Origin of the sequence: Kitasatospora sp. NPDC053057 (genome assembly GCF_044546945.1) — a bacterium.
In the GTDB taxonomy this organism is placed as follows: domain Bacteria; phylum Actinomycetota; class Actinomycetes; order Streptomycetales; family Streptomycetaceae; genus Kitasatospora.
This window is the reverse complement of the sequence record NZ_JBITZP010000026.1, coordinates 57,672-110,714: the sequence shown is the minus strand read 5'-3', so window position 1 is coordinate 110,714 and position 53,043 is coordinate 57,672. Positions and strand designations below refer to the sequence as shown.

General features: G+C 73.0%; 54 protein-coding genes (1 of these 54 cut by a window edge). 27 read left to right on the top strand and 27 right to left on the bottom strand.

What is annotated here, in order from left to right:
- Positions 1 to 217: 217 nt before the first annotated feature.
- Entirely contained in the window at positions 218 to 1,087 is an 870-nt protein-coding gene (locus ACIG5E_RS25825; protein WP_396537127.1) for an Fpg/Nei family DNA glycosylase, read from the top strand.
- Positions 1,088 to 1,107: 20 nt separating this feature from the next.
- On the opposite strand, the gene ACIG5E_RS25820 is transcribed toward ACIG5E_RS25825, so the two are convergent.
- On the bottom strand, positions 1,108 to 1,965 hold the full coding sequence (locus ACIG5E_RS25820) for an SAM-dependent methyltransferase (RefSeq protein ID WP_396537125.1): 858 nt from the start codon (positions 1,963 to 1,965) through the stop codon (positions 1,108 to 1,110).
- A 249-nt stretch (positions 1,966 to 2,214) separates the two neighbouring features.
- On the opposite strand from ACIG5E_RS25820, the gene ACIG5E_RS25815 reads away from it, so the two are divergent.
- The 4 genes from ACIG5E_RS25815 to ACIG5E_RS25800 all read left to right on the top strand — a co-directional run bounded on the left by ACIG5E_RS25815 (position 2,215) and on the right by ACIG5E_RS25800 (position 6,289).
- Positions 2,215 to 3,084, top strand: a complete 870-nt coding sequence (locus ACIG5E_RS25815) for a polysaccharide deacetylase family protein (RefSeq protein ID WP_396537123.1) — start codon at positions 2,215 to 2,217, stop codon at positions 3,082 to 3,084.
- A 186-nt stretch (positions 3,085 to 3,270) separates the two neighbouring features.
- Positions 3,271 to 3,597 (top strand): hypothetical protein, encoded by a 327-nt coding sequence (locus tag ACIG5E_RS25810; RefSeq protein WP_396537121.1) that lies wholly within the window; start codon positions 3,271 to 3,273, stop codon positions 3,595 to 3,597.
- Between the two features lie 148 nt (positions 3,598 to 3,745).
- Positions 3,746 to 4,618 carry a sulfurtransferase gene (locus ACIG5E_RS25805; RefSeq protein WP_396537119.1) on the top strand — a complete coding sequence of 291 codons (873 nt, stop codon included), beginning with the start codon at positions 3,746 to 3,748 and terminating at the stop codon, positions 4,616 to 4,618.
- Between the two features lie 132 nt (positions 4,619 to 4,750).
- Entirely contained in the window at positions 4,751 to 6,289 is a 1,539-nt protein-coding gene (locus tag ACIG5E_RS25800) for a M1 family metallopeptidase (RefSeq protein WP_396537117.1), read from the top strand.
- Between the two features lie 89 nt (positions 6,290 to 6,378).
- On the opposite strand, the gene ACIG5E_RS25795 is transcribed toward ACIG5E_RS25800, so the two are convergent.
- The 4 genes from ACIG5E_RS25795 to ACIG5E_RS25780 form a co-directional block, all read right to left on the bottom strand.
- Positions 6,379 to 7,188 (bottom strand): aminoglycoside N(3)-acetyltransferase, encoded by an 810-nt coding sequence (locus ACIG5E_RS25795; protein ID WP_396537115.1) that lies wholly within the window; start codon positions 7,186 to 7,188, stop codon positions 6,379 to 6,381.
- Between the two features lie 186 nt (positions 7,189 to 7,374).
- Positions 7,375 to 7,947: a GNAT family N-acetyltransferase gene (locus ACIG5E_RS25790; RefSeq protein ID WP_396537113.1), complete on the bottom strand. Its 573-nt coding sequence runs from the start codon at positions 7,945 to 7,947 to the stop codon at positions 7,375 to 7,377.
- On the bottom strand, positions 7,944 to 8,912 hold the full coding sequence (locus ACIG5E_RS25785; RefSeq protein ID WP_396537111.1) for an NAD-dependent epimerase/dehydratase family protein: 969 nt from the start codon (positions 8,910 to 8,912) through the stop codon (positions 7,944 to 7,946). The genes ACIG5E_RS25790 and ACIG5E_RS25785 overlap by 4 nt, the downstream gene beginning before the upstream one ends.
- A 53-nt stretch (positions 8,913 to 8,965) precedes the next feature.
- Complete coding sequence (locus ACIG5E_RS25780) at positions 8,966 to 10,078, bottom strand: alkene reductase (protein ID WP_396537109.1); 1,113 nt, start codon at positions 10,076 to 10,078, stop codon at positions 8,966 to 8,968.
- A gap of 374 nt (positions 10,079 to 10,452) precedes the next feature.
- Here ACIG5E_RS25780 and ACIG5E_RS25775 point away from each other — a divergent pair, with 374 nt between their 5' ends.
- The 4 genes from ACIG5E_RS25775 (at position 10,453) to ACIG5E_RS25760 (ending at position 14,203) form a co-directional block, all read left to right on the top strand.
- Positions 10,453 to 11,721 carry a beta-ketoacyl-[acyl-carrier-protein] synthase family protein gene (locus tag ACIG5E_RS25775; RefSeq protein WP_396537107.1) on the top strand — a complete coding sequence of 423 codons (1,269 nt, stop codon included), beginning with the start codon at positions 10,453 to 10,455 and terminating at the stop codon, positions 11,719 to 11,721.
- On the top strand, positions 11,718 to 12,941 hold the full coding sequence (locus ACIG5E_RS25770) for a ketosynthase chain-length factor (RefSeq protein WP_396537105.1): 1,224 nt from the start codon (positions 11,718 to 11,720) through the stop codon (positions 12,939 to 12,941). Before ACIG5E_RS25775 ends, ACIG5E_RS25770 begins: the two co-directional genes overlap by 4 nt.
- Before the next feature lie 63 nt (positions 12,942 to 13,004).
- A complete protein-coding gene (locus ACIG5E_RS25765; RefSeq protein ID WP_396537103.1) occupies positions 13,005 to 13,262 on the top strand; it encodes an acyl carrier protein in 258 nt (85 codons plus the stop codon).
- Positions 13,259 to 14,203: an aromatase/cyclase gene (locus ACIG5E_RS25760; protein WP_396537101.1), complete on the top strand. Its 945-nt coding sequence runs from the start codon at positions 13,259 to 13,261 to the stop codon at positions 14,201 to 14,203. The genes ACIG5E_RS25765 and ACIG5E_RS25760 overlap by 4 nt, the downstream gene beginning before the upstream one ends.
- Positions 14,204 to 14,272: 69 nt before the next feature.
- Here ACIG5E_RS25760 and ACIG5E_RS25755 read toward each other — a convergent pair whose 3' ends face one another.
- Entirely contained in the window at positions 14,273 to 14,818 is a 546-nt protein-coding gene (locus tag ACIG5E_RS25755; protein WP_396537099.1) for a hypothetical protein, read from the bottom strand.
- A gap of 3 nt (positions 14,819 to 14,821) precedes the next feature.
- A complete protein-coding gene (locus ACIG5E_RS25750) occupies positions 14,822 to 15,673 on the bottom strand; it encodes an SAM-dependent methyltransferase (protein WP_396537098.1) in 852 nt (283 codons plus the stop codon).
- A 201-nt stretch (positions 15,674 to 15,874) separates the two neighbouring features.
- Here ACIG5E_RS25750 and ACIG5E_RS25745 point away from each other — a divergent pair, with 201 nt between their 5' ends.
- Positions 15,875 to 16,819 carry a TIGR03619 family F420-dependent LLM class oxidoreductase gene (locus ACIG5E_RS25745; RefSeq protein WP_396537096.1) on the top strand — a complete coding sequence of 315 codons (945 nt, stop codon included), beginning with the start codon at positions 15,875 to 15,877 and terminating at the stop codon, positions 16,817 to 16,819.
- A gap of 32 nt (positions 16,820 to 16,851) precedes the next feature.
- Here the strand turns inward: ACIG5E_RS25745 and ACIG5E_RS25740 are convergent, their stop codons facing one another.
- A complete protein-coding gene (locus tag ACIG5E_RS25740; protein ID WP_396537095.1) occupies positions 16,852 to 17,286 on the bottom strand; it encodes a PPOX class F420-dependent oxidoreductase in 435 nt (144 codons plus the stop codon).
- The gene (locus ACIG5E_RS25735; protein WP_396537094.1) at positions 17,286 to 17,999 is read right to left on the bottom strand and encodes a TetR family transcriptional regulator; all 714 of its coding nucleotides are present in this window, start codon (positions 17,997 to 17,999) and stop codon (positions 17,286 to 17,288) included. The genes ACIG5E_RS25740 and ACIG5E_RS25735 overlap by 1 nt, the downstream gene beginning before the upstream one ends.
- Positions 18,000 to 18,108: 109 nt before the next feature.
- On the opposite strand from ACIG5E_RS25735, the gene ACIG5E_RS25730 reads away from it, so the two are divergent.
- The gene (locus ACIG5E_RS25730) at positions 18,109 to 19,590 is read left to right on the top strand and encodes an MDR family MFS transporter (protein WP_396537092.1); all 1,482 of its coding nucleotides are present in this window, start codon (positions 18,109 to 18,111) and stop codon (positions 19,588 to 19,590) included.
- 7 nt (positions 19,591 to 19,597) lie between these two features.
- On the opposite strand, the gene ACIG5E_RS25725 is transcribed toward ACIG5E_RS25730, so the two are convergent.
- Positions 19,598 to 20,788 (bottom strand): acyltransferase family protein, encoded by a 1,191-nt coding sequence (locus ACIG5E_RS25725; protein ID WP_396537090.1) that lies wholly within the window; start codon positions 20,786 to 20,788, stop codon positions 19,598 to 19,600.
- Between the two features lie 12 nt (positions 20,789 to 20,800).
- Positions 20,801 to 21,676, bottom strand: coding sequence for an NmrA/HSCARG family protein (locus tag ACIG5E_RS25720; RefSeq protein WP_396537088.1), 876 nt, complete (start codon positions 21,674 to 21,676; stop codon positions 20,801 to 20,803).
- A gap of 270 nt (positions 21,677 to 21,946) precedes the next feature.
- Between ACIG5E_RS25720 and ACIG5E_RS25715 the strand changes: the two genes are divergently transcribed.
- Together ACIG5E_RS25715 and ACIG5E_RS25710 are read left to right on the top strand one after the other, a co-directional pair.
- On the top strand, positions 21,947 to 22,381 hold the full coding sequence (locus tag ACIG5E_RS25715) for a DoxX family protein (protein WP_396537086.1): 435 nt from the start codon (positions 21,947 to 21,949) through the stop codon (positions 22,379 to 22,381).
- A gap of 1 nt (position 22,382) precedes the next feature.
- Positions 22,383 to 23,516, top strand: a complete 1,134-nt coding sequence (locus ACIG5E_RS25710; protein WP_396537084.1) for an acyl-CoA dehydrogenase family protein — start codon at positions 22,383 to 22,385, stop codon at positions 23,514 to 23,516.
- 81 nt (positions 23,517 to 23,597) lie between these two features.
- Here the strand turns inward: ACIG5E_RS25710 and ACIG5E_RS25705 are convergent, their stop codons facing one another.
- The 4 genes from ACIG5E_RS25705 to ACIG5E_RS25690 form a co-directional block, all read right to left on the bottom strand.
- Positions 23,598 to 24,392, bottom strand: a complete 795-nt coding sequence (locus tag ACIG5E_RS25705) for a DUF6081 family protein (protein WP_396537082.1) — start codon at positions 24,390 to 24,392, stop codon at positions 23,598 to 23,600.
- A gap of 61 nt (positions 24,393 to 24,453) precedes the next feature.
- A complete protein-coding gene (locus ACIG5E_RS25700; RefSeq protein WP_396537080.1) occupies positions 24,454 to 25,488 on the bottom strand; it encodes an LLM class flavin-dependent oxidoreductase in 1,035 nt (344 codons plus the stop codon).
- Between the two features lie 9 nt (positions 25,489 to 25,497).
- A complete protein-coding gene (locus tag ACIG5E_RS25695; RefSeq protein ID WP_396537078.1) occupies positions 25,498 to 26,235 on the bottom strand; it encodes an SDR family NAD(P)-dependent oxidoreductase in 738 nt (245 codons plus the stop codon).
- On the bottom strand, positions 26,235 to 27,020 hold the full coding sequence (locus ACIG5E_RS25690; protein ID WP_396537076.1) for an SDR family NAD(P)-dependent oxidoreductase: 786 nt from the start codon (positions 27,018 to 27,020) through the stop codon (positions 26,235 to 26,237). The genes ACIG5E_RS25695 and ACIG5E_RS25690 overlap by 1 nt, the downstream gene beginning before the upstream one ends.
- Positions 27,021 to 27,198: 178 nt before the next feature.
- Here ACIG5E_RS25690 and ACIG5E_RS25685 point away from each other — a divergent pair, with 178 nt between their 5' ends.
- Entirely contained in the window at positions 27,199 to 27,627 is a 429-nt protein-coding gene (locus tag ACIG5E_RS25685) for a nuclear transport factor 2 family protein (protein ID WP_396537074.1), read from the top strand.
- Positions 27,628 to 27,699: 72 nt separating this feature from the next.
- Here ACIG5E_RS25685 and ACIG5E_RS25680 read toward each other — a convergent pair whose 3' ends face one another.
- Positions 27,700 to 28,509: a BTAD domain-containing putative transcriptional regulator gene (locus ACIG5E_RS25680; protein ID WP_396537072.1), complete on the bottom strand. Its 810-nt coding sequence runs from the start codon at positions 28,507 to 28,509 to the stop codon at positions 27,700 to 27,702.
- A 256-nt stretch (positions 28,510 to 28,765) separates the two neighbouring features.
- Here ACIG5E_RS25680 and ACIG5E_RS25675 point away from each other — a divergent pair, with 256 nt between their 5' ends.
- Positions 28,766 to 29,278 (top strand): flavin reductase family protein, encoded by a 513-nt coding sequence (locus ACIG5E_RS25675; protein WP_396537070.1) that lies wholly within the window; start codon positions 28,766 to 28,768, stop codon positions 29,276 to 29,278.
- Here ACIG5E_RS25675 and ACIG5E_RS25670 read toward each other — a convergent pair.
- A complete protein-coding gene (locus ACIG5E_RS25670; protein WP_396537068.1) occupies positions 29,248 to 30,183 on the bottom strand; it encodes an MBL fold metallo-hydrolase in 936 nt (311 codons plus the stop codon). The genes ACIG5E_RS25675 and ACIG5E_RS25670 overlap by 31 nt on opposite strands.
- Before the next feature lie 144 nt (positions 30,184 to 30,327).
- Between ACIG5E_RS25670 and ACIG5E_RS25665 the strand changes: the two genes are divergently transcribed.
- Positions 30,328 to 31,542: a sensor histidine kinase gene (locus ACIG5E_RS25665; RefSeq protein WP_396537066.1), complete on the top strand. Its 1,215-nt coding sequence runs from the start codon at positions 30,328 to 30,330 to the stop codon at positions 31,540 to 31,542.
- Here ACIG5E_RS25665 and ACIG5E_RS25660 read toward each other — a convergent pair.
- Entirely contained in the window at positions 31,481 to 32,089 is a 609-nt protein-coding gene (locus tag ACIG5E_RS25660) for a DNA-binding response regulator (RefSeq protein WP_396537064.1), read from the bottom strand. The two genes, ACIG5E_RS25665 and ACIG5E_RS25660, sit on opposite strands and share 62 nt — an antisense overlap.
- Before the next feature lie 297 nt (positions 32,090 to 32,386).
- Here ACIG5E_RS25660 and ACIG5E_RS25655 point away from each other — a divergent pair, with 297 nt between their 5' ends.
- The gene (locus ACIG5E_RS25655; RefSeq protein WP_396537062.1) at positions 32,387 to 33,694 is read left to right on the top strand and encodes an MFS transporter; all 1,308 of its coding nucleotides are present in this window, start codon (positions 32,387 to 32,389) and stop codon (positions 33,692 to 33,694) included.
- A gap of 149 nt (positions 33,695 to 33,843) precedes the next feature.
- Here the strand turns inward: ACIG5E_RS25655 and ACIG5E_RS25650 are convergent, their stop codons facing one another.
- Both ACIG5E_RS25650 and ACIG5E_RS25645 read right to left on the bottom strand, forming a co-directional pair.
- Complete coding sequence (locus tag ACIG5E_RS25650; protein ID WP_396537060.1) at positions 33,844 to 35,004, bottom strand: PP2C family protein-serine/threonine phosphatase; 1,161 nt, start codon at positions 35,002 to 35,004, stop codon at positions 33,844 to 33,846.
- 219 nt (positions 35,005 to 35,223) lie between these two features.
- A complete protein-coding gene (locus tag ACIG5E_RS25645) occupies positions 35,224 to 36,132 on the bottom strand; it encodes a cyclase family protein (RefSeq protein ID WP_396537058.1) in 909 nt (302 codons plus the stop codon).
- A gap of 224 nt (positions 36,133 to 36,356) precedes the next feature.
- Here ACIG5E_RS25645 and ACIG5E_RS25640 point away from each other — a divergent pair, with 224 nt between their 5' ends.
- The 4 genes from ACIG5E_RS25640 to ACIG5E_RS25625 all read left to right on the top strand — a co-directional run bounded on the left by ACIG5E_RS25640 (position 36,357) and on the right by ACIG5E_RS25625 (position 43,027).
- The gene (locus tag ACIG5E_RS25640) at positions 36,357 to 39,158 is read left to right on the top strand and encodes a SpoIIE family protein phosphatase (RefSeq protein ID WP_396537056.1); all 2,802 of its coding nucleotides are present in this window, start codon (positions 36,357 to 36,359) and stop codon (positions 39,156 to 39,158) included.
- A 97-nt stretch (positions 39,159 to 39,255) separates the two neighbouring features.
- Positions 39,256 to 40,818, top strand: coding sequence for a sugar ABC transporter ATP-binding protein (locus ACIG5E_RS25635; protein WP_396537054.1), 1,563 nt, complete (start codon positions 39,256 to 39,258; stop codon positions 40,816 to 40,818).
- Complete coding sequence (locus ACIG5E_RS25630; RefSeq protein WP_396537052.1) at positions 40,815 to 41,879, top strand: ABC transporter permease; 1,065 nt, start codon at positions 40,815 to 40,817, stop codon at positions 41,877 to 41,879. The genes ACIG5E_RS25635 and ACIG5E_RS25630 overlap by 4 nt, the downstream gene beginning before the upstream one ends.
- Complete coding sequence (locus ACIG5E_RS25625) at positions 41,876 to 43,027, top strand: substrate-binding domain-containing protein (protein WP_396537050.1); 1,152 nt, start codon at positions 41,876 to 41,878, stop codon at positions 43,025 to 43,027. The genes ACIG5E_RS25630 and ACIG5E_RS25625 overlap by 4 nt, the downstream gene beginning before the upstream one ends.
- Before the next feature lie 30 nt (positions 43,028 to 43,057).
- Here ACIG5E_RS25625 and ACIG5E_RS25620 read toward each other — a convergent pair whose 3' ends face one another.
- On the bottom strand, positions 43,058 to 44,278 hold the full coding sequence (locus ACIG5E_RS25620; protein WP_396537048.1) for a PP2C family protein-serine/threonine phosphatase: 1,221 nt from the start codon (positions 44,276 to 44,278) through the stop codon (positions 43,058 to 43,060).
- Between the two features lie 169 nt (positions 44,279 to 44,447).
- Complete coding sequence (locus ACIG5E_RS25615) at positions 44,448 to 45,263, bottom strand: class I SAM-dependent methyltransferase (protein ID WP_396537046.1); 816 nt, start codon at positions 45,261 to 45,263, stop codon at positions 44,448 to 44,450.
- A gap of 285 nt (positions 45,264 to 45,548) precedes the next feature.
- Between ACIG5E_RS25615 and ACIG5E_RS25610 the strand changes: the two genes are divergently transcribed.
- Positions 45,549 to 46,055, top strand: a complete 507-nt coding sequence (locus tag ACIG5E_RS25610) for a DinB family protein (protein ID WP_396537044.1) — start codon at positions 45,549 to 45,551, stop codon at positions 46,053 to 46,055.
- A gap of 12 nt (positions 46,056 to 46,067) precedes the next feature.
- Here ACIG5E_RS25610 and ACIG5E_RS25605 read toward each other — a convergent pair whose 3' ends face one another.
- Together ACIG5E_RS25605 and ACIG5E_RS25600 are read right to left on the bottom strand one after the other, a co-directional pair.
- Positions 46,068 to 46,556 carry a hypothetical protein gene (locus ACIG5E_RS25605; RefSeq protein WP_396537042.1) on the bottom strand — a complete coding sequence of 163 codons (489 nt, stop codon included), beginning with the start codon at positions 46,554 to 46,556 and terminating at the stop codon, positions 46,068 to 46,070.
- 218 nt (positions 46,557 to 46,774) lie between these two features.
- The gene (locus tag ACIG5E_RS25600) at positions 46,775 to 48,397 is read right to left on the bottom strand and encodes a CehA/McbA family metallohydrolase (RefSeq protein ID WP_396537040.1); all 1,623 of its coding nucleotides are present in this window, start codon (positions 48,395 to 48,397) and stop codon (positions 46,775 to 46,777) included.
- A 211-nt stretch (positions 48,398 to 48,608) separates the two neighbouring features.
- Here ACIG5E_RS25600 and ACIG5E_RS25595 point away from each other — a divergent pair, with 211 nt between their 5' ends.
- On the top strand, positions 48,609 to 49,541 hold the full coding sequence (locus ACIG5E_RS25595) for a polysaccharide deacetylase family protein (RefSeq protein ID WP_396537038.1): 933 nt from the start codon (positions 48,609 to 48,611) through the stop codon (positions 49,539 to 49,541).
- 12 nt (positions 49,542 to 49,553) lie between these two features.
- Here ACIG5E_RS25595 and ACIG5E_RS25590 read toward each other — a convergent pair whose 3' ends face one another.
- The 3 genes from ACIG5E_RS25590 to ACIG5E_RS25580 all read right to left on the bottom strand — a co-directional run bounded on the left by ACIG5E_RS25590 (position 49,554) and on the right by ACIG5E_RS25580 (position 51,027).
- Positions 49,554 to 49,937, bottom strand: a complete 384-nt coding sequence (locus tag ACIG5E_RS25590) for a barstar family protein (RefSeq protein ID WP_396537036.1) — start codon at positions 49,935 to 49,937, stop codon at positions 49,554 to 49,556.
- Positions 49,938 to 50,004: 67 nt separating this feature from the next.
- The gene (locus tag ACIG5E_RS25585) at positions 50,005 to 50,658 is read right to left on the bottom strand and encodes a 4'-phosphopantetheinyl transferase (RefSeq protein WP_396537034.1); all 654 of its coding nucleotides are present in this window, start codon (positions 50,656 to 50,658) and stop codon (positions 50,005 to 50,007) included.
- 156 nt (positions 50,659 to 50,814) lie between these two features.
- Positions 50,815 to 51,027 carry a hypothetical protein gene (locus tag ACIG5E_RS25580; RefSeq protein ID WP_396537032.1) on the bottom strand — a complete coding sequence of 71 codons (213 nt, stop codon included), beginning with the start codon at positions 51,025 to 51,027 and terminating at the stop codon, positions 50,815 to 50,817.
- 279 nt (positions 51,028 to 51,306) lie between these two features.
- Between ACIG5E_RS25580 and ACIG5E_RS25575 the strand changes: the two genes are divergently transcribed.
- The 4 genes from ACIG5E_RS25575 to ACIG5E_RS25560 form a co-directional block, all read left to right on the top strand.
- A complete protein-coding gene (locus ACIG5E_RS25575) occupies positions 51,307 to 51,792 on the top strand; it encodes a cysteine/serine endopeptidase inhibitor (RefSeq protein WP_396537030.1) in 486 nt (161 codons plus the stop codon).
- A gap of 126 nt (positions 51,793 to 51,918) precedes the next feature.
- Complete coding sequence (locus tag ACIG5E_RS25570; RefSeq protein ID WP_396537028.1) at positions 51,919 to 52,068, top strand: hypothetical protein; 150 nt, start codon at positions 51,919 to 51,921, stop codon at positions 52,066 to 52,068.
- 85 nt (positions 52,069 to 52,153) lie between these two features.
- Entirely contained in the window at positions 52,154 to 52,651 is a 498-nt protein-coding gene (locus ACIG5E_RS25565) for a flavoprotein (protein WP_396537026.1), read from the top strand.
- A gap of 120 nt (positions 52,652 to 52,771) precedes the next feature.
- Positions 52,772 to 53,043 carry the 5' portion of a DUF6528 family protein gene (locus tag ACIG5E_RS25560; RefSeq protein WP_396537024.1) on the top strand. 688 nt of this gene lie beyond the right edge of the window, so only the first 272 of its 960 coding nucleotides appear in the window; the start codon lies at positions 52,772 to 52,774; the stop codon falls past the right edge of the window.

Below are 53,043 nucleotides of genomic sequence, written 5' to 3'. Positions count from 1 at the left end.
TCACCCGTCACGCCCCTCTCCGCAGCCACCCCCTCCACCGCCCCTCCCGCAGCGCGTCCCTCTCGCCTTGGTTGGGTGGGGGAGGGAGGTGGGGGGTGGGGGGTGGAAGGAGGTGGGGGAGGTGGGTGGGTGCTGGGGGTGGGGGTGCGGGTTGGGGTTGTTGCGGGCGTGTGGGCTTTGCCCTGCGCGCCCGCTGGGGGTGCGGGAGACTGGGCGCATGCCGGAGCTGCCCGAGGTCGAGGCGTTGAGCGCCTTCCTGTCCGAGCGGTTGACCGGGCGGGTGATCGCTCGGGTGCAGCCGGTGGCGATCAGTGCGCTGAAGACGTACGACCCGCCGGTGACGGCTCTGGAGGGGCGGAGGGTCGGGTCGGTGACGCGGCGCGGCAAGTTCCTGGACATCGAGGCGGGCGGGCTGCACCTGGTCGTCCACCTGGCCCGGGCCGGGTGGCTGCGCTGGAAGGACAGTCTGCCCGTCGAACCGCCGCGGCCCGGTCCGAAGAACCCGCTGGCGCTGCGGCTGCGGCTGGCGGGCGAGGCCGGGGACGGCTTTGACTTGACCGAGGCGGGGACGAAGAAGGGTCTCGCCGTCTACGTGGTCAAAGATCCGGCGGAGGTGCCGGGTGTGGCCCGGCTCGGCCCGGATCCACTGGATCCGGGCTTCACGCTCGACTCGTTTGCCGCCCTGCTGCGGGATGACCGTCGTCGGCTCAAGGGCGTGTTGCGGGACCAGGGCGTGCTGGCGGGGGTGGGCAACGCCTACTCGGACGAGGTGCTGCACGCGGCCCGGATGTCGCCGTACAAGCTGGCGTCCAGCCTGACGGAGGAGGAGACGGCGCGGCTGTACGAGGCGCTCGGCGGGACGCTGCGCGAGGCGGTGGAGCGCTCGCACGGGCTGGCGGCGGGGGAGCTGAAGGCGGAGAAGAAGCTCGGGATGCGGGTGCACGGGCGGACGGGGCAGCCGTGTCCGGTGTGCGGGGACACCGTGCGCGAAGTGTCCTTCGCGGACTCCTCGTTGCAGTACTGCCCGACTTGCCAGACCGGGGGCAAGCCGCTGGCGGACCGGCGGCTGTCGCGGCTGTTGAAGTGAACAGCCGCGTCGCGCGGGCGTCAGCGCTTGATGGCGACGCCGCCCCAGTAGTACGCCGCCTTCGGGTCGGCCGGCGGCTCGCCGTCCGGGCGCCAGGCCAGTACCGGGGCGACGCCCGGCTCGACCAGCTCCCAGCCGTCGAAGAAGCGGAGCACGTCGTCGTAGCCGCGCGGCACCAGGGTCATCCCGCCGGCCCGGGCGGCCTCGGCGACCTTGCCGACGGCCTCCGGGTCGAAGTCCTGGGTGGGGGTGGTGAGGGCGAGGCAGCTGCCGACGGGCAGGGCGTCGCGCAGCGCGGCGACCCGGCCCCACGGGTCGTCCTCGTCGGCGATCAGCATCAGTACGGCGATCATCAGCAGGCCGACCGGCTGGGTGAGGTCCAGCGTGGAGGTGAGCGCCGGGTCGGCGAACAGCTCCTCGGGCTTGCGCAGGTCGGCGTGGATGTAGGTGGTGCGGCTGGCCGGGCTGGAGACCATCAGGGCGCGGGCGTGGGCGAGCACGATCGGGTCGTTGTCGACGTAGACGACCCGGGTGCCGGGGCTGACCGCCTCGGCGATCTCGTGGGTGTTCGGCGAGGTGGGGATGCCGGTGCCGAGGTCGAGGAACTGGCGGATGCCGTGCTCCTGGGCGAGGTGGCGGACGGCCCGGCCCTGGAAGGCACGGTTGGCCTTGGCCATCTCCTTGACGCTGGGCACGGCCTCCTCGATGGCCTGGCCCATGGCGCGGTCCGGCGGGAAGTTGGTCTTGCCGCCCAGCCAGTAGTCGTAGACGCGCGCAGAGTGCGGGGTGGTGGTGTCGACGCCGAAACGTTCCCACTGGCTCAGCTCGGCGTCGTCGTCCTGCGGGCGCTGCTGGGGGAAGTCCTGACTTGTCGTCATGGCCACGTCCTCTGATGGCAGATCATCACACTGGGGAAGGCACAGCGTAGCGGTCCCGACGGGAACCTCGGCGTCCGGTCCGGGAAGATCCGTCGACGGGCCGGGGTGGCGGGGTGTCGGCGGCCCGATCGGTCGGCGTTGTGGGCCGTCGGAGTGGTGATCGGGTCCTTCGGAGTTGCCCTCCGGGAGGGGCGGTGACCAGCGGGGCAAGCATTCAGAATGCTGTCTGATCGTCAGATTAAGTCTCCGATGACCTCCCGGATCACCTCGCGCAGGTTGCTGCTGGTCGCGGCCGGGATGTCGCTGCTCGGTGCGGCCGCCGGCTGCAAGAGCCCCTGGAGCGGCGATGACGCCGCGTCCTCCTCGACGAATCCGGAAGCCGCGGCGGGCGTGCGCGAGGTCCTGGTCCCCGCGGACGGGGCGTCACCGTCCGCACCGTCCGCGTCCGCCTCGTCCCCGGTGCCCTCCCCGGTGCCGCCGTCCGCGTCGAGCATTCAGCCCGTCCGCAAGGCGCTCAGTGAGGCCGAGAGCAAGCCGGTGTACGAGCTGGACCCGGCGCAGCGGGTGGTGGCGCTCACCATCGACGACGGGCCGGACCCCAAGTACACGCCCGCCGTGCTGGCGCTGCTCCAGCAGCACGAGATCCGGGCGACCTTCTTCCTGATCGGCGAGAACGCCGTCGAGCACCCGGCCCTGGTGAAGGAGATCGCGGACCGCGGTCACCACATCGCCAACCACACCTGGACCCACCCCGACCTGCGGCACATGTCGGAGAGCGCGGTGCGGGACGAGCTGGAGCGCACCTCCGACCTGCTGCACCGGACCACCGGGCGGCTGCCCACCTGGTTCCGGTCGCCGGGCGGGGACTGGTCGCCGGTGTCGCTCAAGGTGGCCGCCGACCTCGGGCTGCGGAACATGGGCTGGTCGGTGGACCCGAGGGACTGGTCCCGGCCGGGGACCCCGGCGATCATCGACACCATCCTCAAAGAGGTCCGGCCCGGCTCGATCGTGCTCAACCACGACGGCGGCGGGGACCGCTCGCAGACGGTGGCGGCGCTGAGGACGTACCTGCCGGTGCTGATCGATTCCGGGTACCTCTTCACGGCGCCGCCAAACTGAAATGCGAATGTCGGACGGTCGTATCGGATATCGGCGGCATATGCCGGTCGGGCAGGTATCGGCTTCGCCATTTAAACCACCCGATCGAGTGGATTGGGAGAAGCGTTTCTGCGGTTTTTGGGCCTCTAGGGTGATCTCGCACCAATTCCTCAGGTACCTCTGAGTACCGCCTGAAAGGCTTCACTCATGCGTCTCCGCAATGCCGTGCTCGCCGCCGCCAGCGCCGTCGCCCTCGTCCTCGCCGTTCCGTTGTCCGCCAACGCCGCCACCGGTGACTTCCTCTACAAGGTCGGTCCGGGCGTCCCGGTCGGCATCGCCGACCCGGAGAGTGGCAAGTGCATCGACCTCTTCGGCGCGACCGAGAACGACCCGGCTTTCGCGCCGGAGAACTTCACCACCTCCACGGCGACGGTGTTCCTGGACTTCGACTGCAGCGGGGACGTCTTCTACGTGATGAACCCCGGGAAGAAGCTCGGCGACCGGCTGAAGCTGCGCTCGGTGATCTTCTCCTGAGCGGCGCGGACCGCGGGGTGGCCCGGGCCGGACGGTCGGCGTAGCTTCGAACTGTCCGGCCCGGTCGCCGGCGCCTCGTCGTGCCCTTGCGGTCTGCCTGTGCCCGTGGTCGGGCGGAGCAGCCTGGGCAGAGCGAAGGAGGCCTGGGATGACCGGCAACGGCTACGCACACCCCGAGGCGCTGGTCCGCACCGAGTGGCTGGCCCACCACCTGGACGACGGGACGGTCCGGGTCGTCGAGGTCGACGAGGACACCACCGCCTACGACCGGGACCACATCCCCGGCGCGGTCGGCTGGAACTGGGCCACCGACCTGCACAGCCAGGTCGGTCGCGACTACGCGGACCGCGACAGCGTCCAGCACCTGCTGCGGGCGGCCGGGGTGGAGGACGACACCACCGTGGTGCTGTACGGCGGCAACAACAACTGGTTCGCCGCCTACGCCTACTGGCTGCTGCGGCTGCGCGGTTTCGGGCCGGTGAAGCTGCTGGACGGCGGGCGCAAGAAGTGGGAGCTGGAGGGGCGGGAGCTCACCCACGAGGTGATGGACTACCAGCACACCTCCTACCGGCTGACCGGACCGGAACGGCCGGAGCTGCGGGCGCTGCGGGACGAGGTGCTGGCCAAGGCGGAGGTGTTCGCCAAGCCCGGCGCGGACGCGGTGCTGGTGGACGTCCGCTCCCCGGCGGAGTTCCGGGGCGAACTGATCGCGCCACCGAACCTGCCGCAGGAGCAGGCCCAGGTGCCGGGGCACATCCCCGGCGCGATCAACGTGCCCTGGTCGCAGGCGGCCAACGACGACGGCTCGTTCCGCTCGGCGGAGGAGCTGCGGGCGCTGTACGGGGGCCGGGGCGTCGGGGCGGAGCGCGAGGTGATCGCCTACTGCCGGATCGGCGAGCGGTCCGCGCACACCTGGTTCGCGCTCACCGAGCTGCTGGGGTACCCGCATGTGAAGAACTACGACGGCTCGTGGACGGAGTACGGCTCGCTGGTGCGGGCGCCGGTGGCGCTCGGGGGGTGAGGTCCGGTTCGGCCGGCTGTACCATTTCGGCTTGTTTCTTTGCATGAACATCTCATAATCAGGGCGTGGAACCGGAGCCACCGGGACAAGGATCGATCCGACCCATCGTTCCGGTGATCCTGGAGGACCACGTTGCGCAAGAGGCTGCTCGTCTCCGCTGCCAGTGCCCTGAGCCTGTTCCTGGCCGTCCCGGCCTCGGCTGCCGACTTCCAACCCGGCGCGGCTGGGATCGGCGACCCCTACTACCCGACCTACGGCAACGGCGGCTACCGCGTCTCCCACTACGACATCCGGCTGAAGTACCAGCCCGCCACCGACGAGCTGGAGGGCACCACCACCATCCTCGCCACGGCCACCCAGGACCTCTCCCGGTTCAACCTCGACTTCGCGCTGAACGTCTCCGAGGTGCGGGTCAACGGGCGGCCCGCGAGCTTCGCCCCCAGCGGCGAGCAGGAGCTGGAGATCACCCCGGCCCGGCCGCTGGCCAAGGGCAGCCAGGCCACCGTGGTGGTCCGCTACAAGGGCGTGCCGTCCACCGTGAAGAAGTACGGGTTCACCGCCTGGCTGCGCACCCCGGACGGCGCGGTGGCGGCGGGCGAGCCCGAGTCGGCCTGGTGGTGGTTCCCGAGCAACGACCACCCGAGCGACAAGGCCACCTTCGACGTCTCGGTGCAGGTGCCGGACGGCAACCAGGTGATCAGCAACGGCATCCTGACCGGCACGACCTCGCAGGCCGGCTGGACCCGCTACAGCTGGCGCGAGAACAAGCCGCAGGCGACGTATCTGGCTACGCTCGCCGTCGGCAAGTTCGACATCAGCACCGACACCACGGCCAACGGGCTGCCGGTCTACAACGCGTACAGCAAGGACCTCGGCGACAACGCGGACGCGGCCCGCTCCAGCGTCGAGCGCACCGGCGAGCTGGTGGACTGGCTGAGCGGCTACTTCGGCGACTACCCGTTCAGCTCGGTCGGCGGCTACGTCCCGAACGTCCCGACCGGCTTCGCCCTGGAGACCCAGACCAGGGTCTTCTACAGCCCCCGGCAGTTCTCGAAGGGCGCCAACACCTCGGTGGTCGTGCACGAGCTGGCTCACCAGTGGTACGGGGACAGCGTCTCACTCTCGCGCTGGAGCGACATCTGGCTGAACGAGGGCTTCGCCCGGTACGCGCAGTTCCTCTGGTCCGAGCACGAGAACGAGGGCACCGCGCAGGAGCTGGCCGACTACGTCTACGCCTCGCACCCGGCCGACGACGCGTTCTGGACCGTCAAGCCGGGTGACCCGGGCGCGGACAACCAGTTCTCGAACGCCGTCTACGACCGGGGCGCGGTGGCCATCCAGGCGCTGCGCAACGCCGTCGGGGACGAGAAGTTCTTCCGGATCCTCAAGGGCTGGCCCGCCGAGCGCAAGTACGGCAACGCGACCATTCCGGAGTTCCAGGCGTACGCGGAGAAGGTGTCCGGGCAGAAGCTCGGGGACCTCTTCAACACCTGGCTGTTCACCGCCGCCAAGCCGGCCGTCGGGCCGGTGGCGCCGGGAGCTGCGGCCCCGGCCTCGCTGGCGCCGGGTGCGCGGGCGGACGCGGACCGGGGTGACGGGCAGCTGCCGGTGGAGCCGAAGTCCTGGAAGAAGATCCAGGAGACCAACTCCGTGCACGACGAGGCGCACTGACGCCTTGGTGGTGTCGGTGAGGTGACGGGCGTGGTCCGGTCGGCCGTCCGGGACGGGGGTTTCCGTCCCGGGACGGGCGGTCGGCCGGGCTACGCCGCTCCGGAGCCGTCCGCCGCGAGCAGTTCGGTGAGGCGGCGGACGGCGAAGGGTATGAGCTCGCGGACCGGGATCAGCCGGCAGGGCGCGTTGCCGACCAGCACCTCGCGGATGCCGGCCAGCTCCTCGAACTCCCGCCCCACGACCGGGAAGTGGGTGTCGTTGTCGTCGCCCACGTCGGGCGCCTCGACCCAGACCCGCTCGCCCTGGATCGCCATCGGGAAGCGGCGGAGTTTGAGCCGGCGGTTGGGGGCGAAGGTCTCGGCGTAGTGCAGGAAGGTGTTGCGGTTGTGCCCGACCCCGACCAGCAGCACGTACCCGCCGAGGTCGTGCAGCGCGCCGAACGGCGACTCCCGGCCGACGGCGAAGCCGAACGAGCGGCGGGCGGTCACCTCCCGGGCGTGCGCGCCGACGGCGGCGACCGAGGCCTGTGGGTGGGTGCTGCGGAGGCTCTCCGGAAGGGCGCGCAGCGCCTCGGCGATCGCCCCCATGCGGGAGGGCAGCTCGGGGTGGAACAGCGGTACGGCGTCCCGGAGCTCGGCGATCTCGGGGGTGGGCAGGCCGGTGTGGTCCGGCGCCGGGTCGCACACCGTGCCGGTGGTGAAGGCGGGCACCACGACGGTGCCGCCCGGCCCGACGGCTTCGCGCAGGCTGGCGACCACGGCCTCCGCCCCGCCCTGGACCCGGCCGAGGGTGGAGAGCGAGGAGTGCACGATCAGCGCCATGTCCGGGCGGACGCCGACCCGGCGCCAGCCGTCCACGAGATCGGCGGTGGTGAGCGGGCTGGTGCCCGGAGTGGTCATGGTCCCCCCTGGTGGTGGTGCGGCGCACGTGGTGGCGTGCGGTGCCGGGTGTGGTCGGTCGTGGTCGGGTGTGCAGTCGGGCGTGCGGCCGGGCGTGCCGGTGCGGATTCGTACCGGTGTGGTCCGATTGTTCGGGCCCGACCATAGCGGGTGGGACTGACAATCCGTCAGGAGGGGGAGCCGCCGTCAGTCCACCGCGGGGCTGCGACGTTCGACCATGACCACGTCGCGCCAGCGGCCGTGCAGTCGGCCGATCCGCTCGCGGGTGCCGACCATCCGGAAGCCCGCGCGCCGGTGGAGGGCGAGGCTGGCGGTGTTCTCCGGGAAGATGCCGGACTGCACGGTCCAGATCCCGGCGGCATCGGTGGAGGCGAGCAGCGCGTCCAGCAGGGCCCGCCCGACGCCCCGGCCCTGGGCAGCCGGGTCGACGTAGACGGAGTGCTCGACCACACCGGCGTAGGCGCGGCGGGAGGAGACCCGCGAGACGGCGGCCCAGCCGAGGACGCGGTCGCCGCCCGGGGTGTCGGCGTCGAGGGCGACCACGCGGTGTTCGGGGAGCTTGGCGGCGTCGAAGGCGTCCCAGGTGGGGGCGGTGGTCTCGAAGGTGGCGTTTCCGACGTCGATGCCCGCCTGGAAGATCGCCAGGACGGCGTCGGCGTGCTCGGGGCGCATCGCGGTGATGCGCAGGCCTGCGGCCGATGTGGTGTTCGGGGCGGCGCTTGGACCGGTGCTCGGACCGGTGCTCGGGTTCGTGGTCATCGGGCGTCCGCCTCGGCCAGGACGCGGGCCTCCTGCTCGGCGGTGAAGCCGTGGCCGAGCGGGGGCTCGCCGCGGCCGCGGTCCCAGGCGAGGACGTCGGCGGCGGTGACCGCGAGCGGGGTGGCGGGCAGCCCGGCCGCGCGGGCCCGGGCCGGGTTGCGCTGCTGGCCGGGCCAGAGCCGTTCGGCCCGTACCAGCGGGAAGAACGGCGGCGGGGCGGTCTCCGGGGGGACGGGGACGATCTCGATCTCGGTGCCCGCGACCTCGGCGCAGGTGGTGATCAGCCCGCCCAGGGTGGTCGGTTCGGCCGGGCCGACGGCGTGGAAGGCGCCCGGCCGCTCGTCCTGGAGCAGCCGGAGCACCAGCTTGGCCAGGTCGCGCGAGTCGACCACCTGGACGGGCTGTTCGGGGCGTGCGGGCAGCGCGATCCGGCCGCCGCGCGCCGCCCGGCGCGCCCAGTAGGTCAGCCCGCGGTTCTCGTCGTACGGACCGGCGACCTTGCCCGGGCGCACGATCGTCGCCCGGTCGCCGTAGCGGGCGGTGACGTCCTGCTCGCAGGCGACCTTGAGGCGGCCGTACGTCGCCTCGGTCAGCTCCTCGGCCTCGCGCAGCGGCTCGCGGAGCGGGGCGGACTCGTCCGAGAAGGGGGCGAGTCCGTCCCGCTGGTAGACCGCGTGGCTGGAGACGAAGAGGTAGCGGCCGACCCGGTCGCCGAGGGCGGCCATCGCCTGGCCGACCTGGTGGGGGCGGAAGCCGCTGACGTCCACCACGGCGTCCCACTCGCCCTCGCGCAGGGCGGTGTAGTCGCCGGCGTCCCGGTCGCCGAGGAGGTGGCGGGCCTCGGGGAAGAGGCCGGGGTTGGTCCTGCCGCGGTTGAAGAGGGTGACCTCGGCGCCGCTGTGCAGGGCGTCGGCGGCGATCGCGCGACCGACGAAGGAGGTACCGCCGAGTACGAGGATCCGCATGGACTCCAGGCTATGGCCGGGTGTCAATCGGTTTTGGTCAGACGCGGTTCCGGTCAGACGCGGAGCGGGACCTGGGGGTGGTCGGTGAGCGTCGGGTAGTCGGTGTAGCCGGTGGCCTCCTGGCCGTAGAGGTGGGTCTCGTCGACGGGGGTGAGCGGGGCGCCGGCGGCGAATCGTTCCGGCAGGTCCGGATTGGCGATGAAGGCGCGGCCGTAGGAGACCAGGTCGGCGAGTCCGGCGGCGAGCACCGCCTCGCCGCGCGCGCGGTCGGTGGCGTCGCGGTTCTCGCCGACGTTGGCGATCAGCGGGCCGGACCAGCGGGGGCGCAGGTCGGCCAGGGCCGGGTAGTCGTCGTTGTCGGTGAGGTGGAGGTAGGCCAGGCCGAGACCGTCGAGTTCGGCCAGCAGCGCCCGGTAGACCGGTGCCGGGTCGGCCTCGTGCATGCCGAACTGCGGGTTGCCGGGGGAGAGCCGCAGGCCGAGGCGGTGCGGGCCGATGGCCGCGGCGACGGCGGTGACCAGCTCGATCGGGAAGCGGAGCCGGTTCTCCAGGGTGCCGGGGCCGTACTCGTCGGTGCGCAGGTTGGTGTTGTCGGCGAGGAACTGGTGGATCAGGTAGGAGTTGGCGCCGTGCAGCTCCACCGCGTCGAAGCCGGCCGCCAGCGCGTTGTGGGCGGCGGCGACGTGGTCGGCGACGGTCCGCCGGATCTCGGCGCGGGTCATCTCGCGCGGGGTGACGGCCTCGGCCTTGCCGCCGTCCCGGACGTGCACCGGGCCCGGGGCCGGAACGGCGGAGGGGCCGGCCGGGACGTCGCCGAGCAGCCGGTTCAGCGGGTGGCCCTGGCGGCCGCCGTGCATCAGCTGGGCGACGATCCGCCCGCCCGCCGCGTGCACCGCCTCGGTGACGGCGCGCCAGCCGGCCACGTGGGCGGGCGTCTCCAGACCGGGCAGGCGCCAGCCGGACTGGCCCTCCCGGCTGGGCCAGATGCCCTCGGTGACGATCAGTCCGGCGCTCGCGCGCTGGGCGTAGTACTCGGCGACGAGGGGCAGCGGCGTACCGTCCTCGGCCGCCCGGTAGCGCGTCATCGGGGCCATCACGACGCGGTTGGGCAGGTCGAACCCGCCGAGGCGGTACGGGCTGAGCAGTGATTCGGTGGTGGTGGTCATGTCGGTACCGTAGAACCTGACACTGGTGTCAGGTTCAATCGCCGGGGCGGGCCGCCGGGCCGCGGGTCGAGGCCCTCGGCGAGGATCAACTCCTCGACACCGTAGAGGAATTCCGCCATCGCCCGGCGCGGGAGCACGGCCGGGTCGACGGTCATGGCCAGGCTCAGTGCCTCGGGGGGCAGGGCGTCCAGGGCGCCGGTTCCGCGGCCCGGCGGGGTGCGGCTCGTTCGCGCTCCTTCCGCAGTCGAGCAGGGCTCAAGCCCGCCGATCCAGCCTGCTGATGGCCTTCGGAGAGCTGCCCCGGAGGCCTGGGTCCGCACCGGACACGGTTGAGAGGAACGGACTGTGACGCGACGCAAGGACGGAGGACGCCGATGACCCGGCGTGTAGTGATCACCGGAATCGGGGTGCGCGCCCCGGGCGGCCCCGGCACGAAGGCGTTCTGGAACCTGCTGACCGAGGGGCGCACCGCCACCCGGACCATCTCGTTCTTCGACGCCTCGCCGTTCCGCTCGCAGATCGCCGGAGAGGTGGACTTCGACGCCGAGGCCGAAGGGTTCAGCCTCCGGGAGATCCGGCGGATGGACCGGGCCACCCAGTTCGCCGTCGCCTGCACCCGGGACGCGCTGGCCGACAGCGGCCTGGAGACCGACGCGCTCGACCCGCACCGGATCGGTGTCAGCCTGGGCAGCGCGGTCGCCTCCGCGACCAGCCTGGAGGCCGAGTACCTGGTGCTGTCCGACCGGGGCCGGGACTGGACGATGGACCCGGGCTACCTGTCGCCGCACATGGCGGACTACCTCAGCCCCGGCGTGATGCCCGCCGAGGTGGCGTGGGTGGCCGGTGCGGAGGGCCCGGTCGTGATGACCTCCGACGGCTGCACCTCGGGCCTGGACGCGGTCGGCTACGGCGTCCAGCTGATCCGCGAGGGCACGGTGGACACGGTCGTCGCGGGGGCGGCCGACACCCCGATCTCCCCGATCGTGGTCGCCAGCTTCGACGCGATCAAGGCCACCACCCCCCGCAACGACGACCCCGCGCACGCCTCCCGGCCGTTCGACGGCTCGCGCAACGGCTTCGTCCTCGCCGAGGGCGCGGCGATGTTCGTCCTGGAGGAGTACGAGGCCGCCCGCAGGCGCGGCGCGCACGTCTACGCCGAGATCGGCGGCTTCGCGACCCGCTGCAACGCCTACCACATGACCGGCCTCAAGACGGACGGCCGGGAGATGGCCGAGGCTGTCCGGGTGGCGCTCGACGAGAGCCGGCTGGACCCCACCGCCGTCGACTACGTCAACGCGCACGGCTCGGGCACCAAGCAGAACGACCGCCACGAGACCGCCGCGATCAAGCGCAGCCTCGGCGCGCACGCCTACGACGTGCCGGTCAGCTCGATCAAGTCGATGATCGGCCACTCGCTGGGCGCGATCGGCTCCATCGAGATCGCGGCCAGCGCCCTGGCCATCGAGCACAACGTCGTCCCGCCGACGGCCAACCTGCACACGCCCGACCCGGAGTGCGACCTGGACTACGTGCCGCTGACGGCCCGGTCCCGGCGGGTGGACGCGGTGCTGTCGGTCGGCAGCGGCTTCGGCGGCTTCCAGAGCGCCATGGTGCTGCACCGGCCGGAACGGGCGGGCCGATGAGCGCCCGGGCGGTGGTCACCGGGATGTCGGTGGTGGCGCCCAACGGCCTGGGTACGGAGGAGTACTGGAAGTCCGTGCTGACCGGCCGCAGCGGCATCGGCGAGTTGACCCGGTTCGACGTCTCGCGCTACCCGGCCCGGCTGGCCGGGCAGATCCTGGACTTCGCGGCCGAGGAGCACCTGCCCAGCCGGCTGCTGCCGCAGACCGACGTGTCGACCCGGTACGCGCTGGTGGCCGCCGACTGGGCGCTGGCCGACGCCGGGATCGAGCCGGGCACCCTGGCCGACTACGACATGGGCGTGGTGACGTCCACCGGGCAGGGCGGGTTCGAGTTCACCCACCGGGAGTTCCGCAAACTCTGGCACCAGGGACCGCAGTTCGTCAGCGTCTACGAGTCCTTCGCCTGGTTCTACGCGGTCAACACCGGGCAGATCTCGATCCGGCACGCCATGCGCGGCCCGAGCGCCGCCCTGGTCGCCGAGCAGGCGGGCGGACTGGACGCGGTCGGCCACGCCCGCCGCACGGTGCGCCGGGGCACCCCGCTGGTGCTCAGCGGGGGCGTGGACTCCGCCTTCGACCCGTGGGGCTGGCTCTCGCAGTTCGCCACCGGCCGGGTCACCACGGCGGACGACCCGGACGCCGCCTACCTGCCGTTCGACGCCGCCGCAAGCGGGCACGTGCCCGGCGAGGGCGGGGCCCTGCTGGTGGTCGAGGACGCCGAGTCCGCCCGGCGGCGCGGCGCGCAGCAGGTCTACGGCGAGATCGTCGGCTACGCCTCGACCTTCGATCCCCGGCCGGGCTCAGGCCGCCCCCCGGGGCTGCGGCGGGCCGCCGAACTCGCCTTGGCCGAGGCCGGTCTGACGCCCGCCGACATCGACGTGGTCTTCGCGGACGCGGCCGGGGTGCCGGAGCTGGACCGGGCCGAGGCGGCTGCGATCAGCGGCCTGTTCGGTCCGCGCGGGGTGCCGGTGACGGCGCCCAAGGCGCTCACCGGGCGGATGGCCGCGGGCGGCGGGCCGGCCGACCTGGTCGCCGCGCTGCTGTCGATCCGCCACGGGGTGATCCCGGCGACCGCCAACTCCGGCCGGGTGCCCGAGGAGTACGGCATCGACCTGGTCACCGGCGAGCCCCGCGCCGCGGAGGTCCGGGCCGCGCTGGTGCTGGCACGCGGGCGCTGGGGCTTCAACTCCGCCGTGGTGGCGACCGCCGCCGCGGGCTGACGGCCCAGGACGACTGAACGACTGAGACGACTGAACGACTGAAGACGACAGAGGAGACCAACCATGGCAGAGCTGGACATCGACGACGTCCGCCGGATCCTGGTCGCCTGCGCGGGCGCGCAGGACGGCATCGACCTGAGCGGCGACATCCTCGACACCTCGTTCGCGGATCTCGGCTACGACTCGCTCGCGCTGATGGAGAGCGCGGCCCGGATCGAGCGCGAGTACGGCGTCGAGCTGCCGGAGGACCGGATCGGCGACGTCGGCACCCCGCGGGACCTGATCGCCCTGGTCAACGCGGCCCCGTCGGCCGTCCGGTGAGCGCGGAGCGGCGGCTGCTGCGCACCGAGCACACCCGGGTCGTCCACGCCGCGCCCGAGACGCTCTACGACCTGGCCGGAGACGTCACGCTGTGGCCCGCCGTCTTCGGACCGAGCGTCCACGTGCACCACCTGGAGCGCGGCCCGGGCTTCGAGCGGTTCGAGTTGTGGGCGCTGGTCAACGGCGCGGTGAGCAGCTGGGTTTCGCGGCGCACGCTCGACCCGGACCGTCGCTCGATCACCTTCGAGCAGGAGCGGAGCCGGGCGCCGATCGCTTCGATGGGCGGCGAGTGGCTGTTCCGCGACCTTGGCGGCGGCCGGACGGAGGTGGTGCTGCGGCACCACTTCACCGCCGTCGAGGAGGACGCCGAGACCGTCGCCTGGATCACCGAGGCGCTGGACCGCAACAGCGCCGCGGAGCTGGCGGCGCTGGCCCGGGTCACCGAGACCGGGCACGCGCTGCGCGACCTGGTGTTCTCCTTCGTCGACACCCTGCCGCTCAGCGGCGGGGCGGAGGCGGCCTACCGCTTCGTGGACCGGGCCGACCAGTGGGCGGAGCGGCTGCCGCACGTGGCGCGCGTGGTGCTGGCCGAACCGGCGCCGGGCGTCCAGGAGCTGGAGATGGACACGGTGACCTCGGACGGCTCGGCGCACACCACCCGCTCGGTGCGGGTGTGCCGCGCGCCCGAGTGGATCGCGTACAAGCAACTCCTGCCCCCGGCACTGCTGTTCGGCCACAGTGGGCTGTGGACCTTCGGCACCGGGCCGGACGGGGCGGTGGCCACGGCACGGCACACGGTGGCGGTGGACCCGGGCGCCGTGGAGCGGGTCCTCGGGGCCGGCAGCACGGTGGCCGACGCCCGGGAGTACGTCCGGGAGGCGCTCGGCCGCAACAGCCTCACCACGCTCTCGCACGCGACGCGGCGGGTGGCGAGTTCCTGAGGTCCGGTGGGTACAGCCGAACGGGAGGGCGGACGACCGCCCTCCCGTTCCGCGTCGCCCGGCCGCTGCTCAGTCGATCAGGACCCGGGCGAGCACGGCCGACCGGTCGGGGTGACCGGTGACGACGCCGCTCATGCCCTTGACGGCCTGCTCCCAGTGGTAGCTCCAGCCCGGTGCGTCGAAGCCGGTGCCGCCCAGGGCGAACTCGACCGCGCCGCCGGGGCCGGCGGTCGCCGTCCAGCGCACCCCGGGGAGGGTGAACGGCTCGCCCGGGACGAGCGGCCCGGGGGCGTGGAGGGTCAGCTGCTCCCCGTCGGTGAGGGCCTCGGCCGGTACGGTCGCGCCGTCGGCGAGCAGCCGGTGCCGGGCGGCCAGGGCGCCGGCCGGCGGCCGGAAGGCGATCCGCAGGTTCCAGACGCGGCTGCTGAACTTGGGGCTGAACAGCAGGGGCTGGGGCCGTACGGTGACCTCGAAGGGCGCGCCTGCGGGTACCGCCGCCGGGGCGGTGACGTCGAAGCCGAGGGTGTACGGGATGGTGTGGGTGTCCCGGTCGGGTTCGGTGTAGATCTGGCAGCTGAGGGAGAGCGTCACCGAGGCCGTCAGGGTGGCCGCCATCGGTCAGGCCTCCCGCTCGGATATGACCAGGCCGCCGGCGCCCTTGCCGGTGCGCTCGCTGAGCGAGTCGCCGCGCCCGTAGCGCAGGTGGAGTTCGTCCATCGTCGGCGCGTCCAGGGTCCGCCAGCCGTGCCCGGCCAGCCAGCCGGGCGGGTCGGCCTGGGTCGAGCGCCACTGGGCGCCGATCGAGGACTGCATCCGCTGGAAGCCGCTGACGTCGCCCTTGTACGTGGTGGTGGGGTTGACGTGTTCGACGGCCAGGCGGCTGGTCGGTGCCGACAGCGCGCCGACCCGTTCGAGCAGCAGGTCGTTGTCGGCCTGGGTCAGGTAGGGCAGCAGGCCCTCGGCGAGCCAGGCGGTCGGGGCCTCGGGGTGGAACCCGGCGGCGGTGAGGGCCGCCGCCCAGTCCTCGCGCAGGTCGGCCGGGACGACGGTGCGGGTGCTGCCGGCCGGCGCGGCGACCTCGCCGAGCACCGCCTCCTTGAACTCCAGCACCTCGGGGAGGTCGAGCTCGAACACCGTCGTCCCGGCGGGCCAGTCCAGCCGCAGTGCCCGGGTGTCGAGGCCGGCCGCGAGCACGACCACCTGGGTGCGGCCGGCCCGGGCCGCGGCCAGCAGGTAGTCGTCGAACAGCGCGGTGCGCAGGGCGATGTAGCTGCCGAAGGCGCGCATGCTGCCGACCGATTCGGCGTCGACGGCCTCCACGAAGGTCCGGGCGTAGGGGTCGTCGAAGAGCCGGTCGTCGCGGAGGCTCTCCTGCGCGCGGGCGACCGCCACGCCGAGGGCGGTCAGGCCGACGCCCTGCGGGAGGCGGGGCCGGCCGGTGTCCGTGGGGTTCAGATCGAGCTCGCTCATCCTGTGGTTCCTCTCTCGCGGTGCGGCCCGGTGCCGTTGGCCCGTTTGTCCCAGGTGCCGCTCGACTTCCGCTGGACTGTTTTCCAGTGGCTCGGGCCAAGTACCGTGACTCCAGCAGAGTTTGAGTGATCGTCAAGTGATGCCGAGGGAACCTTGGCCGTGCACGTCGTGGCCAGGCCCCGCAGAAGGAGGTCGTTGTCGGTGACCGGTGTTCAGCAGCAGAGGGTGCGGTCGGCCGTCGTCCGCAGTCCGGGTACGGAGCGGCGGCTGAGGGTCGGCGGGGACCTGCCGTACTTCGACGATCCGGTCGAACTCCGGGACTACGTCCAGGCGTTCGAGGACCTCGGGTACGACCACCTCGGGTTCGGCGAGCACGTCATCTCGGCCCGGACGGACGACTGGCCCTCGGAGATCTCGCCGTGCGCGCCGTGGCACGAGTCCTTCGTCCAGGCCGCCTACCTGGCGGCGATCACCTCCCGGGTGGAGCTGACGGCCTCGGTGCTGCTCCCGCAGCGGCCGGTCGCGCTCGCCGCCAAGCAGGCGGCGGAGGTCGACTTGCTGAGCGGCGGGCGGTTGCGGCTGTCGGTGAGCGTGGGGTGGAACCGGGACGAGGTGCGGGCGCTGGGCGTGGACCCGGCGGTCCGCGGCCGGCTGATCGAGGAGCAGGTCGAGGTCATGCGGCGGCTCTGGGAGGAGCCGTTCGTCAACCACCGGGGCGAGTACCTGGAGTTGCACGAGGTCGCCCTCAACCCGCGGCCGCAGCGGCCGCTGCCGGTGTGGATGGGCGGCGGCTCCTTCGCCGACGGCGGGGTGCCGCAGCCGGCGGTGCTGGACCGGATGGCCCGACTGGCGGACGGGTTCCGGATGTTCGGCCCGCTGATGCGGGACACCGGCGCCGGGGTGAAGGTCGTGCAGCGGCTGCGCGAGCTGGTCGCCGGGTACGGCCGTGACGTGGACGCCTTCGGGATCGAGGCGCGCATCCCGCTCCAGCTCGTCCCCGAGCAGGAGTGGGCTCCGCGCCTCGCCGACTGGCGCGGCGCCGGGGCCACCCACGTCACGCTGTCGAACCGCCGGGGCGCGGGCGGCGTCCAGGCGGAGATCGCCCGGCTGGCCCGCTTCGCGGAGCTGACCCGCGAGACGTGGTGACGCGGTAGGCGCCGTCGGCCCCCCGGTGCGTGCTACCGGGGGGCCGACGGCACGTTGCGGGCGTCGACCCCGGGGGCGGCCGGGTCGAGGTTCCAGGCGATCACCCGGACGGGGTGGATGCGGATCAGCTCGCCGCTGAAGTACGGGTTCGGCGGCGTCTCGTCGTACCGGGTCTCGGCGCGGCCGCGGATCTCGATGCCCCGGCCGCGGAAGGGGGAGGTGGTGCTGCCCTCCGGCGCGTAGTCGTCCACGACGAAGGAGACCAGCGGGTTGGCCGCCACGTTGCGGAACTTCCGGCTGGCGGCGAGCTTCGGGCCGCCGATGTCGATGATGCCGGTGGCCGGGTCGACGGAGAAGCTGACCGGCCGGTTCTGCGGTTCGCCGGAGGGTCCGACGGTGGCCAGTCGGCCGTGTCCCTGCGAGGCCAGGTAGCGCAGTTCGATCTCGCTGAACGGATTGGTCGTCATCACGGCGTCCGATCGTCGGTTTCGGTGGTGGACCGGGTGGTTGCGGTGCGTCCGGCGCCGGCTTGCGCCTGGTCGCCGAGGCGGCGGATCAGCCGGCGCAGCTGCTCGCCGTAGTAGCGCTCGAACTCCGGGTCGTCCGGGGCGAGGCCGCTGACCTCCCGGGCGGTCTGCGGCAGCATCACGGGGGCCAGGATCATGCCCATGACGGCGAGTCGGACGAACCCCGGGTCGAGCTCGGCGGCGATCTCGCCGCGGGCCTGGGCCTGGCGCAGGTTGGCCAGGTCCTGGGCGAGGGTGGCGTCGTCGTGGACCTCGTCGGCGGCCGAGCCGTCGCCGGTCAGGCCGCGCCAGACCATCAGCCGGGCCGGCCTCGGGTCTTCGAGCCCCGCGTGGAGGTAGCGGGCGGCGACCTCCTCCAGGGGCAGGTCGGGATCGGCGAAGACCGCCTCGCTCTCCGTCCAGCTGCGCTGCAGCTCGCGGTAGAGCCCCTCCTTCCCCCCGAAGTAGTAGTTGATCAGCTGCTTGTTGACGCCCGCGTTGGTCGCGATGTCCTGGACGCGGGCACCGGCGAAGCCCTTCGTGGCGAACTCGTCGAGCGCGGCGCTCAGCAGGGCCTGTCGGGAGCGGTCGGCGTCCCGCTGCCGCTCCTCGGGGGTGGGGGACCGTCGGGGATGTCGCCGCTTGCTCTCCACGTCGGTCGATGGCTCGGTCATGGCGGCAGTCTACACCGACATCACCCCTATGTGTGACTGCATCATCTGGATAGACGAGATAGTCATCCAGTTGGTTGACAGAAGCGAACCGCTGGTTGAGACTGCTGCCGTGAAAGCATCCAAGAACGCCTCAGCGCCCGTGGTGGAGAATCCGGGACTGACCCCGGAGACCAAGCGGGTAGTCGTCGTCGTGCTGGTCGGCGCCGTCCTGGCCTTCCTCGACGCCACGATCGTCAACGTCGCCCTCAAGTCCCTCACGACCGAACTGGACGCGTCCCTCGACGCCGTCCAGTGGGTGGTCACCGCCTACCTGCTGGCCCAGGCCGCCGTCCTGCCGGTGACCGGCTGGGCCGCCCGCCGGGTGGGAGCCCGGCGCCTGTACATCGCCTCGCTGCTGCTCTTCACACTGGCCTCGATCGTCTGCGGCCTGGTCGACAACGTCGGCGCGCTGATCGCCGCCCGGGCCGTCCAGGGCATCGGCGGCGGCATGATGATCCCCGCCGGCCAGATGATCCTGGTGCGCACCGCCGGCCAGGCGGGCCTGGCCCGGGTCATGGGCGCGGTCGGCATCCCGATGGTGCTGACCCCGGTCGTCGGGCCCACCATCGGCGGCCTGCTGGTCGACCACGCGGGCTGGCAGTGGATCTTCCTGATCAACGCGCCGCTCGGAGCGGTCGGGCTGTTCCTGGCCGCCCGGCTGCTCCCGCCGGACCCGGCGGGGGAGGAGGCGGGGCCGCTCGACCTGCCCGGTCTGCTCCTGGTCGGCCTCGGCATGGTCGGGATCACCTACGGCCTGTCCGAAGCCGGGAGCGCGGGCCTGACCTCGGCCAAGGTCCTGGTCCCGCTGCTGGTCGGCCTGGCGCTCACCGGTGGGTTCGTGCTGCGCTCGCTGCGGGTGCCGCACCCGCTGCTGGACATGCGGCTCTACCGCAGCCAGTTGTTCAGCTCGGCCTCGTTCGTCACCTTCGTGTTCGGTGCGGCCACCTACGGCGGCATGATCCTGATGCCGCTCTTCTACCAGGTGGTCAAGCACGAGGACGCCTCGCACACCGGCCTGCTGCTCGCGCCGCAGGGCCTCGGCGCGGCGGTCGCGATGGGCATGTCCAGTCGGCTGTTCGAGAAGATCGGCAGTGTCACCTGCGTGATCGGCGCGGCGGTCAGCGTGGTGGCGACCCTGCCCTTCGTGCTGATCTCCGACGGCACGTCGTACTGGCTGCTCGGAGTGGCGATGGTGGTCCGCGGCCTCGGCATTGGACTGTCCGTGATGCCCGCGATGACCGCGGCCTTCCGCGCCATCGACCCGGCCAAGATCAACGACGCCACCCCGCAGCTCAACGTGATGCAGCGGATCGGCGGCTCGGTGGGCACCGCGGTGTTCGTGGTCGTGCTGCAGCAGCACCTCTCCGGTGAGACCCAGCCGGCCGCGCAGGCGAGTGCCTTCGGCGACACCTTCTGGTGGGTCTTCGGCGCGGCGGTGCTGGCCGTGCTGCCGACCCTGCTGATGGCGGCCGTCGAGCGCCGCCACCGGCAGGACCAGCCGCCCGGCGAACCCTCGTCCCGAGCACTCGTGGACGAGGGCGAGCCGGCCTGAACCACCGTCAGGCACGCTCCGGGGAAGGGGCCCCCGCCGTCTCCTGGCGCGCCGGACGGGGGGCCGCGGTCCCGGGCCTCCGGGCCCGGGACCAGCGGCGCATCATCGGCTGCTCGACCACCGTGTACAGCAGCCAGGCGGCCAGCAGACTGGCCGCCAGGAACGGCAGGCTCAGCGCCGCCGCCTCCACCGTCGACAGCTTCATCCCGATCCCGAGCGCCTTGGCGCCGTACGTGATCACCAGTTGGTGGACCATGTAGAGCGCGAACGACACCTCGCCGAGCCACACCGCCACCCGGCTGCTCAGGAAGGACCGACGGCCCGCCAGGTCGGCGGCCGCGCCGGCCGGGATGAGCAGCGCCAGCGGGACGACGGTCAGCGCGGCGGTGCCGAACTGCCCGGGGGCGTAGAGCGCCCCGGCGTACCCGGCCAGGAACAGCATCGCGGCGGGCAGCAGGCCGATCCGGGGCCACCGTCCGGCGAGCACGATCCGGGCCAGCAGCATGCCCAGGACGAACTCGAAGACCCGCATCACCGGGAAGAAGTACACGAACCACAGCTGGGTGACCGAGTAGTCCATCCGCGGCGAGATGTGCGGGCCGCCCGACAGCAGCAGTGCCGAGACGGCCGGCACGCACCACACCGCCAGCGCCGCGCCGCCCGCCCACCACCACAGCCGCCCGGCCCGGATCCGGCCGACCAGCGGCAGCAGCAGGGGGAACGACAGGTAGAACAGCGCCTCGCAGCACAGCGACCAGCTGACCTGGTTGATCCCGGTGAGCACGTCGAAGCGCGGGATCCAGGACTGCACCAGCAGCAGGTTCGGCACCAGCTGGCCGGCGGTGAAGGTCTCCCCGCAGACCAGCATCAGAGCGACCGCCGCCACCGCGGTCACCAGGTGGTTGGGGTAGATCTTGCAGAGCCGTCGGCGCCAGAAGGCCCGGGCGGGCTCACCCGGCCGGGCCGACCAGGTGAGCACGAAGCCGCTGAGCACGAAGAAGAACGACACGCCCGTCGACCCGGCGGCGCTCCACCAGAAGCCCGCTCCGGTGCCCGAGGTCCAACTGCTCGGCAGGAAGCGGAAGAAGGCGTGCGAGAAGAAGACCATCCCGGAGGCGAGGAACCGCATGCCGGTGAGGGTCGGCAGGTTCGCGCGTCGGGGCGCCGTCGTCGCGGCGCCGGGTGTCAGGGCGCTCATCTCCGCGCGGGCCTAGCTGTCCTGCGGCGCCCAGCCGCTGCGGCGCAGGAGCTCGGCGAAGGTCAGCAGACCCGGGTGGGCGGCGCGCAGCGCGGGGATGTCCGCCTTGTAGCCGATCTCGTTGAACCACTCGAAGGTCTTGGCCATCCAGACGTCCTTCTCGGCCAGCACCTCCAGCGGGATGGCCTCGTAGCGGGCCGGCCGGCCGGTGTGGGCGGCGAAGGCGGCCGCGATCTGCGGGCCGGTCAGGGCCTCGCCGGCGATCTCCAGGTTCCGGCCGACGAAGGCCGCCGGGTCCTCGAAGGCGTCGGCCACGAAGTAGCCGATGTCCTGGGAGGCGAGCACCTGGAGCCTGGTCTCCGGGTAGAGCCCGCGGCGGAACACCAGCGTGCCGTCGGCCTCCGGCTCCGGCGGCAGGTCCAGGAAGTTCTCCATGAAGTAGACCGGTCGCAGGAAGGTCGTGGGCACCTCCGCGGCGCGGATCGCCTGCTCCGCGCGGAGCTTGGTCTCCCGCCAGCCGACCCCGCCGGGCTTCTCGACCCCGCCGACCGAGCTGTGCACCAGGTGGGCGATGCCGGCCCGGGTGGCCTCCTCGGCGAACAGCTTCGCGTGCCGTTCCTCGCCGTCCAGGCCGTTGCCGTGGGTCGGGGTGAAGACGGTGAACAGGCCGTGCGCGCCCTCCAGCGCGGCCCGGACCGCGTCCCGGTCGTCGAACTCGCCCCGCACCAACACGGCGCCCTTGGCGGCCAGTTCGCGGGCGGCCGGCTTGTCCGGGTCCCGGACGAGGGCGTGCACCCCCCAGCCCCGGTCCAGCAGGTGCCGGGCGGCGCTGCCGCCCTGGCGTCCGGTCGCGCCCAGCACCAGAACCCACTTGTCGTCCGCTGCCACGTCCACTCCTTCGCTAGCCCGTCGTGACGGCCGCGGACGGCACGGGCGTGCCCCGCGGCTGGGGCCAGCATGGTCGGGGCGGCTCGAATCCGGCTTGAACCCGGCGGCCCCCCGCGGCCCGGCCCACCTGTGCCGGAACCGCCGTACGGGCACGGCGTCCACCCGCCCTCCAGCGGGGTTCGAGACGGCTGCCGGAGCCTGACGCGCAACAGTGAGGCGATCGACGAGCGCCGTGACGAGCACGATCGACGGGCGCGAGAAGGGCGACCTATGGCACACCTACCCCGGCTCATCAGCCGACTGTCCCGGCCGCTGCTGGCGACCAGCTTCATCGTCGGCGGCTACGGCGTGCTCCGCGCGCCCGGCCCGCTGCCCGAACTCGCCCGGCAGCGCGGGGTGCCGTACCCCGAGGCCGCCACCCGGGCGACCGCGGCGGGCATGATCGCGGGCGGACTGGCCCTCGGCACCGGGCTCGCGCCCGTGGTCGGCGGTGGGCTGCTGGTCGCCTGCCTGGTGCCGACCACGGTCGCGGTGCACGGGTTCTGGCGTCAGCCGGACCCGGTACGGCGCCGGGCCCAGCGCAACGAGTTCTTCAAGAACGTCAGCCTGCTCGGCGGACTGGTGATCGCGGCCGTGGAAGCCCGGTCGGCCGCGCCGGCATCGTCCGCCGCGCCGGCATCGTTCGCCACCCCGGAAGGAGCCTGAGATGGCCGACACCCGAGTGCCGCTCCCCGACGGCGCGCTGGGCCTCGCGCCGGTCGCCGCCAAACACGCGGCCGACGCGGACCAGCAGCGGCGGCTCCACCCCGACGTGGTGCAGGGCGTGGTCGCGGCCGGGTTCGCCCGGCACTTCGTGCCCGAGCGCTGGGGCGGCGAGGCCGGCGGCTTCGCCGACCTGCTGGCGGCGGTGGCGACCGTCGGGGAGGGCTGCACCTCCGCCGCCTGGGTCGCGGCGCTGACCGCCACCGTGCCCCGGATGGCCGCGCACCTGCCGATCGCCGGGCAGCAGGAGATCTGGGCGGACGGCCCGGACCCGATGCTGGTCGGCGCGCTGATGCCGCTGGGCCGCGCCGAACGAGCGCCCGGCGGCTGGCGGTTGACCGGAACGTGGTCCTTCGTGAGCGCCGTCGAGTTCGCCGACTGGGCGCTGGTCTGCGCCCGGACTCCGGGGGAGGACGGAGAGCCGGTGGCCCGCTACTTCGCCGTGCGGCGCGGGGAGTTCCGGGTGCAGGACACCTGGTTCACGGTCGGCATGCGCGGCACCGGCAGCAACACGCTGACGGTGGACGACGTGTTCGTGCCGGACCGGCGGGTGTGCACCCGCGCGGCGGTGCTCGACGGCGAGTGCCCCGGGAGCGTCGACGGCTGCACCCGGGTGCCGCTCAAGGCGGTCAACGGGCTGTCCTTCGCCGCCCCGGTGCTCGGCGCGACCCGCGCGCTGCTGTCCGGCTGGGCCGACTGGGTCGCGCCGAAGATCGCGGGCACCGGCGGCGGGGACCCGGCGCTCGCCGACAACGCCACCCGCCACCAGGTGCTGGCCCGGTCGGCGGCGGAGATCGACGCCGCGCAGCTGCTGCTGGAGCGCACCGCGCGGGTCGCCGACGAGAGGCCGGTGAGCGCGCTGCACGCCGTGCGCGGCGGGCGGGACTGCGCGGTGGCCGCGGAGCTGCTGCTGGCCGCCGCCGACCGGCTGTTCCGGGCGGCCGGCACCTCCGGACAGGTCGAGGGCAGCCCGTTCGCCCGGGCCTGGCGGGACGTCAACGTGGCGGTGGGGCACCTGGTGCTGCGGTTCGATCCGGCCGCGAGTGCGTACGCGCAGCGGGTGCTGGCGGAGCGGTAGCGGTCGCGGTGGCGGAAACGGCCGGGGCCGGGGGAACGGTGGTTCCCCCGGCCCCGGCGCGTTCGCGGGCAGCTGGTCGGGCTAGTCTTCGGCGGGGCGGCGGTGGACCTGTGCGCGCTGTACGGTCAGCCGCAGGCCGCCCACCGGCTCGTCGGCGAACATGCCGACGCCGAGGGCGAGTTGGGCGGGTCGGAGACTCTCCAGCGGGCCGTCCGTGGACCGGAGCGGACGGGCCGGGGCGGGCAGCGGACGGCCGAGGTCAGGCACGGTGAAGACCTCGGTGCCGTCCAGCCACCAGCGCGCCGAGCCGCGCCCGCCGTCGACCGTGACGGCGCAGCGGTGGAAGCGGCCCGGGACCCGGGTGGCGACCGGGACCTCGTACGTGAAGGACCCCGCGCCGGGGCGCGGGAGCCGCTCGTACAGGACCAGTACCCGGTCATTGGTGAGCAGGAAGTCCAGGACCAGGCCGGAGGCGAAGTCCACGCAGATCATGTTGGCCGAGGTGCCGGGTGCGCCGCCGTGGACCTCGGCGGACAGGTCCAGCCAGGCGGTCAGCACCTCGCCGTCGCGCAGGGTGAAGCCGGGCGCTCCGGCCTCGGTCGTGTGCTCGGCGAACGCCGCCCAGCGCAGGTGGTCGGCCGGGCCGGGCAGCGCCACCGCCGGGCGGGCGAAGACGGGCAGCCCGGTGGCCGGGTCGGTGGCGGTGGGCTCCACGACCAGCCCGCCGGGGGTGAGCCGGGCGCGGCCGTCCCCGGCGGGGAGGCCGCCTGCCGGGCGGGCCAGCCACCCGGACGGGAGGCCGTCGGGGGCGGGCCGGGGCGAGCGGAAGTCGTCGGCGAGCAGCACCTCGCCGGAGGTGTCCTGGGTGTTCGTCACCGCGGTGCTCCCTGTCTCGGTGCCGTTCCGGTCTCGGGTCGGGTCGGTGGTGGCGGGCCGGTCAGTCGCCGGCCCCGGAGCGGTCCAGCGCCTCGGCGGCGGCCCGCAGGATCCGCAGCCGTCCGTCGAGCGAGGTCGCGGCGGCCGACACCATCACGCCGAGCGTGGTGACGCCCGCCTCCGCGTACGCCCGCAGCCGGTCGGCGAGCCGGGGCACCGGGCCGCACAGCGAGGTGCGGTCGATGAAGTCCAGCGGCAGCGCGGCGCCCGCGCCCGTGCGGTCCCCGGCCGCCAACCGCTCCTGGAACAGCTTCACTTCGTGCTCGAAGCCCATCTCGCGGGCCATCCCGAGGTAGAAGTTGTGCGCCGGGTCGCCGATGCCGAGCAGGTAGACGTAGTGGGCGCGCAGGGCGTCGACGGCGGTCGGGAGGTCCTCCGCCACCGAGGTGGGCAGGCTCGGCAGCACGTCGAAGCCGGCCAGGTCGGCCCCCGCCCGCTCGCGGCCCGCGCGCAGTTCGGCGACGGCCTTGGCGACCGCCTCCGGTGAGGTGAACACCCCGATCCAGCCGTCCGCGATCTCCCCGGCCAGTCGCAGGTTCCGCGGGCCGACGGCGGCCAGGTAGACCGGCAGCCGGGGCGGCAGGGGCTGGGTCAGCAGGTGCAGCGGAGCGCCGTCGCGCCCCGCGGAGGGCAGCCGGAAGTGCTCGCCCCGGTAGGTGACCGGGCCGCCGGCCAGCGCCCGGCGCACGATCTCCACGTACTCGCGGGTGCGTTCCAGCGGATGGTCGAAGGGCACCCCGTACCAGCCCTCGGACACGTCGGGGTTGGACACTCCGAGCCCGAGCCGGAACCGGCCGTCGCTGAGCGCGTCCAGGGTCGCGGCGGTGAGCGCGGCCAGGCCCGGCGGGCGGGCCGGGATCTGCATCACCCCGGAGATCAGCCCGACCCGGTGGGTCCGGCCGGCCACCAGGCCCAGGACGCTGGGTGCGTCGGACCGGTAGCCCTCCGGGGCCAGTACCGACGCGTAGCCCAACCCCTCGGCGCAGGCGGCGAGTTCGCCGGCTCCTTGGTAGACCAGGTTTGCTGCCAGTCGCACGGTTGCTCCTCAGATCAGGTGGGCGCCGCCGTCCACGAGCAGCACCTGGCCGGTCGTGTACGCGGCCTCGGCCAGGTTCAGCACGGCCTCGGCGACGTCCTCGGGCAGGCCCGTCCGGCGCAGCGGCGTGCTCTCCCGGACCTTCGCCGCGATCGGCGCGAAGAAGTCCTTCCCGCTGGTCCACGGGGTCTCGATCAGCCCGGGCGCCACCGCGTTGACCCGGACCCGCGGGCCGACGGTGTTCGCCAGCAGCCGCGTCATGTGCTCGATCGCGGCCTTGCTGACCGCGTACGGGATCGAGCTGCCGGCCGGGCGGCTGCCGGCGACGGAGGAGATGTTGACGACCGCGCCGGCGCCGGTGTCCGTCAGGTGGGGCATCGCGGCGACCGTGGTCTGCCAGGTGCCGATCACGTTCAGGCCCAGGATGACGCGCCACAGCTCGGGGTCCGCGCCGGCCAGGTCGGCGTGCGGGACGGGCCGGGTGAACCCGGCGTTGTTCACCAGCAGGTCGAGCCGCCCGTAGTGCGCCACGGCGTCGGCGACCAGCCGCTGGGCCTCGGCCTCGACCGAGATGTCGGCCCGGACGTAGTGCGCGTCCGGCAGGCCGGCGGCGACCTTCTCGCCCTGCTCGACCGAACGGGCCGAGTTGACCACCACGCGGTACCCGGCATCGGCGAGGCGCCGGGCCACCGCCTCGCCGATGCCGGAGGAGGAGCCGGTGACCAGTGCCACCTTGACGGCGGCCATCAGTAGTTCCCCAGCCCGCCGCAGACGTTGAGCGCCTGCGCGGTCACGGCGGCCGCGTCGTCGCTCACCAGGTACTCGACCATCGCGGCGACCTCGCGGACCTCCACGTACCGGCCGAGCGGCACCCGGGTGGTGATCCGCTCGTGCACCTCCTGGGGGCCCACCTGCCAGATGGCGCCGTAGTGCTCGCGCACCCGCTCGGCCATCGGCGTCTCGACGAAGCCGGGGCAGACGGCGTTGACGGTGATCCCGGTGCGGGCCAGCTCCAGCCCGAGCGCCTTGGTGAAGCCGACCACGCCGTGCTTGGAGGCCGAGTACGGAGCGGCGTGCACCACGCCCTGCTTCCCGCCGGTGGACGCGATGTTGATGATCCGTCCACGCTCCTTGGCGAGCATGCCGCCGGTGTTGAGCACCGTCTTGGTCATCATGAAGACGCTGTTGAGGTTGGTGTTGATGACGTCGATCCACAGCTCGTCCGGGATCTCGGCGGTGGCGCCGCCGCCGCTGCGGCCGGCGTTGTTGACCAGGATGTCGACCGGGCCGAACCGGTCGACGGCGGCGCGGACGTAGGCGTGGATCTGCTCGGGCCGGGCGACGTCGCAGACGGTGCCGTCGACGTCGAGGCCCTGCTCGCGCAACTCCTTGACGGTGGTGTCGAGTTCGGCGGACCGGCGGGCGCAGATGAAGACGCTCGCGCCGAGCCGGGCGAGCCGGGTCGCGACCTCCAGGCCGATCCCGCTGGTCGCCCCGGTGACCAGCGCCACCGGCCGTGTTGCGTTCGTCATGCTGCCTCCACTGCGTCCGATCAGCCTGTGGGTTGCGTGCGGCAGTGAGCGTGCCGACCGGCGCTAGAGGCGGGCTGGACGGCGGCTGGAGGCGCCCGGCCGGGGTTCTCAAGCCCCCTTCGAGGCGGGGAGGGCACGGTGGGCGGGCATCCCGCCCCTCCTCCGCGAAGGACTGCCGATGACCGTCACCTCCGTACGCACCGAGCTCTACTCGCAGGTCCAGCACTTCTACGCGCACCAGATGCAGGCGCTGGACGGCGGCCGGTTCGAGGACTACGCCGCGACCTTCACCGAGGACGGCACGTTCCAGCATTCACCGGGGGCCGAGCCCGCCGTCGGCCGCGCCGGGATCGTCGCCGAACTGGTCCGCTTCCACGAGCGGTTCGCGGACGACCCGGTGCAGCGCCGGCACTGGTTCAACCACATCGCACTCGAAGAGCAGGCGGACGGCTCGATCCGCTCGACGGTGTACGCGCTGGTGGTGACCGTCCGGCCCGGTGGCGTGCCGGTGATCGCGCCGAGCTGCGTCGTGCACGACGTGCTGGAGGCGTCCGGGGACGGCGTCCTGCTGCGCTCGCGGCTGGTCACCCACGACCAGCTGAGCTGAGCACGGGCCCGGCCACGCCCCGACGGACCTCCGCCCCGCTGGACCACGTCCAGCGGGGCGGAGTGCTGCCGGTCAGGATGCCAGCCGGGCCGGCTCGGCCGGCTCGCGGGCCTCCAGCGCCGGATCACCGGCGAGCACGGCCTGGTGCAGCCGCTGCAGGCGGCCCGAAGGCTCCACGCCGAGCTCGTCGATCAGCGTCCGCCGCAGCGCCCGGAAGGCGTCCAGCGCCCGCCACGGGCTGCCCGAGCGGTACAGCGCCGTCATGAGCAGCGCGCAGAGGTTCTCGTTCATCGGGTGCTGCGCGACGAGCATGCGCAGCTCGCCGAGCAGCATCTGGTGGCGGCCGAGCAGGAGATCGGCCTCGATCCGCTTCTCCAGCACCTGCATCCGGGTCTCCTCCATGCCGAGGACCTCCGTCTCCAGCACCCGCCCGATCGGCACGTCCACCAGCGCGGGCCCCCGCCACAGCGCCAGTGCCCGGCCGAGTTGGACCGAGGCGACCCGCGGGTCGCCCCCGTCCAGCTCGGTGTTGCCCAGCGCGGCCAGCCGCTCGAACTCGGCCAGGTCGCAGCTGTCCGGGCGGACCGCGAGCTGGTAGCCGCCGAAGCAGGTGACCAGGACCTCCTTCGCCGACCGGTGGGCGGAGGCCGGCAGGGCCGCCGTGATCTTCCGGCGCAGCTGCAGGATGTACGTCTGCAGCGTGGTGGCCGCACTGCGCGGGATGTGGTGCCCCCAGACCTCCTCCATCAGCGTCGGCACGGGGACGATGCGGCCGGCGCGCAGCGCCAGCAGCGCCAGGACCTGCCGGGGCTTGCCGGCGCTCGGGACCATGGACCTGCCGTGCTCGCGGATGGAGAACTGACCCAGCACCTCGATATCCACGATGGGATCCCCCTTCAAGGTTGGTTTTCCGTCCTGCGGTTGAGCATGTCATCCGGGCGGGGGCGGGCCCAGTGACGCCGTCACGCATTCCGGTGTGATGACGTCATGCGGCATGTGCGGTCGTCATGGGTGGGGCCCGCCGGACCGGCCGCCTCCAGCGCCGGTCCACCGGCGGTCCAGCTCCGGTGAACAGCCTTTCGGTGGACCGGATCAGCGGACCGGAAGACTCGACCGAGTGGGACTGGGGTGAGCGTGCATGGCTGTGGACGGGGGACGCTTTCGCGAGCTGTTCGGCGCCTTCCCGACGATGGTCTCCATCGTCACGGCGATCGACGCGGACGGCGAGCCGCGCGGCCTGACCTGCAACGCGGTGTCCGCGGTGTCGGTCGACCCGCCGCTGCTGCTGGTGTGCGTGGACCGGCGCTCGCAGACCCTGGACGCCCTGCACACCTCGGGGGCGTTCGTGCTCAACGTACTGGCCGACGGCGCGCAGGACGTCGCCCGGACCTTCGCCGGCCGGGCGGAGCGGAAGTTCGCCGGCCAGCGGTGGCGGCCGTCGGCCCACGCCGGCGGTGCGCCCGTGCTGGTGGACGCGGTGCTCGCCTACGCGGAGTGCGTGGTGGTGCAGAGCCTGGAGGCGGGCGACCACTGGATCTTCGTGGCCCGGGTGGACGGGGCCGAGACGCTGCCGCGCTCGCCCGTCCTGTACCACCGGGGCGCCTTCGAGGCGTGGCGGCCTCACGCCCGGCAGGTCGGCAGCCGCCCGTGAAAGGTGACCATCTCGGCGAACAGCGCGCCGACGTCCAGCGCGGCACCGGGCTGCGCCCCGCGCAGTTCGGCGTACGCGCGCCGCAGGTTGGGGACCAGCCGTTCGGAGTCGAGCAGGGCGGCGAACTCGCCGAGCTCGCAGTCCCGGGCGGCCTCCAGCGGGGTGAGCCCGGCGGCCAGGGCGTCCGCCGCCAGCCGCTGGACCCACCGCAGGTAGCGTTCCGTCACGTCGAACACCTCGGGGCCGGCCACCGGGCCGTGGCCGGCCACCACCGTCCGGGCGCCTAGCGCGCGGAGCCGCCGGACCACCTCGATCGATCCGGACACCGAGCCCATCATGCAGAACGGGGTGACCCCGGACATCACCACGTCCCCGGTGAACAGCACCCGCTGCTCGGGCAGCCAGACCACCGAGTCGTTGCTGGTGTGCGCCGGGCCGGGGTGGATCACCTCGACCACGGTGCCGCCGACGTGCAGGGTCACCCCGTCCCGGTAGGTGAGCGTGGGAGGGGCCAACTCGACGTCGCCCCAGCAGACTTCCGGCCACAGCGTGGTCAGGTGCAGGCCGGCGGCCGTCATCTCGGTCCGGGTGCGTTCGTGTCCGACCACCACGGCCTCGGGGAAGACGAAGTTGCCGAACGCGTGGTCGCCGTGGAAGTGGGTGTTGACCAGGTACCTCGGCATCTCCGGGGCCACCGTGGCGACAGCCGCGCGCAACCGGCGGGTCCGGGCCTCGGTCGCGGCGGTGTCGACCAGTGCCGACCGGCCGTCCGAGACGACCAGTCCGGCGTTGCTCAGGCACCAGCCGCCGTCGGGCTGGACGTAGGCGAAGACGCCGTCGGCCACCTCCTCCAGCCGGCCGGCGAGCTCGCGTTCGGTGGTCAGGGCGCGGTCGGATGTCGTCACGGGACTCTCCTGGGGTGTCGGAAGGCAAGGGGCCGGTGACGTCAAACCATCCACGCCGTGGGTGGAGTTCGGCTCGAACAGCCGGACGGTGGCCTACGGACAGCGACCGCCCCTCCGGCATAGAGTCGGTGCAGAGTCCGCGACATGGTCCGCCGTACGGGGGAGTACCGGATGTCACGCCTGCCCGATGAGAAACTTCCGTCCCGACTCGCCGTCCGCCTGGTCTTCGGTGTCCAGTGCGGCATCGGCTTCATGATGGTCCTCAACCTCCTTGCCGAACACCCGACTCCGGCCCGCCTCGTGGGCGCCTTGACCGCCTTCGCCGGGGTGTTCGTCCTGCAGGTCCTGCACTGCCTGCCCGCGAGCCAGCCGTTCCGCGACCGCTACGGCCGGCTGTCGCTCGCCGTTCAGTCCGCGCTGACGTTCCTTCCGCTGGTGTTCGGCGGCCTCAACTGGGGCGGGATGGCGGGGTTCCTGGCCGGTTCGACGCTGCTGCTGCTCAAGCCCCGGGTGGCCTGGGTGCTGTTCGGGCTGGAGACGGCCTTCACCGGCCTCGTGGCGGCCCTGCTCTCGGGCGACGCGCTCGGCGTCGCCTGGCTCACCATGTCGACGGTGGTGATCGGCCTGATCGTGTACGGGCTGACCAGGGTCGCCGAGCTGGTCGCCGAACTGCACCGGGTCCGCGCCGAGGTGACCCGGCTGGCCGTCGAGGGCGAGCGCCTTCGGGTTGCCCGGGACCTGCACGACCTGCTCGGCTACAGCCTCTCGGCGATCATGCTCAAGAACGAGCTGACGTACCGGCTGATGGGCCGCAACGACGAGCGGGCCAGGGTCGAGCTGTCCGAGGCCCTTGCCATCACCCGGCAGGCCCTCGCGGACGTCCGCGGGGTGGCCTGGGGCTACCGGGACATGCGGCTCGCCGACGAACTCGACTCCGTACACGGGGTGTTGACGGCCGCCGGGGTCACGACCGTGGTGGAGCCGCTGGTGGAGGTCGGCTCGGCCGAGGTCAACACCGTCCTGGCGACCGTGCTGCGCGAGGGGGTGACGAACCTGCTTCGGCACAGCGAGGTGCGGCACTGCCGGATCTCGATCCGCGGGCGGGGCGGGCGGATCCGGCTCACCCTCTCCAACGACGGGGTGGTCGCGAAGCGGGCCCGGGGGCGGCGGCGCCGCGGCGGCCTCGACAACCTGACGCAGCGGGTGGAGCGGATCGGCGGCAGCCTGACGTCGATCGTCGACTCGGACGGCTGGTTCCACGTGGTGGCGGACTGCCCGGTCGAGCCGGGGCGGTCGGTCACGGTATCCAGCCGTTGTCCCGAGCGATTCGAACCGCGTCCAGCCGATTTCGCGCACTGAGCTTGACCACGGCGGTGGTGAGGTAGTTCCGCACGGTGCCGACGGACAGGTGGAGCTGCCCGGCGATCTCCACGGCCTCCTCGCCCGCCGATGCGCGGGTCAGCACGTCGGTCTCACGGGGCGTCAGCGGGTTCTGGCCGCGATCCCACAGGGCGGCCGTCAGCTGGGGGTCGATCACCCGGCGCCCGCCGGCCACCGTCCGGATGGCGGCGGTGAGTTCGGCGGGCGGTGCGTCCTTGAGCAGGTAGCCGTGGATCCCGGCGCCCATCGCCCGGTGGAGCATCCCCGGCTGGTCGAGGGCGGTGAGGATCAGCGTCCGGCAGCCGGGCAGGCGCGCGTGCACCTGGCTGGCCGCGGTGATCCCGTCCAGGCCCGGCAGGTTGACGTCGATGACGGCGACGTCCGGTCGGTGCTCCAGTGCCGCCGTGAGGATGTCGCTGCCGTTCGCGACCTCGGCGACCACCTCAAGGTCCTCCTCCAGGGTGAGGAGTGCGACCAGGGCGCCGCGCAGGATGCGCATGTCCTCAGCCAACAGAATCCGAATCATTGCGCCCGACCCCCGCCTGCCGCATGCCGACCCGACCGCGCCGTTCTGTCCTGCTCTGTCCTTGCTCTGTCCTGTCCCGCCCTGCCCTGTCGTTCGTGACCTTCGGCTGATGGTAACAACACCCTGTGTCAGGCAGGGACTCTCTCATTTCGACAGCGTTGCCGGGTGAAATCTCGATGGGGTTTCGTGGCGGGTTCGGTGGGGTCCTCGACTGAGGAAATCCGGGGTTCCGTAGTTATCTCGACATGAAGTATCTTGATGTCGAGATTGACGGCGGACGCGAAACGAGGGCCTGTCATGCGGGGGAACGGACTGTGGGCGCAGCTGCGGCGGCCGCCGGGTGGGCGGGACGCGCGGATCATGCTGCTCGCACAGGGCGTGGACCGGACCGGCAGCGGGGTGTGGGCGGCGGCCTCGGTGCTGTACTTCACCTACGTGTGCGGGATGGACGCCGGACGGCTCGGGCTGCTGCTCGGGGTGGGCGCCGTGGCGGGGATCGTCGGGTCGCCGCTGGCCGGGCGCGCGGCCGAGCGACTGCCGGTGCGCGGACTGCTGATCGGCTGCCACCTGCTGCGGGTGGCCACCATGGGCCTGCTGCTGGTGGTCGACCACTTCGCCGCGCTGCTGCTGTCGGTCGCCCTGACCTGCCTGGCCGAGCGCGGGGCCAAGACCCTGGAGATGCTGTTCGCCACCCGGGTCGCCGGCGAGCGGCGCGCCACGTACCAGGCGCTGTTCCGCAGCGTGGCCAACGGCGGGTACGCCGTCGGTACGGGCTTCGCGGCGATCGGCCTGGCGGTGGGGAGCACGACCGCCTACCGGGCGCTGATCGTGGCCAACGCGCTCTCGTACCTGCTGGCGGCCGCGCTGATCCGGCGCACGGCGGAGCCGGCCGGCCGCAGCCTGGTGGTGGAGGCTAAGGCGCCCTCCCCGGAGGCTTCCGGCGCTGGGCCCGAGGCCGTACCGAGCCCCTGGCGCGACCGCGGCTACCTGCTGTTCGTCCTGCTGGACCTGCCGATGTGCCTGGACGACTCGGTCCTCAACGTCGGTCTGCCGCTGTGGCTGATCCACCACACCGATGCGCCGCACGCCGTCGTCCCGGCCTTCCTGACCCTCAACACCGTGCTGGTGGTGGTGCTGCAACTGCGCGTCTCCGCCTGGGCCGAGAACCCGCGCGGGGCGACCACGGCGGTCGGCTGGTACGGGGTGACCCTGCTCGCGAGCTGCGGGCTGATCGCGCTCTCCACCGGCGGCGGGCCGTTGACCGCCTCGCTCGCCCTGCTGGCCGCCGCGGCGCTGGTCACGCTCGCTGAGCTGATGCGCTCGGTGAGCTCCTGGGAGCTGGCGGTCAGCCTGGCGCCGCCGCGTGCCAGGGCCTCCTACCTGGGGGTGGCGGGGATGTCCCAGTCGGTGCAGAAGTCGGTGGGGCCGATGCTGCTGACCGGCGTGGTGATGGTGGCCGGCCCGGTCGGCTGGCTGGCGCTCGGCGCGGCGTCCACCGGCCTGGCCGCGGTGCAGCGCCGGGCGAGCCTGCGGCGGCTCGCGGCGCTGGAGGCGTCGGCGGGGGCTGCGACGGGGGCGCCGTCGACTGCGGCGGCCGTCGGCTGAGGGTCCCTCGTCGAAGGAGGGGCACCCCGCGCCGGGCAGCGCGCGAGCAGGTCCGGACAGGTGGCCTGGGCGCGGGCGTTGACGGCGCGGGCGCGCTCGTCGGCCGGATCTCAGCCGCGTACAGCCTCCGGAACCGACTCGGCGTTGGATCACTCTCGCAGAGGGGGCGGGTTTCGACCGTGCTCGGCGGGGTGGGCGGCGGTGGGTTCGGTGCGTCGGATGGCGATGACGGCGGCGTCGTCGTTGAGGCGGTGGCCGACGTGAGCGAGGAGGTCGCGGCGGATGTGGTTGACGAGCGCCTCGGGGGAGCATCTGGTCCAGTGGGCGGCGCGACCGGCGAGCGGGTAGAACTCGCCGGCGTCGTCGCGTGCCTCGGTGACCCCGTCGGTATAGAGCAACAGGGTGTCGCCTCTTTCGAACGGGAAGTTGTCGCTCGGGTAGCCGCCGTCGCCGAGGTCGTGCACACCGAGGGGCGGAGCGGCCGGCACGGAGTCGACGGGCAGTGCGCGGCCGTCGCGCAGCAGGAGGGGCGGCGGGTGTCCGCAGTTGGTCATGCGGGCGACGGGCTCGTCGTCGGGCAGGTCGAGGAGAATCGCGGTGATGAAGTGCTCGACGATGTCGCCGCTCTCCTGGGCGAAGTCGGTGAGGTAGCGCCCCACGTTGTGGTCGAGCGTGGACGCCAGGTCCGCCAGGGTGTCGTGCTGCGCGGCGATGAGGCGGAAGGCGCTGACCAGCAGGGCCGACTCGCCGACAGCGGCCAGGCCCTTGCCCCGGACGTCTCCGATGACCATGCGGGTTCCGCCCGCAGTGCGGGTGGCGGTGTAGAGGTCGCCGCCGATCTGGGTCTCCTTTTCGGCGGCGAGGTACATCGTGGCGATCTGAAGCGGCCCGATCTGTTCGGGCAGCGGCCGCAGCAGGGCGCGCTGGGCGGCTTCGGCGACTGACTGGGCGCGGGCGAGCTGTCTGGCCCGGTGTTCGCGGATGGCGGTGAACATGACGATCAGGACGCACAGGACGGTCAGCGCGACGATCTGCGCGATGTGGTTGCTGGTGGCGATGCCGCCGTGGAAGAAGGCGATGAGGACCTGGGCGGCGATGGCCAGGGCTCCGACGAGGGCGGTCGGGCGGAGGCCGGCGAACGAGGGGGTGAGGGCGGGGGCGATTACCAGGAGCGGGCCGAGGTGGATGCTGGTGGGGGACTGGAGATCGACCAGGGTGATCGCCACGATGAGGGCGACCGGGATCAGCAGCAGCGCCCAGCTCCGTTGCCCGCGCTGCTGGTGGCGGGCCGCGCGTTCTCCGAGTTCCATGTCCCCACTGTGCTCCTGGGCGTCGGCGAGTGCAGGTGCAATGCGTGGTAACCGACCTACGACCGTAGCCGCTCCGGTGTCGCCGCCCGCGCAGATCGGATGGATCTCGACCCGGAAGAGGCCTTGCGAGGTGCGGATACTTCACGGTATGCGACACGTGCCGGTGACAGCGCCCGGAGCGCGGCCGGCTCCCGGCCTTGCCGAGAGGACCGCGAGCGCTCAGAAGACCGCGAGCGGGTTGACCGGGGAGCCGGTGCCGTGGGGGATGTTCAGGGGCGCGGCGACGAGCAGGAACTCCCAGCGTGAGGTGCGCGCGCACGCCTCGGCCAGCGGTTCCAGGTCCAGGTTGTCGATCAGCGGCAGGCCCAGGGCGGTGATGGCCAGCACGTGGACCGGCGAGTGGACGCCGTCGACAGGGCTCGGGCGCACGTCGCTGTCGCCGTCGCTGCCCAGTGCCGAGGCCTGTGACTCGCTCAGTACGCGCATGGCGCCGGGATGCAGTCCCGCGCTGAGGTCGTCCGGGTCCCACGCGCCCAGCCGCCGCCGTCGGGCGAGGTGGCCCGTGCGGACCAGGAGGATGTCCTGGGGGCGGAGCGGGCTGCCCTGGTCCTCGGCGCAGACCAGCAGCTCCGGGCCGCAGATCGCCTCTCCCGGCTCCAGCCAGGACGTGCCACGCAGGCGTGGCACGTCCAGCAGGACTCCTCGCCCCACCAGCCCGGGCAGCAGGTCGGTCACCGCGCCGTAGACGGCACCTTGCGAGGAGAACACCTCCCGCGCCCGCACTCCCGCGAAGAGCAGTCCGCCGTACGCGATGTGGCAGAGCGCGTCCAGGTGCGTCTGCGCCTTGCCGTGGTAGTCGGAGGCGATGAAGTCCCGGTGCACGGTCGGCTCGGGGGCCGTGACGTCCGCCAGTTCCGTCATCTGGTGCAGTGCCGGCCTGCGGTTGTCGGGCCCCGGCACGCTGTCCCACGGCCGCCCCATGGCGACGACCTCACCCGTGCGTACGAGTCCGGCGGCTGCCACCCGTCGGCTTCCTTCGACCGGCCCGGGGAGATGGTCGCGGCGCAGCTGCCGGAAGAGCGCGTCGAACTCGTCGCGGGTCATCGCCGGCCCGTTGACACTGGTCATGGCACTCCTCAACCCGTCCCCCGCTCTGCCGATGATGCGGTGACGGTCGCAATACCGCCATCGTGCTCGGGGAGTGTGCGCGATCTGCTGACAAGCACGGCAGAACGGGCAAAGTCCTAATATTGCATCGAAGGGTGCAGCTCCGTGGAAATGTGAGCGCTGTGGCGGCCATGGCAGCTTGGGATGAGGCGGGGATCGGTCCCGTACGGGCTCGTGAGCGGTTCATGCTCGGTGAACCGGTCGAGGGCGGCGTGCGGAGTCTGATCCTGAACTCCTGGCAACGCTGCCAGTCGATGGGGATCTCCCCGGGCGGGTCCGAGCTCCCGTACCGGCCGGACATCGATCTGGACGGCCGGCTGGTCCGCGCGGCCAGGCCCGTGCTGGACCGGCTGGCATCCAGGTTCGCCGGCAGCCGGATGAACGTGGCCCTGACCGACGGGGACGGGGCGGTGCTGCAGCGCCGTTTCGGCGATGCGTCCATGGTCGGGCAGCTGCCCGCGAACCAGAGCACCCCGGGCTTCGTGTTCGCCGAGCAGTACGGCGGGACCAACGGCATCGGGCTGGCGCTCACGGAACGGCGGCTCATCCAGGTCTCCGGAGCCGAGCACTTCGCCGAGCGCGGCCAGTCCAACGCCTGTACGGCGATTCCCGTCCGTGACCCCCTGAGCGGACGGATCGAGGGCGTCCTCTGCTTCGGTTATCCGCCCGCCTACGCGGACCCGCAGATGGCGGACCTGATCCGCAAGGCCGCCACCGCCATCGAGCGGCGCCTGCTGGCGCAGAGCTCGGCGCGAGAGCGCACCCTGCTGCGCGCGTACCTCGATTCCAGGCGCCGCGCCCAGGCCGACCAGGCGGCCGGGGACGGGCGCCCGGTCGGTCTGGACGAGCTGCCCCGAAGCGGGCTGGACCGGCACGACCAGGTACTGCTCGAACAGATGGCCACCGAACTGATCTCCTCGGCCCGCCGCGCCGCAGTGGAGGTGACCCTTTCCCGGGGCCGGCGGGTCACCCTGCTGAGCCGCCCGGTGGCCAGCCCGTCCGGGGTGGAGGGATTCGTCATCGAGGCGGTCCTGCACGGCGACTCGCTGCCCCGGCTCGCCGCCCCCGACCAGGCCGATCGGCCGGCCGCCCTCCCGACGCCCACCACGACCACCGCCTGCCCACCGCTCCGGCACCCCGTGGGTGCCGCATCGGATCGCGGGGCCAGGGTGCCGTCCGCCCCCGCGCCCGACGCGGCCACCAGGCTGCTGTTGCTGGGCGAGCCGGGTGTGGGACAGTACGCCGTCGCGGCCCGCCGCCGCCTGGAGCTGCTGTCCGAGGCCAGCACCCGCATCGGCACCACCCTGGACGTGACCCGCACGGCCTGGGAGCTCGCCGAGACGGCCGTCCCGCGGCTGGCCGACTACGTCACCATCGACCTTCCCGAGACCGTCCTGCGCGGCGAGGAGCCCACCGACCCCGGCAGCGAGCTGCACCGCACGGTGGTCCACGGCATCCGCACCGACTGCCCCTTCTCCCCGGTCGGTGAACGGATCGACCTCGGCCTCACCACGCCCCATCGCCGCTGCCTGGCCAGCGGGCAGGCGGTGCTGGAACCCGATCTGCGCAGGGCCGCCGACTGGATCTCGCAGGACCCCGAGGGTGCCGAGCGCCTCTTCGCGCACGACGTCCACTCCCTCATCGCCGTCCCGCTGCTGGCCCGCGGCGTCGTGCTGGGCATCGCCGGCTTCTACCGCGCCCGGAACCCCGCCCCCTACGGGGACGACGACCGCTCGCTGGCCCAGGAGCTGGCCACCCGCGCCGCCATCTGCATCGACAACGCCCGCCGCTACACCCGCGAACACGCCATGGTCCTGGCCCTACAGCACAGCCTGCTCCCGCGCGGCCTGCCCGAGCAGAGCGCCATCGAGGTCGCCCACCGCTATCTGCCCGCCGAGTCCGGGGTGCGCGGGGACTGGTTCGACGTCATCCCCCTCTCCGGTGCCCGGGTCGCCCTGGTCGTCGGCGATGTCGTCGGCCACGGACTGCACGCGGCCGCCACCATGGGCCGCCTGCGCACCGCCGTGCACAACTTCGCCGAACTGGACCTCGCCCCCGACGAGCTCCTCACCCACCTGGACAACCTCGTGGGGCGCCTGGACCGGGACGAGGACGGCACGGAGCCCGCCACCGGCAATGACGGCATCATCGGCGCGTCCTGCCTGTACGCCGTCTACGACCCGACCTCGCAGCGCTGCACGCTGGCCCGCGCCGGCCACCCGCCACCCGCGGTGGTCCGGCCGGACGGCACGGTCACCGTCCCCGACCTCCCCGCCGGGCCCCCGCTCGGCCTGGGCGGCCTGCCGTTCGAAACCGCCGAGCTGCACCTTCCCGAAGGCAGCCAGCTGGTCCTCTACTCCGACGGACTCCTCGAAGACCACCGCCGCGACCCCGACGCGGCCCTCGACCGCCTGCGCACCGCCCTGGCCCACCCGAACCGTTCACCCGAGGACATCTGCCGCACCGTCGTGGAGGCCGTGGTACCCGAGCACCCGGCCGACGACGTCACGCTGCTCGTCGCCCGCACCCACGCCCTCGACCCCGGCCGGATCGCCACCTGGGACCTGCCCGCCGACCCGGCCCGCGTCGGCGACATCCGCGCCGCTGCCGCCCGCCGTCTGAGCGACTGGGGGCTGGACGGGGTCGCCTTCGTCACCGAACTGCTGCTCAGCGAGCTGGTCACCAACGCCATCCGCTACGGCACCGAGCCCATCCAGGTCCGTCTGATCCACGACCGCGCCCTGATCTGCGAGGTCTCCGACGGCAGCAGCACCGCCCCCCACCTGCGCCACGCGGCCACCACCGACGAGGGCGGCCGCGGCCTGTTCCTCGTCGCCCAGCTCACCCAGGCCTGGGGCACCCGCTACACGGCCCGGGGCAAGGTCATCTGGGCCGAATGCGCCCTGGAGGCGTCCGACGGCATCCCCGACCTCTTCGAGAGCCACTTCTTCGAGAACCAGTTCGCCGACATTCCCGAAATCGAATGACCCGCCCTCCGGACATCACCCGCCCTCCGGACATCAACGGCCACCGTGGCGTGTCAACACCACGGCGGCCGAGCTGAGCTGGTAGGAACGGTGATCCATGCACGACACCCCCGACCCCCTGGCGGGCCCACCCCCGCGCCGCGGCCCACTCGTCCGCATCCGCGGTCTCGGCAAACGGTTCGGCGGCACTCCCGCGCTGGCCGGGATCGACCTCGACATCCATCGCGGCAGCGTCCTGGCCCTGCTCGGTCCGAACGGCGCCGGCAAGTCCACCCTCATCCAGACACTCGCCGGGATCCACCACGCGGACCAGGGCGAGGTGACGGTGGCCGGGCACCCGCTCGGCACCGAGGCCGCCGCTCGTCGTATGGCCTTCATCCACCAGGATCTCGGTCTCGTCGAGTGGATGACGGTCGCCGAGAACATCGCCCTGGTCGCCGGCTACCCGCGCCGTCACGGGCTGGTCTCCTGGCAGCGCACCCGGGAGCGCTGCGTCGAAGCCCTCGCCCCGATCGCCGGGCACCTCGACGCCGACGCGCGAATCGCGGACCTCGCCCCCGCCGAGCGCTCGCTGGTCGCCATCGCCCGCGCGCTGGCGACGCGGGCGGAGCTCATCGTCCTGGACGAGCCGACCGCCAGCCTCCCCGCCGCGGACTGCGCCCGGCTCTTCGCCGTACTTCGCACCCTGCGCGACCGAGGGCACGGCATCGTCTACGTCACCCACCGGCTCGACGAGGTCTACCAGGTCGCCGACACCTTCGCCGTCCTGCGCGACGGCCATCTGGTCAGCTCCGGCCCGCTCGCCGGCCACAGCCGCCGGCGCCTGGTCCACGACATCGTGGGCCGCGAACCGGTCGGCCACCGGGCCGCCCCCCTCGCCCCTGCCGAGGGCCCGGTGGTGCTGAGCCTCGACGCGGTGCGGACCACGGATGCCGGGCCGGTCAGCCTGAAGCTGCGTGCCGGCGAGATCCTCGGCATGGTGGGCCTCACCGGCGCCGGCCACCTCGACCTGGGCCGCGCCCTCGCCGGATCCCGTCCGATCCTCGGCGGGCGGGCCCTGCTCGACGGCCGGCCGTACGCCCCGCACACGGTGGCCCGTGCCGTCGACTCCGGCGTCGGCCTGGTCACCGGCAATCGTCAGGAGGAGGGCTGCGCCGCCGAACTGACGGTTCGTGAGAACTTTCTGGCGAACCCCCGGGTGGGCAGCCGGTCGGGGCCGCACTGGATCAGCCCCCGGCGCGAGCGGGCCCAGGCCGCCGCCCTGATCGAGCGGTTCTCGGTGCACCCCCGCGACAGCGAGGCGCCGATCGCCACGCTGTCCGGCGGGAACCAGCAGAAGGTCATGGTCGGCCGGTGGCTCCGGGCGCACCGGCGGCTGTTGATCCTCGAAGAGCCGACCGCCAGCGTCGACGTCGGCGCCAAGGACGAGCTCTACCGCCTGCTCGACCAGGCGCTGGCCGACGGCCTCGCGGTCCTGCTCATCTCCACCGACTTCGAGGAGGTCGCCACCGTGTGCCACCGTGCCCTGGTGTTCGTCCGCGGGACCGTGACCGCCGAGCTGGCCGGTGCGGCCCTCATCGTCACCGAACTCACCTCCGCCGCCTCGGCCATGCCTCCCGTCACCGACGGTGACGGCAACTGGCGTGCGACGGGCCGATGACCGCGCCCCCCTTCCGCCGATCCCCGCGGGGCCGCCGGCGCGGGCACCTGATCGGCGGCTACGGCCTGCCGGCCCTTGCCGCCCTGCTGTTCCTGATCTTCTCCGTCGCGCTGCCGAACACCTTCCCCACCCTCGACAACGTCTCCTCGATCCTGTCCAACCAGTCGATCCCCGCCATCCTCGCGCTCGGCGCGACGATCCCCATCGCCACCGGCAACTTCGACCTGTCCATCGGCTACGGCCTCGGCCTCGCGCACGTCGCGGTGCTGCGGCTCATCGTGGACGGCAACTGGCCCTGGCCGCTCGCCTGCCTGGCCGTGATCCTGGGCGGAGCGGCCTTCGGGGCGCTCAACGGCGTCACCGTCGAGTTCGGGCGGATCGACTCCTTCATCGCCACGCTCGGGACCGGCAGCATCCTGTACGCCTTCACCGGCTGGATCACAGGTGGCGCCCGGGTCCTCCCCGGTACCGGCGGTCTGCCGGTCGCCTTCACCGACCTGTACGACTCCACATTCCTCGGACTGCCGGTGTCCGCCTTCTACGTGCTCGCGCTCGCGGCCGTCCTGTGGCTGCTCCAGGAGCGGCTGCCGCTCGGCCGGTACCTGTACGTCATCGGCTCCAACCCGCGCGCCGCCGAACTCGTCGGAATCCCCATCCGCCGCTACAGCGTCTACGCCTTCGCCGGATCGGGCCTGGTCGTCGGCTTCGCGGGGGTCCTGCTCGCCGCGCAGCAGCAGATCGGCAACCCGAGCGTCGGCCTGGAGTACCTGTTGCCCGCGTTCGTCGGCGCGCTGCTCGGCTCCACCGCGATCAAACCCGGACGCGCCAACACCCTGGGCACCGTGGTCGCCGTCGCCATCCTCGCCATCGGTCTAGCCGGTATCGGGCAGCTCGGCGCCGACTTCTGGGCCGTGCCGCTGTTCAACGGCGCGACGCTGCTCCTCGCCGTCGGCCTGGTCGGCTACTCCGCACGCCGTCGGCTGCGCGCCGGTGGCGCCGGGACCCGCGGTTCGGTCACGCCGCCGTCGACGGACGCGGCAGCCCCCCGGGACACGCCATGAAGCGTGGTGCCGCGACTGTGCTGGCAGCAGTCATGCTGGCAACGGCGGGTGCCGCCCTGGACGGCTGCCAGCGCGGCCTGTCGACCGGGACCGGGGCTCCCGTGGCAGGGCCGTCAAGGGCCGGGTGCCCGGCGGCCACCCTCGCCAGGGCGAAGGCGGACGTCCAGCGGGCCGAGCAGGTCGACGCCCCCTGGAACGGCCCCACCAGCGGCCCCAGGGCGGTTCCCGACAGGACCATCGTCTACGTTGCCCAGACCATGACCAACCCCGGCGTCGCGGGTGTCGCCAGGGGCGTCATCGAAGCCGCGACGGTCATCGGCTGGAGCGTCCGGGTGATCGACGGACAGGGCACGCCCGCGGGCACCCAGGCGGCGCTCGGCCAGGCCATCGGCCTCGCCCCCTCGGGCATCGTCATCGGCGGCTTCGACCCGGATCTGACCTCGCAGCAGGTTGCGCAGGCCGATGCGGCACGCATCCCGCTCATCGGCTGGCACGCGGTCGCGGCCCCGGGGCCGAGCAGGAGCCCCCTGCTCTTCAGCAACATCACCACCAGCGTCGGGGACGTCGCGCGGCTCAGCGCGGACTGGGTCATCGCGGAGTCCGACGGCAACGCCGGAGTCGTGGTCTTCACCGACGACTCGATCCCGTTCGCCAAGAACAAGTCCCAACTGATCAAGGACGAACTCGCCACCTGCCCCGGCGTGAGACTTCTGGCCTCCGAGAACATCCCCATCCCGGACGCGACCGTCCGCACCCCCCAGGAGGTCTCCGCCCTCCTCGCCCGCTTCCAGGGCCAGTGGACGCACTCCGTCGCCATCAACGACCTGTACTTCGCCGACGCCGCGCCCGCCCTGCGCGCGGCCGGCAGGCCCGGCGACGCCGCCCCGTACAACATCGGCGCGGGCGACGGCGACCCCTCGGCCTTCCAGCGCATCGACGGCAGGCAGTTCCAGGCCGCCACCGTTCCCGAGCCCCTCACCGAGCAGGGCTGGCAGATCGTCGACGAGTTCAACCGCGCCTTCTCCCACCAGCCCGCCAGCGGCTACGTCGCCCCGGTCCACATCTCCACGGCCGTCAACAGCGGCGGAGCAACCTCCTGGGACCCGTCGGGCTACCGCCAGGCGTACCGGACGATCTGGGGCAGGTAGCGAGGGCGGAGCCGGCGGGAGCCCAGGTGATCAGTTCGCGTCAGTGCGGTCGTCGGTCAACTCGTCCTGGCCGGGTTCGGTGTGTGGGCCCGGCTGCTCCTCGTCGGGGAGCCGCTGCGCGACAAGCATGGCGATGTCGTCGTCGACGGCGGCATCGCTGTACCCGAGCAGGTCCTGGTGCAGGCGATTCAAAAGCTCGCGTGGCGGCAGTGCGGTCCAGTCGCGGACACGCTGGGTGAGCGGGTAGAAGGCTCCGGCGCGGTCGCGGGTCTCGGTCACGCCGTCCGTGTACAGCAGCAGTTGGTCGCCTTGACGGAAGGGCTCCACGTCGACGTGGTAGTCGCCGCCAAGCAGCACACCGAGGTTGAGAGGCGGTGACGGATCCCCCGGGGCCAGCTCGCGGACCCGGCCCTGGCCGATGAGCAGCGGTGGGGGGTGACCGCAGTTGACGATGCGGACCACGGGCTCGTCGCCGGGAATCTCGGCGAGCACAGTGGTGATGAAGCGTTCCTCGCTGTCGGGGAGCTGGGCGGCTCGGCGGCTCATGCTCCGCTCCAATCTAGCCGCTATCGCGGGTAAGTCGGGCTCGTCGTAGGCGGCCTCGCGGAAGGCGGCCAGCATCGCCGCGGACGTCTCCACCGCGAGCAGGCCCTTGCCCCGGACGTCGCCGATCAGCAGGCGCACACCGTGCGCGGTGCTCATCGCCTCGAAGAGGTCGCCGCCGATCCGGGCCTCCGCAGCTGCCGACAGGTACAGGGTTTCGATGCCGATGCGGCCCAGGAGGTGGGGGACGGGACGCAGCAGCACGCGCTGTGCCGTCTCGGCCACCGAGCGTACGGTGGCCAGGGTGCGTTCCCGGCGCGTTCGGTGGGCGGCCAGAAGGGCGCCCAGCACCCCGACCAATGCCGTGGAGAAGTAGGTGGCCACGTAGTGGCGCTCCCACAGATAACCCACGTCGCGGCCCGCACAGCACGGAGTGCCCGCCAGGACGCCTTCGAAGATCACGGCGAAGACCGTGATGGCGGCGACGAAGGCGGGACCGTGGGCGTAGGCGGCGACGACGGGCAGGGCGATCAGCAGGAAGCTCACCGGCCACTGCACGGGAGTGATCGGTTCCAGCACCAGGATGGCCGCGACATAGATGGTCGGCAGCCAGCGTATCCATGCCGGCGGGGCGGGCACCCGCAGCTCCGGCCCGCCCGGCTCCGTCGCACGGCGCCGGCCGGCCCCGCCGCGGCCGGGGAGCCTCACCGCGCGCTCCGGTGGCGGGCGTCATCCGGTCCGTGATCCGCCTGTACGCACATACATCAATCATCACGGCATACCAGCCACTGCCGCCCGCCGACGGAGTCGAGCACGCGACCGCATGGCGCGGCACCCCGACACGTGGCGGCCGCGACCGGGAGAGCGGCATCATGGGTCAGGCGGCTCGGGTGGCGGTGATGAGGTGGTAGTCGAGGAGTCCGTGGCGCCAGGCGGGGAGGAAGTTGCGGGTCCAGTGGTCGGTGGGGACGGTGTCGGCGAGGTAGCGGTCGAGGCCTGGCCAGACGTCGGGGCCGATGGACTCGGTGGTGACGTCGGTGAAGCCGGCGCGGCTGAGGTCGGTGGTGAAGCCGTCGAGGCGGTGGGCGATGTCGAGGCCGTCGGCGAAGCTGGCGAGCAGGATCTTGAGGCGCTCGGTGATCTCGTCCCCGGGGGCGGCGAAGAAGGTGGTGACCACCAGTCTCCCGCCGGGACGCAGGACGCGGGCCGACTCGCGGGCGAAGCCGGTGAGTTCGCGGAAGTGCTGGGCGGCCTCGACCGAGTAGACACCGTCCAGCGAGGCATCGTGGAACGGGAGTTCGTCCGCCGAGCCGATGGTGTAGGCGAGCCGGTCCGGATAGGTGGCCTGGGCGCGGGCGTTGACGGCGCGGGCGCGCTCGATCTGGTCCGGGTGGATGTCCACGCCGGTCACCGAGGCGAAGCGGAACTCCCGTAGCGCCAGCGCCGCGCCCAGTCCGCGTCCGCAGCCGACCTCGGCCAGCCGCAGCTGCTCGCGCGGCTCCGGGAAGGCGCGCAGCACCCGCCGGTACAGCTGCTCCTGGCTGCGCACCCGGTCCTCGGAGGTGAGGGCGGTGAGGTCGATCCCCTGCCAGTCACCGAAGTTGATGAACCCGCCCGCGAACGAGGGGGCGGTACTGAGATCGTCGGCGCCGTACGTCCGGCGTACCGTCGGGGGGATGTGGTTGTGGTCCATGGGCCGTAGGGTCTCCTGCTCGGTGGGCGCCCGGCGGTCGGGCGCGCCGAGGTACGTACCCAAACCGGTGGCCGTCCGAACACGATACGTGACGAGACCGGTTCGGGGTTGACGGCTGGGGCATGTGCGGCCGGGTGTGGGTGCGAGCGGTGTCGTCCAAGCGATGATCAAGGATGGGTCATGTGTTGATCAAGGGGCTGCCTGGGCCCCGAAACCCGCTGTCCGGCCGGGTCCTCCGTTCGCTACAGTCCGCCGGGAATTGCCGATCGCGAGGAGCAGCGACCCATGAGCACCGACAACCGACCCGTACCATCGCTGACCGGCGGCGAGCGCGAGATGCTGCGCGGTTTCCTGGAATTCCACCGGGCGACCCTCGCCATGAAGTGCGAGGGCCTGACCGACGAACAGCTGCGGGAGCGCTCCAGCCCGCCGTCCACGCTGAGCCTGCTCGGGCTGGTGCGCCACCTGGCCGAGGTCGAGCGCACCTGGTTCCGCCGGGTGATCAACGGGGAGGACATCCCGCTGGTCTGGTCCGAGGGCGACTACCAGGTGGCCTACGACACGGCCGGGGCCACCCGCGCCGAGGCCTTCGCCGCCTGGCAGGCCGAGGTCGAGCACTCCCGCCGCATCGAACTCGCCGCCCCCTCGCTCGACGTCACCGGCTACCAGCCCCGCTGGGAGGCCGAGGTGTCACTGCGCCTGGTGATGCTCCACCTGATCCACGAGTACGCCCGGCACAACGGACACGCCGACTTCCTCCGCGAGGCCATCGACGGCGTGGTGGGGGCGTAGGTCCACGCCCGTTCACCAGCCGAGGAGGTGGGTGCGGGCGATGAGGGCGGTGAGGATGGACTTGGTGGTGCTGTCGGGGGTGAGGGGGGTGGTGTCGAGTTCGTGCGGGGTGGTGGGGGCCGCGGTGGTGAGGACGACGTAGTGGAGGGCGGCGCCGGTGGTGCGGCTCTCGCGGCGGAAGGTGTCGAGGGAGGTCGGAGCCTCGGGGCACTCGACGACGACCTGGTAGCCGCCGGTGGCGTAGGCGAAGGCGGCCTGGGCGGCGGCGGCCAGGGCGGTGGCGTTCTGGCGGGCGGCCTCGGGGAGGTTCGGCGGCAGCTGGCCGCTGCGGATGACCTGGAGGAAGTCATCCGTCCGCAGGTGGACGCTCGGGTGCAGCTCCTGGGCGAGCAGCCCCGCGACCGGGCTGTTCCCGGCCCCGGAGGGGTCGACGAGGACGAGGACGCCCCCGGCGCCCCGGCCGCCCCCGAGCTCCGGCCCACCTACGGTCGTACGGTTCACAGCTGCTGATCCCTTCGCGGGCCGGGGACGGACGGGGTCGGTCGGGTTCGGTCGGGTAGCCGGGGCGAGGCGGTGGGAGTGCGAAGGAGCCGGTCGGCCCGGATGCGGACAGCCGACCGCCTCGTCCCTACGACTGATGCGTTTCGGGGATCAACCTAGTCCAAACGGGTGCCCCGAGTCGTCCCCCTCCTGGTCCGCGGCTGGGTCGGCGGCGGCTCTCAGCGGTCCTCGGTGCGCAGCACGATCGGGTTGGTGAGGGCCGCCATCGGGCCCCAGGGGAGCTCCTCGCCCATCGAGTTGCCCTTGCCGGACGTCCCGTCGGCCCTCGGGTGGCGCACCTCGGCGCGGACGTAGGCGGCGAGCGAGGCGGTGGTGCGCCACACCACGGTGCCGGAGCCGTCGGCGGGCAGCGACTCCTGGTGCATCTGCCCCTCGTCGGTGATCAGGCGGACGGTGCCGCCGGGCACGCCGGAGACGGTGAGCCGGACGTCCACCGGGGCGTCCGCCGGGACGGTCAGCTCCTCACCGATGAGCGCCTGACGGCCGTTTCCGGTGGCGGTGAGGTCGAGCCTGACGGCGGCGGACTCGGCCAGCCAGCTGCGCCCGGCGCGCAGCCCGTCGAGGACGGCGTCCCGGGTGAGGTCCTCGGCGAGGACGACGTTGTGCGGCAGGCCGATGACCTGAGGGTCACTGTGGGCGTCGCTGTTGCCCATCGCGGGCAGCCAGGAGCGGCCGCCGCGCAGGGCGACGGCGAGCCGGGAGTCCCAGGTGTCGACGGCCGATTCGTCGTCGTACGTCCAGGGGCCGTTCCACACCTCGACGGCGTCGGCCTGCTCGTAGCCGAACTTCCACTGGCAGCCGACGTACGGGCAGTACGGGTGCGCGGGCACCACCAGGCCGCCGGAGCGGTGGACCTGGCGGACGAAGCGCGGGTACTCCTCGTCGCGGGAGCGGTAGCGCCAGTCGACGAACCGGCCGGGCTCCAGACCGAGGGCCAGCCAGTGGCCGTTGCGGGTGGTGATCTCCTCGCCGGCGATGATCAGCAGGTCGGGGCCGGCCAGCGGTCCCCAGACGGCGTGCGAGGAGCTGGCGTTGTGATCGGTCGAGACGATGAAGTCCAGGCCGGCCGCGCGGGCACCGGCGGCCACCTCCTCGGGCAGGCGGCGCCCGTCGGAGTGCACGGTGTGCAGGTGGCAGTCGCCCCGGTACCAGGACCGGCCGCGGCCGCGGGCCCGCTCCGGCGGGTAGTGCGGGGTGAACTCCGGCCCCGGCTCGCCGAACCGGAGGGTGACCTGGACGTGGTAGTCCAGGCCCTGCGGGGCGACCTGGTACGGGCCGAGGGCGATGTGCCAGGTGCCGGGGTCGATCGGGCCGGGGAGGTAGCCGGGGGTCGCGGCGCCACGGGAGAGGGCGAACTCGGTGCGGAAGCCGCCGGACCAGCCGCGGAAGCCGTCCCCGCCGAGGTCGGTGCCGCGCGCGTCGAAGATGCCGATGTCGCAGGAGTTGCCGGGGGTGCCGGCGGGGACCTGCGGCTTGTCGTAGCCGTAGGAGACGGCGATCTCGCGGACGCCGTCGGGGACTTCGACCGGGAGGTAGACGAAGTCGGGGGCGCCGGTGGGGAGGTGGCCGGTGAGGGTGAGGGTGCGGTCGGTGTTGTTCGGGCCCTGGGCCGGGGCTGCTGATGCGGAGCCGGCGGTGGCAGCGGTGGCGGCGAGGCCGAGGGCGGTGGCGGCGCCGGTGGCGAGGCCGGTGCGGAGCAGGTCGCGGCGGGCGGGGTTCACCGGGTCCGTGGAGTCGGTGGGCCGTGTCGGGTCGGCTGGGTCGGCCGGGTCGGTGGGCATCGGGGCCTCCGGGCTGGGGCGGGCGGGTCCGCTGGCTCGCCTACCCCGGGGGGTGAACCCGGGGTGAGGCGGGGCCCACCGGGGTGGGGCGGGCCGGTGAAGGGGGCCCGGGAGGGGGTGGGGCGAGTTGCGGGGAGTGACGAACGGGTCGGTTCATAGTTATGTGGTCGGTCGGTAGGACAGGTGGCGACGGGTCGGTCGGGAGGCTGGTGTGGCACTGAGTCGGCGAACGCTGCTGGCGGCGGTGGTGGCCGGGGGCACGCTGGCGGGGTGCCGGGTGGGGCGGGGCGCGGAGGGCGGCGGGGCGGCCTCGCCGACAGTGTCCGCTGCGGGGGCGGCGCCCGCCACGGCGTCTGCCTCGGCGTCGGGCAGCGCCTCTGCGAGTCCGTCGGCCACCCCGTCGGCCACGGCCTCCGCCGCCGCGCCCACGGCGGCCCGGGAGCCGAGCCGGGCCGAGATGGTCCAGCGCTACGGGGCCCTGGCGCCGAGCGAGTGGGGGCTGCGGGTCTCCGGGGTGGTCACCGAGCTGCCGGAGGGCGAGCGTGCCATGGCGCTGACCTTCGACGCCTGCGGCGGCCCCGGGGGGAACGGCTACGACGCCGATCTGATCGACTTCCTGCGCGAGCGGAAGGTCCCGGCCACGCTGTTCCTGAACGCCCGTTGGATCGACGCCAACCCGGACGTCTTCGGGCAGCTCGCCGCCGACCCGCTGTTCGAGCTCGGCAACCACGGCACCGTCCACCGCCCGCTCTCGGTGACCGGCCGTTCGGCGTACGGGATCGCCGGCACCGGTGGGGTCGGCGAGGTGTACGACGAGGTCGTGGGCAACGCCCACAAGCTGACCGGGCTGCTCGGGCACCCGCCGAGGTTCTTCCGCTCCGGCACCGCGCACTACGACGACGTCGCCGCCCGGGTGGTCGCCGACCTGGGCGAACACGTCGTGGGGTTCAGCGTGAACGGGGACGGCGGGGCGACGCTCCCTGCCTCGGAGGTGCGGCAGGAGGTGGCGTCGGCGCCGCCCGGGGCGGTCGTCATCGGGCACATGAACCACCCGGGCGGTGGCACCGCCCCCGGGATGGCGGCGGCGGTGCCGGGGCTGCTGGCGGCGGGGCGGCGGTTCGTCCGGCTGTCGGACGTGATGTGAGCTGCCGGAGCACTACGCCAGGCGGAGGCCGCCCGGGTGCCGCTCCTCGATGACGTCGACCAGCCAGTCGAAGACCGTGGGCCCCTTGCCCGCCCGGGCGGCGGCCAGCTCGGCCGTGACCCGCTCGCGGTTGGTGGGGTGGACCTTGGCGAGCCGCCGCTCCAGCTGTCGGACCGTCTCCGGGTGGCCGAGCTTGCGGCGGGACACCTCGTGGTTGCGCCACTCGATGACGTAGTCGCCGTCGTCGGGCGTGCCGAAGCCGCCGCTCAGGCAGTCGGCGAAGGCGTCCAGGTTGCGGCCGAAGTAGCCGTCGACGCCGATCGTCCGCCCGACCACGTCCCAGAAGTCCTCCAGGGTGCCGATCTCGTTGCCGTCGATCACATAAGTCACCGTCACGCCGTCGAGGATATGCCCGGGTGGCGAACGGCCGGGTGATGGACGGTTACGGTTCCGCGATCAACGCCTACGGCTCGACGGCGATCGCGGTGGCGAGCAGCCCGTCGCGCACCGCCCAGCGGCCGTCGAAGCCGTCGAGGCGGCGGCCGCCGACCACCGGGCCGGGGACCAGCAGGCGGGCGGAGAAGGTGCCGTCGGGGGAGAGGTCGAGTTCGGCCTCGTGGAAGTCCAGCCACAGCTCGGTCAGCGGGAACCAGGCCTTGTAGACCGACTCCTTGGCGCTGAACAGGATGCGGTCCCACGGCGTGCCCGGGCGCTCGGCGGCGAGCTTGGCCAGTCGCTGCTGCTCGACGGGCAGGGCGATGGCTTCGAGGACGCCCTCCGGGAGCGGCAGCGCGGGTTCGGCGTCGATGCCGACCGAGGCCAGGGTGCCGGTCCGGGCGACGGCGGCCGCGCGGAAGCCGTCGCAGTGGGTGAGGCTGCCGATCACGTCGTCCGGCCAGCTCGGCGCGCCGCGTAGGCCCGGGACGAGCGGGCGGTACGGGACACCGAGGCGGGCCAGGGCGGTGCGGGCGCAGTGGCGGACGGTGGTGAACTCACGGCGGCGCTTGTCCACGGCGCGGGCGATCACCTCCTCCTCGGCGGGCTCCAGCCGCGCCTCGGGCGGGTCGTCGTAGGCCACCTCGGTCACCACGACGTCCGGCAGCAGGTCCCCGATCACGCGTTCCCCCCTCGGTCGGCAGCGCGGGCGGCGCGCCGCGCGGGTCGAGCGTAACCCGGGTGGGTGGCGCCGGTCCGTGATCTTCGGGAATCGGGGGACCGTTCGCTGTGTGAGCGGGGTGAGCCGGGTCGGCCGGGTCGGCAGGGCTGAGGGCCGCTACTGGCCGAGCAGGCGGGCGAAGTCCAGGCCGAGGCTGCCGAGGACGGGCAGCGCGCCGAGGTCGGTGACGCCGCCGACCGGGATGCTGTAGCCCTGGTTCACCGCGCGCGGGGCCGCCGTTGCCGCCGGGAGTGCGGCGGCGGGGGAGGCGGCGAGGACCGGGGTCAGGGCGGCGCCGAGGAGCAGGGCGGCGGCGAGTGCGGTGCGCATGGGAAGGCCTCCGGAACGGATGGGGGTGACGACCCGTCAACACCCTGCGTGGCGATGCGGTCACGCATCTTCGTCCCTTCGGGCGCATTGGTAAAGATCCTTGCCTTGTGTTCATGACAACATCGCGGAGGTCTGGACCACGTCGAGGTAGAGCGCATACGTTCCCTCCACCGGGCGGGCATCGGGCGTCGGATCGCCGAACTGCCGCGCAGCTTCGGCGAGTTCTGCCTGTCATGCCCATGACTGCGTCCCGGATCGTCGAACCGGAGGGAACGAACCATGCGCGCCATCGGCAAGAACCTCAGGATCCTCGCAGGCGCCCCGCTCGCGGCCGCCACCCTCATCGCCCTCACGGCCGGCTCCGCCAGCGCCGCGATACCGATCAACAAGCCCGTGAACGGGAAGGCCACCTACTACACCGACGCCGGCTACGGCGCCTGCGGCACCCAGATCAACGCCTCCAACCAGCTGTTGGTCGCCGTCTCCCACACCTGGTGGACCTCCGCCAACCCCAACAACGACCCGCTGTGCAAGGGCATTTCGGTGAAGGTCAGCTACCAGGGCAAGACCGTCACCGTCCCGGTGAAGGACCAGTGCCCGTCCTGCGACTCCACCCACATCGACCTCAGCCAGCCCGCCTTCGCCAAGCTGGCCCCGTTGGGCAAGGGCGTGATCAACGGCCTCACCTGGCAGTTCGTCAAGACCGGGGCGAACGGTAAGACCGTCGCGCTGTCCGAGCCCGTCACCGGCTCGACCATCGGCTGACGTTTCCGGCAGCCGTCGCGCCCGCCCCCGCCGGTGAGTGCGCGGGGCGGGCCGACGCTTTCACCGGCGGTCACCGGCGATCACCGGCGGTCCGTCGCGGCGGCCGTGGTGGGCGGTTGCGGGGCCATGGCCAGCAGGAGTTGGACCGCAGGCGAGGCCGAGGACGACCGGGGCGGGCTCCGGATCGTGCACAACTACGGGCACGGCGGGGCGGGGGTGACGTTGAGCTGGGGATGTGCGGACGCGGTGGCGGGGCTGGTGGCGGCCCATCGCTGAGCCACCCGCGCCTGCGTACCGCAGGCGCGGGCACACTGGGGTGACGGGCGGGTGTTCCGCCAGTGGCGTGAGGGGAGTTCGGGAGATGGCCGAGGCGGGGAAGCCGGTGCTCTACGTCGTGGTGTGTGCGGCGGGGGTTGCGGGCGGGGTGGGGGAGTTGATCTCGGCGGCTCAGCGGCGGGGGTGGGAGGTGGGGGTGGTGGCGACTCCGCTCGCGATGGGGTTCATCGACGTCGCGGCGATCGAGGGGCAGACGGGCTATCCGATCCGCTCGGCCTGGCGGAAGCCGGGGGAGCCTCGGCCGTTGCCGGATCCGGACGCCGTCGTCGTGACACCGGCGACGTTCAACACGATCAACAAGTGGGCCGCCGGGATCTCGGACACGCTCGCGCTCGGGATCCTGTGCGAGTCGTACGGGTGGGGGATTCCGGTGGCGGTTCAGCCGTGTCTCAGTACGGCTCAGGCCGCGCATCCGGCGTACGAGGAGAGCCTGACCAGGCTGCGGGGGATGGGCGTTCGGATCGCGGAGTTCGTGCCCGGGGCGTACGGCTGGACGCGGGTGCTGGAGCTGCTGGAGGTCTGACGGGGTGCCCGGTCCGGGGGGCGCTGCGCCGGCTGGGGGTGCGGCACTGACCGGGGGCCCCGGGGCGCCGTTCGGCCGAGCCGTGCTGCGAGGCTGCCGGGAAGCGGACAGCGTGGGGGTGTGCTGAGGAGAACGCTGTCCGCGCTGGGCCTGGCCCTGCTGTTCTGTGCGCCCGCGGGCCGGGCGGAGGCCGGGTCGCCGGGGTGGCAGGTGGTGGTCGCGGACCAGGGGTCCCGGCGGGTGTTCGTGCTGCAGAGCGCCCGGGAGCTGATGGCCTACCAGGGGCCCGACCGGCTGCCCGTGGTGTGGTCCTGGACCGCGGACCGTGCGCCGGACGTCGCCGACCTCTCGCCGGCCCGCAGCTGGACCAATCCGGACGAGGCGAAGAGCCG

What these genes read in the sequence shown, in the direction of transcription:
- ACIG5E_RS25575 (WP_396537030.1), top strand. Translation starts at nt 51,307, where the DNA reads ATGCGCGCCATCGGCAAGAACCTCAGGATCCTCGCAGGCGCCCCGCTC.
- ACIG5E_RS25735 (WP_396537094.1), bottom strand. Translation starts at nt 17,999, where the DNA reads ATGACCGAGCCATCGACCGACGTGGAGAGCAAGCGGCGACATCCCCGA.
- ACIG5E_RS25610 (WP_396537044.1), top strand. Translation starts at nt 45,549, where the DNA reads ATGAGCACCGACAACCGACCCGTACCATCGCTGACCGGCGGCGAGCGC.
- ACIG5E_RS25635 (WP_396537054.1), top strand. Translation starts at nt 39,256, where the DNA reads ATGCACGACACCCCCGACCCCCTGGCGGGCCCACCCCCGCGCCGCGGC.
- ACIG5E_RS25645 (WP_396537058.1), bottom strand. Translation starts at nt 36,132, where the DNA reads ATGACCAGTGTCAACGGGCCGGCGATGACCCGCGACGAGTTCGACGCG.
- ACIG5E_RS25820 (WP_396537125.1), bottom strand. Translation starts at nt 1,965, where the DNA reads ATGACGACAAGTCAGGACTTCCCCCAGCAGCGCCCGCAGGACGACGAC.
- ACIG5E_RS25740 (WP_396537095.1), bottom strand. Translation starts at nt 17,286, where the DNA reads ATGACGACCAATCCGTTCAGCGAGATCGAACTGCGCTACCTGGCCTCG.
- ACIG5E_RS25795 (WP_396537115.1), bottom strand. Translation starts at nt 7,188, where the DNA reads ATGACCACTCCGGGCACCAGCCCGCTCACCACCGCCGATCTCGTGGAC.
- ACIG5E_RS25580 (WP_396537032.1), bottom strand. Translation starts at nt 51,027, where the DNA reads ATGCGCACCGCACTCGCCGCCGCCCTGCTCCTCGGCGCCGCCCTGACC.
- ACIG5E_RS25780 (WP_396537109.1), bottom strand. Translation starts at nt 10,078, where the DNA reads ATGACCACCACCACCGAATCACTGCTCAGCCCGTACCGCCTCGGCGGG.
- ACIG5E_RS25565 (WP_396537026.1), top strand. Translation starts at nt 52,154, where the DNA reads ATGGCCGAGGCGGGGAAGCCGGTGCTCTACGTCGTGGTGTGTGCGGCG.
- ACIG5E_RS25650 (WP_396537060.1), bottom strand. Translation starts at nt 35,004, where the DNA reads ATGGAACTCGGAGAACGCGCGGCCCGCCACCAGCAGCGCGGGCAACGG.
- ACIG5E_RS25600 (WP_396537040.1), bottom strand. Translation starts at nt 48,397, where the DNA reads ATGCCCACCGACCCGGCCGACCCAGCCGACCCGACACGGCCCACCGAC.
- ACIG5E_RS25685 (WP_396537074.1), top strand. Translation starts at nt 27,199, where the DNA reads ATGACCGTCACCTCCGTACGCACCGAGCTCTACTCGCAGGTCCAGCAC.
- ACIG5E_RS25695 (WP_396537078.1), bottom strand. Translation starts at nt 26,235, where the DNA reads ATGGCCGCCGTCAAGGTGGCACTGGTCACCGGCTCCTCCTCCGGCATC.
- ACIG5E_RS25755 (WP_396537099.1), bottom strand. Translation starts at nt 14,818, where the DNA reads ATGGCGGCCACCCTGACGGCCTCGGTGACGCTCTCCCTCAGCTGCCAG.
- ACIG5E_RS25715 (WP_396537086.1), top strand. Translation starts at nt 21,947, where the DNA reads ATGGCACACCTACCCCGGCTCATCAGCCGACTGTCCCGGCCGCTGCTG.
- ACIG5E_RS25625 (WP_396537050.1), top strand. Translation starts at nt 41,876, where the DNA reads ATGAAGCGTGGTGCCGCGACTGTGCTGGCAGCAGTCATGCTGGCAACG.
- ACIG5E_RS25690 (WP_396537076.1), bottom strand. Translation starts at nt 27,020, where the DNA reads ATGACGAACGCAACACGGCCGGTGGCGCTGGTCACCGGGGCGACCAGC.
- ACIG5E_RS25570 (WP_396537028.1), top strand. Translation starts at nt 51,919, where the DNA reads ATGGCCAGCAGGAGTTGGACCGCAGGCGAGGCCGAGGACGACCGGGGC.
- ACIG5E_RS25770 (WP_396537105.1), top strand. Translation starts at nt 11,718, where the DNA reads ATGAGCGCCCGGGCGGTGGTCACCGGGATGTCGGTGGTGGCGCCCAAC.
- ACIG5E_RS25750 (WP_396537098.1), bottom strand. Translation starts at nt 15,673, where the DNA reads ATGAGCGAGCTCGATCTGAACCCCACGGACACCGGCCGGCCCCGCCTC.
- ACIG5E_RS25615 (WP_396537046.1), bottom strand. Translation starts at nt 45,263, where the DNA reads ATGGACCACAACCACATCCCCCCGACGGTACGCCGGACGTACGGCGCC.
- ACIG5E_RS25665 (WP_396537066.1), top strand. Translation starts at nt 30,328, where the DNA reads ATGGTCCGCCGTACGGGGGAGTACCGGATGTCACGCCTGCCCGATGAG.
- ACIG5E_RS25825 (WP_396537127.1), top strand. Translation starts at nt 218, where the DNA reads ATGCCGGAGCTGCCCGAGGTCGAGGCGTTGAGCGCCTTCCTGTCCGAG.
- ACIG5E_RS25675 (WP_396537070.1), top strand. Translation starts at nt 28,766, where the DNA reads ATGGCTGTGGACGGGGGACGCTTTCGCGAGCTGTTCGGCGCCTTCCCG.
- ACIG5E_RS25640 (WP_396537056.1), top strand. Translation starts at nt 36,357, where the DNA reads ATGCTCGGTGAACCGGTCGAGGGCGGCGTGCGGAGTCTGATCCTGAAC.
- ACIG5E_RS25725 (WP_396537090.1), bottom strand. Translation starts at nt 20,788, where the DNA reads ATGAGCGCCCTGACACCCGGCGCCGCGACGACGGCGCCCCGACGCGCG.
- ACIG5E_RS25775 (WP_396537107.1), top strand. Translation starts at nt 10,453, where the DNA reads ATGACCCGGCGTGTAGTGATCACCGGAATCGGGGTGCGCGCCCCGGGC.
- ACIG5E_RS25765 (WP_396537103.1), top strand. Translation starts at nt 13,005, where the DNA reads ATGGCAGAGCTGGACATCGACGACGTCCGCCGGATCCTGGTCGCCTGC.
- ACIG5E_RS25790 (WP_396537113.1), bottom strand. Translation starts at nt 7,947, where the DNA reads ATGACCACGAACCCGAGCACCGGTCCGAGCACCGGTCCAAGCGCCGCC.
- ACIG5E_RS25710 (WP_396537084.1), top strand. Translation starts at nt 22,383, where the DNA reads ATGGCCGACACCCGAGTGCCGCTCCCCGACGGCGCGCTGGGCCTCGCG.
- ACIG5E_RS25810 (WP_396537121.1), top strand. Translation starts at nt 3,271, where the DNA reads ATGCGTCTCCGCAATGCCGTGCTCGCCGCCGCCAGCGCCGTCGCCCTC.
- ACIG5E_RS25660 (WP_396537064.1), bottom strand. Translation starts at nt 32,089, where the DNA reads ATGATTCGGATTCTGTTGGCTGAGGACATGCGCATCCTGCGCGGCGCC.
- ACIG5E_RS25815 (WP_396537123.1), top strand. Translation starts at nt 2,215, where the DNA reads ATGACCTCCCGGATCACCTCGCGCAGGTTGCTGCTGGTCGCGGCCGGG.
- ACIG5E_RS25630 (WP_396537052.1), top strand. Translation starts at nt 40,815, where the DNA reads ATGACCGCGCCCCCCTTCCGCCGATCCCCGCGGGGCCGCCGGCGCGGG.
- ACIG5E_RS25805 (WP_396537119.1), top strand. Translation starts at nt 3,746, where the DNA reads ATGACCGGCAACGGCTACGCACACCCCGAGGCGCTGGTCCGCACCGAG.
- ACIG5E_RS25785 (WP_396537111.1), bottom strand. Translation starts at nt 8,912, where the DNA reads ATGCGGATCCTCGTACTCGGCGGTACCTCCTTCGTCGGTCGCGCGATC.
- ACIG5E_RS25655 (WP_396537062.1), top strand. Translation starts at nt 32,387, where the DNA reads ATGCGGGGGAACGGACTGTGGGCGCAGCTGCGGCGGCCGCCGGGTGGG.